Annotated in this window: 49 protein-coding genes (2 of these 49 running past the window's edge); 20 read left to right on the top strand and 29 right to left on the bottom strand. The window is 65.6% G+C overall.

Translation table 11 applies throughout. The annotated features are described in order from the left end of the window. The 4 genes from BCEP18194_RS01885 to BCEP18194_RS01870 all read left to right on the top strand — a co-directional run. Window positions 1–332, top strand: the final stretch of a protein-coding gene (locus tag BCEP18194_RS01885; RefSeq protein ID WP_041492430.1) for a hypothetical protein. The gene continues 346 nt to the left of window position 1, outside the view; 332 of the gene's 678 nt are visible here — the last part of the coding sequence; the start codon falls outside the window, past its left edge; the stop codon is at window positions 330–332. Window positions 333–673: 341 nt separating this feature from the next. Beyond that, on the top strand, window positions 674–1,600 hold the full coding sequence (rbsK, locus tag BCEP18194_RS01880; RefSeq protein WP_041492577.1) for a ribokinase: 927 nt from the start codon (window positions 674–676) through the stop codon (window positions 1,598–1,600). 41 nt (window positions 1,601–1,641) lie between these two features. Beyond that, a complete protein-coding gene (gene fucP, locus BCEP18194_RS01875) occupies window positions 1,642–3,015 on the top strand; it encodes an L-fucose:H+ symporter permease (protein ID WP_011349595.1) in 1,374 nt (457 codons plus the stop codon). Between the two features lie 2 nt (window positions 3,016–3,017). Next, a complete protein-coding gene (locus BCEP18194_RS01870; protein ID WP_011349594.1) occupies window positions 3,018–4,070 on the top strand; it encodes an aldose 1-epimerase family protein in 1,053 nt (350 codons plus the stop codon). Window positions 4,071–4,092: 22 nt separating this feature from the next. Here the strand turns inward: BCEP18194_RS01870 and deoR are convergent, their stop codons facing one another. Further along, the gene (gene deoR, locus BCEP18194_RS01865; RefSeq protein WP_011349593.1) at window positions 4,093–4,863 is read right to left on the bottom strand and encodes a DNA-binding transcriptional repressor DeoR; all 771 of its coding nucleotides are present in this window, start codon (window positions 4,861–4,863) and stop codon (window positions 4,093–4,095) included. Window positions 4,864–5,009: 146 nt separating this feature from the next. On the opposite strand from deoR, the gene deoC reads away from it, so the two are divergent. The 4 genes from deoC to BCEP18194_RS38615 all read left to right on the top strand — a co-directional run bounded on the left by deoC (window position 5,010) and on the right by BCEP18194_RS38615 (window position 7,950). After that, complete coding sequence (deoC, locus tag BCEP18194_RS01860; RefSeq protein ID WP_011349592.1) at window positions 5,010–5,690, top strand: deoxyribose-phosphate aldolase; 681 nt, start codon at window positions 5,010–5,012, stop codon at window positions 5,688–5,690. Between the two features lie 98 nt (window positions 5,691–5,788). Beyond that, complete coding sequence (locus BCEP18194_RS01855) at window positions 5,789–6,313, top strand: DUF3592 domain-containing protein (RefSeq protein WP_011349591.1); 525 nt, start codon at window positions 5,789–5,791, stop codon at window positions 6,311–6,313. Between the two features lie 36 nt (window positions 6,314–6,349). Further along, window positions 6,350–7,069 carry a hypothetical protein gene (locus tag BCEP18194_RS01850; RefSeq protein WP_208860691.1) on the top strand — a complete coding sequence of 240 codons (720 nt, stop codon included), beginning with the start codon at window positions 6,350–6,352 and terminating at the stop codon, window positions 7,067–7,069. A gap of 158 nt (window positions 7,070–7,227) precedes the next feature. Beyond that, a complete protein-coding gene (locus BCEP18194_RS38615) occupies window positions 7,228–7,950 on the top strand; it encodes a hypothetical protein (RefSeq protein ID WP_157687097.1) in 723 nt (240 codons plus the stop codon). A 97-nt stretch (window positions 7,951–8,047) separates the two neighbouring features. Here BCEP18194_RS38615 and BCEP18194_RS01840 read toward each other — a convergent pair whose 3' ends face one another. From BCEP18194_RS01840 to BCEP18194_RS01800, 9 genes are all read right to left on the bottom strand, one after another. Next, a complete protein-coding gene (locus BCEP18194_RS01840) occupies window positions 8,048–9,658 on the bottom strand; it encodes a class I adenylate-forming enzyme family protein (protein ID WP_011349588.1) in 1,611 nt (536 codons plus the stop codon). Then, the gene (locus tag BCEP18194_RS01835; RefSeq protein WP_157687096.1) at window positions 9,651–10,454 is read right to left on the bottom strand and encodes an SDR family NAD(P)-dependent oxidoreductase; all 804 of its coding nucleotides are present in this window, start codon (window positions 10,452–10,454) and stop codon (window positions 9,651–9,653) included. The genes BCEP18194_RS01840 and BCEP18194_RS01835 overlap by 8 nt, the downstream gene beginning before the upstream one ends. A 396-nt stretch (window positions 10,455–10,850) precedes the next feature. After that, the gene (locus BCEP18194_RS01830) at window positions 10,851–11,363 is read right to left on the bottom strand and encodes a hypothetical protein (RefSeq protein WP_157687095.1); all 513 of its coding nucleotides are present in this window, start codon (window positions 11,361–11,363) and stop codon (window positions 10,851–10,853) included. 95 nt (window positions 11,364–11,458) lie between these two features. Further along, on the bottom strand, window positions 11,459–12,343 hold the full coding sequence (locus tag BCEP18194_RS01825; RefSeq protein ID WP_011349585.1) for a hypothetical protein: 885 nt from the start codon (window positions 12,341–12,343) through the stop codon (window positions 11,459–11,461). Window positions 12,344–12,458: 115 nt separating this feature from the next. Further along, window positions 12,459–13,046 carry a hypothetical protein gene (locus tag BCEP18194_RS38610; protein WP_157687094.1) on the bottom strand — a complete coding sequence of 196 codons (588 nt, stop codon included), beginning with the start codon at window positions 13,044–13,046 and terminating at the stop codon, window positions 12,459–12,461. 7 nt (window positions 13,047–13,053) lie between these two features. After that, entirely contained in the window at window positions 13,054–13,536 is a 483-nt protein-coding gene (locus tag BCEP18194_RS01815; protein WP_011349583.1) for a hypothetical protein, read from the bottom strand. Then, on the bottom strand, window positions 13,537–14,628 hold the full coding sequence (locus BCEP18194_RS38605) for a tetratricopeptide repeat protein (protein WP_011349582.1): 1,092 nt from the start codon (window positions 14,626–14,628) through the stop codon (window positions 13,537–13,539). It lies immediately after the preceding gene. 86 nt (window positions 14,629–14,714) lie between these two features. Next, window positions 14,715–17,627, bottom strand: a complete 2,913-nt coding sequence (locus BCEP18194_RS01805) for a tetratricopeptide repeat protein (RefSeq protein ID WP_157687093.1) — start codon at window positions 17,625–17,627, stop codon at window positions 14,715–14,717. Between the two features lie 566 nt (window positions 17,628–18,193). Beyond that, window positions 18,194–19,105 carry a LysR family transcriptional regulator gene (locus BCEP18194_RS01800; protein ID WP_011349580.1) on the bottom strand — a complete coding sequence of 304 codons (912 nt, stop codon included), beginning with the start codon at window positions 19,103–19,105 and terminating at the stop codon, window positions 18,194–18,196. Between the two features lie 168 nt (window positions 19,106–19,273). On the opposite strand from BCEP18194_RS01800, the gene BCEP18194_RS01795 reads away from it, so the two are divergent. The 3 genes from BCEP18194_RS01795 (at window position 19,274) to BCEP18194_RS01785 (ending at window position 21,735) form a co-directional block, all read left to right on the top strand. Beyond that, window positions 19,274–20,476, top strand: a complete 1,203-nt coding sequence (locus tag BCEP18194_RS01795; RefSeq protein ID WP_011349579.1) for an MFS transporter — start codon at window positions 19,274–19,276, stop codon at window positions 20,474–20,476. A 13-nt stretch (window positions 20,477–20,489) separates the two neighbouring features. Continuing rightward, window positions 20,490–20,792, top strand: a complete 303-nt coding sequence (locus tag BCEP18194_RS01790) for an ArsR/SmtB family transcription factor (RefSeq protein WP_011349578.1) — start codon at window positions 20,490–20,492, stop codon at window positions 20,790–20,792. Between the two features lie 76 nt (window positions 20,793–20,868). Further along, window positions 20,869–21,735, top strand: a complete 867-nt coding sequence (locus BCEP18194_RS01785) for a DUF2071 domain-containing protein (RefSeq protein WP_011349577.1) — start codon at window positions 20,869–20,871, stop codon at window positions 21,733–21,735. 8 nt (window positions 21,736–21,743) lie between these two features. On the opposite strand, the gene BCEP18194_RS01780 is transcribed toward BCEP18194_RS01785, so the two are convergent. Both BCEP18194_RS01780 and BCEP18194_RS01775 read right to left on the bottom strand, forming a co-directional pair. Further along, the gene (locus BCEP18194_RS01780) at window positions 21,744–22,691 is read right to left on the bottom strand and encodes an ATP-binding protein (RefSeq protein WP_050781562.1); all 948 of its coding nucleotides are present in this window, start codon (window positions 22,689–22,691) and stop codon (window positions 21,744–21,746) included. Between the two features lie 26 nt (window positions 22,692–22,717). After that, a complete protein-coding gene (locus tag BCEP18194_RS01775; RefSeq protein WP_041492427.1) occupies window positions 22,718–23,626 on the bottom strand; it encodes a DMT family transporter in 909 nt (302 codons plus the stop codon). A 90-nt stretch (window positions 23,627–23,716) separates the two neighbouring features. Here BCEP18194_RS01775 and BCEP18194_RS01770 point away from each other — a divergent pair, with 90 nt between their 5' ends. After that, window positions 23,717–24,517 carry an AraC family transcriptional regulator gene (locus BCEP18194_RS01770; RefSeq protein ID WP_011349574.1) on the top strand — a complete coding sequence of 267 codons (801 nt, stop codon included), beginning with the start codon at window positions 23,717–23,719 and terminating at the stop codon, window positions 24,515–24,517. A 71-nt stretch (window positions 24,518–24,588) separates the two neighbouring features. On the opposite strand, the gene BCEP18194_RS01765 is transcribed toward BCEP18194_RS01770, so the two are convergent. Together BCEP18194_RS01765 and BCEP18194_RS01760 are read right to left on the bottom strand one after the other, a co-directional pair. After that, a complete protein-coding gene (locus BCEP18194_RS01765; RefSeq protein ID WP_011349573.1) occupies window positions 24,589–25,074 on the bottom strand; it encodes a DUF1772 domain-containing protein in 486 nt (161 codons plus the stop codon). Then, window positions 25,071–25,901: an NAD(P)H-binding protein gene (locus BCEP18194_RS01760; protein WP_011349572.1), complete on the bottom strand. Its 831-nt coding sequence runs from the start codon at window positions 25,899–25,901 to the stop codon at window positions 25,071–25,073. Before BCEP18194_RS01760 ends, BCEP18194_RS01765 begins: the two co-directional genes overlap by 4 nt. A 94-nt stretch (window positions 25,902–25,995) precedes the next feature. Between BCEP18194_RS01760 and BCEP18194_RS01755 the strand changes: the two genes are divergently transcribed. Then, a complete protein-coding gene (locus tag BCEP18194_RS01755; RefSeq protein WP_011349571.1) occupies window positions 25,996–26,670 on the top strand; it encodes a TetR family transcriptional regulator in 675 nt (224 codons plus the stop codon). 90 nt (window positions 26,671–26,760) lie between these two features. Here the strand turns inward: BCEP18194_RS01755 and BCEP18194_RS01750 are convergent, their stop codons facing one another. From BCEP18194_RS01750 to BCEP18194_RS01740, 3 genes are read right to left on the bottom strand one after another with little or no spacing between them, the layout of a single operon-like run. Next, window positions 26,761–28,212, bottom strand: a complete 1,452-nt coding sequence (locus BCEP18194_RS01750; RefSeq protein WP_011349570.1) for a short-chain fatty acid transporter — start codon at window positions 28,210–28,212, stop codon at window positions 26,761–26,763. Between the two features lie 25 nt (window positions 28,213–28,237). Then, window positions 28,238–29,173, bottom strand: coding sequence for an ornithine cyclodeaminase family protein (locus BCEP18194_RS01745; RefSeq protein ID WP_011349569.1), 936 nt, complete (start codon window positions 29,171–29,173; stop codon window positions 28,238–28,240). A 23-nt stretch (window positions 29,174–29,196) separates the two neighbouring features. Continuing rightward, complete coding sequence (locus tag BCEP18194_RS01740) at window positions 29,197–32,643, bottom strand: molybdopterin-dependent oxidoreductase (protein ID WP_011349568.1); 3,447 nt, start codon at window positions 32,641–32,643, stop codon at window positions 29,197–29,199. 183 nt (window positions 32,644–32,826) lie between these two features. Between BCEP18194_RS01740 and BCEP18194_RS01735 the strand changes: the two genes are divergently transcribed. Continuing rightward, on the top strand, window positions 32,827–33,738 hold the full coding sequence (locus BCEP18194_RS01735) for a LysR family transcriptional regulator (protein ID WP_011349567.1): 912 nt from the start codon (window positions 32,827–32,829) through the stop codon (window positions 33,736–33,738). A gap of 137 nt (window positions 33,739–33,875) precedes the next feature. Here the strand turns inward: BCEP18194_RS01735 and BCEP18194_RS01730 are convergent, their stop codons facing one another. The 6 genes from BCEP18194_RS01730 to BCEP18194_RS01705 all read right to left on the bottom strand — a co-directional run bounded on the left by BCEP18194_RS01730 (window position 33,876) and on the right by BCEP18194_RS01705 (window position 43,068). Beyond that, window positions 33,876–35,813 (bottom strand): collagenase, encoded by a 1,938-nt coding sequence (locus tag BCEP18194_RS01730; RefSeq protein ID WP_041492570.1) that lies wholly within the window; start codon window positions 35,811–35,813, stop codon window positions 33,876–33,878. Window positions 35,814–36,136: 323 nt separating this feature from the next. Continuing rightward, on the bottom strand, window positions 36,137–36,991 hold the full coding sequence (locus BCEP18194_RS01725; RefSeq protein ID WP_011349565.1) for a 3-hydroxybutyryl-CoA dehydrogenase: 855 nt from the start codon (window positions 36,989–36,991) through the stop codon (window positions 36,137–36,139). Between the two features lie 38 nt (window positions 36,992–37,029). Further along, window positions 37,030–38,223: a beta-ketothiolase BktB gene (bktB, locus tag BCEP18194_RS01720; RefSeq protein WP_011349564.1), complete on the bottom strand. Its 1,194-nt coding sequence runs from the start codon at window positions 38,221–38,223 to the stop codon at window positions 37,030–37,032. 48 nt (window positions 38,224–38,271) lie between these two features. Next, window positions 38,272–39,900, bottom strand: a complete 1,629-nt coding sequence (locus BCEP18194_RS01715; protein ID WP_425266311.1) for an electron transfer flavoprotein-ubiquinone oxidoreductase — start codon at window positions 39,898–39,900, stop codon at window positions 38,272–38,274. Window positions 39,901–39,981: 81 nt separating this feature from the next. Beyond that, complete coding sequence (locus BCEP18194_RS01710) at window positions 39,982–41,772, bottom strand: acyl-CoA dehydrogenase (RefSeq protein WP_011349562.1); 1,791 nt, start codon at window positions 41,770–41,772, stop codon at window positions 39,982–39,984. Window positions 41,773–42,165: 393 nt separating this feature from the next. Beyond that, window positions 42,166–43,068, bottom strand: a complete 903-nt coding sequence (locus tag BCEP18194_RS01705; RefSeq protein WP_041492426.1) for a LysR family transcriptional regulator — start codon at window positions 43,066–43,068, stop codon at window positions 42,166–42,168. Between the two features lie 233 nt (window positions 43,069–43,301). On the opposite strand from BCEP18194_RS01705, the gene BCEP18194_RS01700 reads away from it, so the two are divergent. From BCEP18194_RS01700 to BCEP18194_RS40970, 4 genes are all read left to right on the top strand, one after another. Then, window positions 43,302–44,330, top strand: a complete 1,029-nt coding sequence (locus BCEP18194_RS01700; protein WP_011349560.1) for a D-alanine--D-alanine ligase family protein — start codon at window positions 43,302–43,304, stop codon at window positions 44,328–44,330. Beyond that, on the top strand, window positions 44,327–45,406 hold the full coding sequence (locus tag BCEP18194_RS01695) for a D-cysteine desulfhydrase family protein (RefSeq protein WP_011349559.1): 1,080 nt from the start codon (window positions 44,327–44,329) through the stop codon (window positions 45,404–45,406). Before BCEP18194_RS01700 ends, BCEP18194_RS01695 begins: the two co-directional genes overlap by 4 nt. Window positions 45,407–45,566: 160 nt before the next feature. Next, entirely contained in the window at window positions 45,567–46,589 is a 1,023-nt protein-coding gene (locus tag BCEP18194_RS01690; protein WP_244272843.1) for an alpha/beta fold hydrolase, read from the top strand. 368 nt (window positions 46,590–46,957) lie between these two features. Beyond that, window positions 46,958–47,455 (top strand): hypothetical protein, encoded by a 498-nt coding sequence (locus BCEP18194_RS40970; RefSeq protein ID WP_157687092.1) that lies wholly within the window; start codon window positions 46,958–46,960, stop codon window positions 47,453–47,455. A gap of 184 nt (window positions 47,456–47,639) precedes the next feature. Here BCEP18194_RS40970 and BCEP18194_RS01685 read toward each other — a convergent pair whose 3' ends face one another. Next, on the bottom strand, window positions 47,640–48,554 hold the full coding sequence (locus BCEP18194_RS01685) for an alpha/beta hydrolase family protein (protein WP_011349557.1): 915 nt from the start codon (window positions 48,552–48,554) through the stop codon (window positions 47,640–47,642). Window positions 48,555–48,701: 147 nt separating this feature from the next. Beyond that, a complete protein-coding gene (locus BCEP18194_RS01680; protein WP_011349556.1) occupies window positions 48,702–50,948 on the bottom strand; it encodes a TonB-dependent siderophore receptor in 2,247 nt (748 codons plus the stop codon). Window positions 50,949–51,250: 302 nt separating this feature from the next. Between BCEP18194_RS01680 and BCEP18194_RS01675 the strand changes: the two genes are divergently transcribed. Next, window positions 51,251–51,958, top strand: coding sequence for a FadR/GntR family transcriptional regulator (locus BCEP18194_RS01675; RefSeq protein ID WP_011349555.1), 708 nt, complete (start codon window positions 51,251–51,253; stop codon window positions 51,956–51,958). Window positions 51,959–51,982: 24 nt separating this feature from the next. Here the strand turns inward: BCEP18194_RS01675 and BCEP18194_RS01670 are convergent, their stop codons facing one another. From BCEP18194_RS01670 to BCEP18194_RS01655, 4 genes are all read right to left on the bottom strand, one after another. Next, window positions 51,983–53,005 (bottom strand): methyltransferase, encoded by a 1,023-nt coding sequence (locus BCEP18194_RS01670; protein WP_011349554.1) that lies wholly within the window; start codon window positions 53,003–53,005, stop codon window positions 51,983–51,985. A gap of 77 nt (window positions 53,006–53,082) precedes the next feature. Further along, on the bottom strand, window positions 53,083–54,183 hold the full coding sequence (locus BCEP18194_RS01665) for a 3-dehydroquinate synthase II family protein (protein ID WP_011349553.1): 1,101 nt from the start codon (window positions 54,181–54,183) through the stop codon (window positions 53,083–53,085). 49 nt (window positions 54,184–54,232) lie between these two features. Continuing rightward, entirely contained in the window at window positions 54,233–55,297 is a 1,065-nt protein-coding gene (locus BCEP18194_RS01660) for a 3-dehydroquinate synthase II family protein (protein ID WP_011349552.1), read from the bottom strand. A 52-nt stretch (window positions 55,298–55,349) separates the two neighbouring features. Continuing rightward, complete coding sequence (locus BCEP18194_RS01655; RefSeq protein ID WP_011349551.1) at window positions 55,350–56,150, bottom strand: class I fructose-bisphosphate aldolase family protein; 801 nt, start codon at window positions 56,148–56,150, stop codon at window positions 55,350–55,352. Between the two features lie 285 nt (window positions 56,151–56,435). Between BCEP18194_RS01655 and BCEP18194_RS01650 the strand changes: the two genes are divergently transcribed. Further along, window positions 56,436–57,269: the 5' portion of an LLM class flavin-dependent oxidoreductase gene (locus BCEP18194_RS01650; RefSeq protein ID WP_244272841.1), read on the top strand. It continues 213 nt past the right edge of the window; the window shows 834 of its 1,047 coding nt (coding positions 1–834); its start codon is at window positions 56,436–56,438; the stop codon falls past the right edge of the window.

Below are 57,269 nucleotides of genomic sequence, written 5' to 3'. Positions count from 1 at the left end.
TTGCGCACGATCTCGTGCTCGCGACGAAGTCGCATCGTCTGCCCGATACGTTCGCATCCGATCCGAACCTGCAGCGCGCCGGGCGGATTTTTCTCGACGCCGATCTCGCGATCCTCGCGGCCGCGCCCGATCGGCTGCGCGAATACGACCGCGCCATCGCACGCGAGTGGGCGCAGGATCCCGATGCGCCGTCGGCAGCATTTCGCACAGGCCGCAGGCAGGCGCTCGAACACCTGCGCGCACAGGTCCCGCTGTTTCAATCGGCGGAATTCGCGCCGCTCACGCCGCGCGCGCAGCGCAATCTCGACACGCTGATCGCCACGTACGCGTAAGCGCCGGACGCGCCCGCACGAACGCGCCCGCCTCGCCACCGCCGGCTCTGTCGAGCCGGCCCGTCGCACCGGCGACCCATGCGCCCGGTCGGCACGACTTCCTCCAGCAGCCCCCCCGCAGCACCGGGTTCTCGCCTCGCCACTCTTGTACGACATCAGACAATAAAACTGGCAGAAGCCTCGATTTCCCCGAGAAGCCGCCGCACGCGCGCCGACCTGGAAAGTAACCCTCCGAACATCATATGATTGCATTCTCACATTTAATGTGATTTTATTATCGTATGTTGCACGTCGCTGCCGACCACGCACGCGGCGCACCCCATACCAAGGAAGAGACGCAGATGGAGACAATCGCCGTCATCGGCAGCAACATGGTCGACCTCGTGACCTATGTCGCACGCATGCCCGCCCGGGGCGAAACACTCGAAGCACCGAACTTCGAGCTCGGCTGCGGCGGCAAGGGCGCGAACCAGGCTGTCGCGGCCGCCCGCCTCGGCGCGCGCGTCGTGATGGTCACGAAGGTCGGCGACGACGTATTCGCCGACAACACGATCCGCAACTTCGAGCGCGAAGGCATCGATACCACGCACGTGCGCAAGGTCGCCGGCGTGCCGAGCGGCGTCGCGCCGATCTTCGTCGAGCCCGATTCGAGCAACAGCATCCTGATCGTCAAAGGCGCGAACCGCCACCTGACGCCGGCCGACATCGACGCGGCCGCGCCGCAGCTCGCCGAATGCGCGCTGATCGTGCTGCAGCTCGAGATCGAACTCGACACCGTCTATCACGCGATCGCGTTCGGCGCGCGGCACGGCATTCCCGTGCTGCTGAACCCCGCGCCCGCGGTGGCCGATCTCGATTTCGAGCGGATCCGCACCGTCGAATTCTTCGTGCCGAACGAAACCGAGCTCGCAATCGTGTCGGGCATGCCGGTCGATTCGCGCGACAGCGCGGCGCGCGCCGCCGAAGCGCTGGTCGCGCGCGGGCTCAAGCACGTGCTCGTCACGCTCGGCAGCAACGGTTCGCTGCTGGTATCGCGCGACGGTGTGCGGCACGTGCCGGGCGTACCGGTCGACGCACGCGACACGACGGGCGCCGGCGATGCGTATATCGGCTGCTTCGCGCGCTGCTATGCCGCGTCACGCGATGCGCTCGACGCGATGCGTTACGCGTCCGCGTATGCCGCGCATTCGGTCACGGGCCTCGGCACGCAGAAGTCGTACGCCGACACCGCGACGTTCGAACGCTTCCTCCGCGACGCCGGCGTCTGACCGGCGCCTTCATCGACGAGACAATTGGGAAGGAGACACCCATGAGCCGAGCCAGAATCGAACACACACCCGACGGCTATTACCTGAACCGCACACCGCTCTTCGCGTTCACGCTGCTGTGCTGCCTGTTCGCGCTGTGGGGCACCGCGGCGAACCTGAACGACGTGCTGATCGCGCAATTCAAGAAGTCGTTCTTCCTGTCCGATTTCGAATCGGCATTCGTGCAATCCGCGTTCTATCTCGGCTACTTCTTCCTCGCGATTCCGGCCGCAACCGTCGTGAAGAAGTTCAGCTACAAGACGACGATCCTCGTCGGCCTGCTGCTCTACACGACCGGCTGCCTGCTGTTCTTCCCGGCCGCGTCGATGGCGAAGTACGGGATGTTCCTGGTCGCGCTGTTCGTGATCGCGGCCGGCCTGTCGTTCCTCGAAACCGCGTCGAACTCGTATTCGACGCTGATGGGCCCGCGCGAAACCAGCACGCGGCGGCTGAACATCTCGCAGACGTTCTATCCGTTCGGCGCGATGGCCGGCGTCTACATGGGCAGCCTCCTGATCTTCAAGGAAGGCGATGCGTCGCATGCGCAGCTCGCGGCGATGTCGGCCGCCGAAGCGCACGTGCACCAGCTCGCGATGATCCAGGCCACGCTCGAGCCGTACAAGTGGCTGATCGTCGTGCTCGTCGCCGTGTTCATCGTGTTTGCACTCACGCCCTACCCGGCCTGCAAGGGCAACGGCCCCAGCGTGGCCACGCACCGGATCGACGCGCGCGGCACGCTCGCACGGCTGTTCGGCAACCGGCGTTTCGTCGCGGGGGTCGTCGCGCAGTTCCTGTATGTCGGCGCGCAGGTCGGCGTGTGGAGCTTCACGATCCGGCTCGCGATGCAGATCGGCGGCCTCACCGAGCGCGGCGCGTCGCACTACCTGCTTGCCACGTTCTTCGCGTTCTTCGTCGGCAAGCTGGTCGCCACGCTCGTGATGAAGCGCGTCGGCCCGGCCAAGGTGCTGATCGTCTACGGCATCCTGTGCATCGCGCTGCTCGCCTACACGATCAGCGTGCACAACATCACGGCCGTCTATGCCGCCGTGGGCGTGAGCGTGTTCCTCGGCCCGTGCTGGCCGACGATCTACGGCCTCACGATCGACGGGCTCGGCAAGGACACCGAATACGGCGGCTCGATCCTCGTGATGAGCATCGTCGGCGGCGCGGTCGTGCCGCTGATCCAGGGGCTGATCTCCGATCACACGGGCGGCAACATGCAGCTCGCGTTCGTCGTGCCGCTCGTGTGCTTCGTCGTGATCGTCTACTACGGCTTCTACTGCCTGCGCCACCTGCCGGCCGCGACGCCCGACGCAGCCGCCGACGGTCAGGCGCCCGCGCGCTACGCCGCCACGCGCAACACGTCGGGAGCATAAGGATGCGAGGCGAAATCGAACTGCGGCGCGACGACTTCCGCGACACGCCGCGCACGCTGTACCGCACCGACGGGCTCACCGTCACCGCATTCGCGTATCCGTCCGGCGTCGAGGCGCTGAAGCTCGAGAACCGTCGCGGCCACCTCGTCGTGCTGCCGTACCTCGGCCAGATGATCTGGGCCGCCGCGTTCGACGGGCATGACCTGACGATGAAGCACATGTTCCGGCAGCCGAAGCGGGCGGCATCGATCATCGATACGTACGGCTGCTTCATGTTCCACAGCGGGCTGCTGCGCAACGGCTGCCCGGGGCCGGACGACACGCACGCGCTGCACGGCGAGATGCCGTGCGCGCCGATGGATCGCGCGAGCCTCGTCGTCGGCGCGGATGCGCGCGGCGCGTTCGTCGAAGTGACCGGCGAATACGAATATGTGCAGGGGTTCGGCAGCCACTATGTGGCGCGCCCGTCGGTACGGCTCGCCGAACACGACGCGCAGATGACGATCGCGATGGACGTGACGAATCTCGGCGGCACGTCGATGGACCTGATGTACATGGCGCACCTGAACTACGCGTACGTGCCGGGTGGTCGTTTTGTGCAGTCGCTGTCGCGCGGCGGATTGCGGCTGCGCGACAGCGTGCCCGCGCACGTGAAGCCGACCGCCGCATGGCGCGACTACACGGCCACGCTCGCTCACGAACCGGAACGGCTTCATACGCTCGATGCGCCCGCGCTGTACGACCCGGAGATCGTGTTCTTCATGAACGATGCGGAAACGGATGCAGACGGCGTCGCGCATTTCCTGCTCGAGCATCCGGATGGCGGCGCATTCCACACCGCGTACCGCCCCGAGCAATTCCCGCATGCGACGCGCTGGATCCTGCACAACGCGGACCAGCAGGTCGCCGCGTTCGCGCTGCCGTCGACCTGCGAGCCGGAGGGTTATGAGGCCGAACGCCGCAAAGGCCATGTGGCGGCGCTCGCACCGGGTGCGACGCGCCGCTTCGAAGTCGTCACCGGCTACCTGAGCGCGGCGGAAGCACGCCATGCGTGAAGCGATGCGCGGCCGTGCGGCGTCACGTCACGAGCGCGATCCCGTGTTCGCGGATCGCCGTTTCGTAGCGGCTGCTCAGTTGCTCGTCCGAGATCACGTAGTTGAAGTCGGTCAGCTCGGCGAAATAGGCCGCGCGCACTTCGTCGAACTTCGTGTGGTCGACGAGCAGGAAGCGGTTCTGCGCGCGCTCCATCACCTTCTTCTTCGCGTCGACTTCGTGGAAGTTGAAGCAGGTCACGCCACACCGGTCGCTCACGCCCGCGGCGGAGATGAACGCCTTCGACACGCGCACCGTGTCGAGGATGCCCGTCTCGGCCACCGACTCGAACACCATGTTCTTGCGGTGGTACGCGCCGCCGCACAGGATCACGCTGCAATGCGGCTTCTGCTGCAGCTTCGCGAACACGTTCAGCGAATTGCAGACGGCGGTGAATTCGAGGTCGTCCGGAATGAAATCGACGACGAACGGCGTGGTCGAGCCGCAGTCGACGAAGATCGTGTCGCCGGTCGTCACGAACTGCGCGGCCAGCTTGCCGATGCGGCGCTTCTCCTCGGTCTGCCGGTCGTTCTCGGTGCTGACCACGTACTCGCCGATGTCGCTGCGCTGCGCGGCGAAGTGGCGCGTCACGTAGCCGCCGATCAGGCTCAAGCCGTGCGGGTTGTCCGCGAGATCGCGGCGGATCGTCATTTCGGATACGCCGAACAGCTCGGCGACTTCCCTCAGATGAATCGCGTTCTGCCCTTGCAGCACGTTCATCAGTGTCTTGATCCGTTCGCCTTTCTTCGTTTCCATGCCAGTATCCTGCGTGCCCGTCGCATCCGTCGCTTGTGGTGCCGGGCGCGCGGGCCCGGCCGGAATGTCGTATTTGTAACAAACCGATGTGAAAACATCAACTTTACGTGTGTCCTTCCGGCGCACGATCCGTGGAGTCCTGAAACATGCCGCTTTCCAACGCCCAACTCGCTCAAACCATCGATCACACGTTGCTCGCGCCCGACGCGAGCGACGCGCAGATCCGCGAACTCTGCCGCCAGGCGGCCGAGCATCGCTTTTACTCGGTCTGCGTGAATTCGGCGAACGTGCCGCTCGCCGCGCGCGAGCTGGCCGATACCGGCGTGCTCGTCTGTGCCGTGGTCGGTTTTCCGCTCGGCGCGGGGCTGTCGGCCGCCAAGGCATTTGAAGCCACCGTCGCGATCGCGGCAGGCGCCGGCGAGATCGACATGGTGATCAACATCGGCGCGCTGAAGAGCGGCCGCGCCGACGACGTAAAGGCCGACATCGACGCCGTGCACCGCGCATGCGGCGCGGTGCCGCTCAAGGTGATCCTCGAAACGGGGCTGCTGACCGATGACGAGAAGGTGCGCGTGTGCGAGATGTGCCGCGATCTCGGCGTCGCGTTCGTGAAGACGTCGACCGGGTTCGGCCACGGCGGCGCGACGCTCGCGGATGTCGCGCTGATGCGCCGCACGGTCGGCCCCGTGCTCGGCGTGAAGGCATCGGGCGGCGTGCGCGACCGCGCGGCCGCGCTGGCGATGATCGAGGCCGGCGCGACGCGGCTCGGCACGAGCTCGGGGGTGGCGATCGTGACCGATCAGGATGGGAGCGCGTCGGCGTATTGACGGTCACCGCAGGCCGCCGACGGATTCCCGGACGCGGCTGCGGTGGTACGCTTGGCGCTTCCGCGCGGCGGTTCACGCGCCCCTCGCTTCCCCGTCCGATGAGAACGCTCTCCGTCTGGTTGAGATCCGGGATCCTGCTCGCGATCGGCATTGCGGTCGTGCTGTGGGGCGGCTTCACGTTGGCCGATGGCGTGATCCTGCGGCGCGCGCAGGCATGGCCGCATGTGCCGGCGACCGTCGAGCAATGCGCAGCGACGCTGCAATACGGCCGGCATTCCGCGTACTGGGAAGTCAGCGCGCGGTTCCGCTACGGAGACGGGCGTGAATATGTCAGCGCATGGCAGCCCGCCGATGGTCTGACCGACGAGCACGATCCAACGCCTGCGCGCACCGACGCGCAGACGGCCGCTTATTGCGGCGCGGCCGCGCAGGACGGGCTGCGCGTGTCACCCGAGTTTCCCGGCATCGCGCGCCTCAACAGCGCCGCGATGTCGGACGAATGGGAATTCAAGCTGATGCTGGGCGCGGCGCTGCTGCTGGTCGGACTGGTCAACGGCTTTACCGGCTTCTGGCTGCTGCGGCACGGCGACCCGCCACCGCGCCGCCTGTTTTCGCGAGAGTAGCGCGGCGGTCGATGCGTGCGGCTCCTCGACGGTCCGATGAAAACGCGCTTCTTCTGGTCGAGCACCGGCATCCTGCTCACGACGGGTAAAAACGACATGAACGTCTCGACAAGCAATCTGAACGCGCTCCCCGACATCGCCGGCCTGATGCGCCTGACACAGTCGCTTGCGATCCTTGATGCTGTCTTGTCGCCGGAATGGGAATACCGTTACTACTCGTTCAACCAGGCCTGGGCAGACGGGGAGAAGATGGCGTCGATGCGCAACGGCTCCGGGGACCAGTGGTTTGCGATCTTCTCCGCCGCGGGTGCCGCCCTCCACGGCGTGCTGCGCGACGCGCCGATGTACCGGCCGGGCAACCCCTGGCCCGCCATCTTCAGCGGCCTGCCCGAAGCCTTTCACGCCAACCTGCTGCACGAACCGGCATTTACCACCCATGACAGCACGTTCTGCATCTGGCGCCTTGCCGATGAAACGCGCTGGTCCTGCGGGCCGGTCGAATCGTCCACGGCTGACGACCCGGACGGCTCCGCCCGATTGCTCGGCATACTGGCCGGACGGCCCGAGCAGTACGTCGAATTCGCCGCCGACTATTACGAGTGCGACATCGATCCGCGCGACGTCGCGGCCGTGTATCGCCACGAACCACTCGCCGCCGGGCTCGTCCGGCGGCTCAATCCCGAATGCGATTTCGAGTCCCTGCAAGACGATCTCGCCGAGATCGGTTATCCGTGGTCCGTCTCGGACGATCGCTAGCGCAGGACCAACACCGTACCGGGACATCGTCTCGTCGACAGGGAGCCAGCATGGCCAATCGATCCTATCTCTATAGCCTCGGCAACCGGCCGACATCGTATGAAGATCGTCCCGAGACGATTTCCGGGCTGTCGGAATGGGCGTACGACGTGCCTTTCATGTATCGGTTGCTGATGTCGTGCGACCCGCAGCCGTGCGCTTCGCTGATCTCGGATGGTCTCGACGGCACGAAAATGCCGCTTCATGCGATCAGCAGCCCGTTCGCGCCCGGATTCGAGCGCGTCAGGCATTTCGTCGCAATCCTGAGGGTACTGATCGAATCGCACGCGGTGCCGACGCCTGCCGCTCCGCCGCCGGAACCCCCGGGGAAATCGACGCTCGTGGACCGGATGCGGCGCTGGGTGGGCGTGGCGCCCGCTCCGGTGGAATCCAGACCGGCACACATGCCGACACCGGCAGTGACACACGCTGCGGTCGACCATGTGCGCGAGTGGCTGGACGAGACCCTCGCCTTTCTCGAACAGCATCGCGCCCCGTACCTGCTGCTCGAAACCATCGAACTCGACCTGATGTCCGAAAGCGATCCGGATGCATTGCGCGCACTCGTCGACGCAGAGATCGGCCGCTGCCGTCACGTGGGCGCAGCCTTCGAAGCGTTGCCGGGCAATATCACGGAGGCGGCAGGCATCCTGCAACGCGCCGCAGCCGAACGGAGCCCCGCGCCGCTGGATGCCTTTTTCGGCCTGCGTTTCGATGACAACTGCGACAGCACGCGCACCGGCGATACCGAACATCCGCTGGGTCTTGAATGGAACGACGTGCTGTACTTCGAGCTGTTCAATCGCGAGCAATTCGAGGCTCACCGGAGTCAGCCGGACTGACGAACCGGCCGCTATCCTGCCAAGAACGTTGGCGGATGGCATCGCGAGCGTCAGGATGCTCCGCCGTACCGTCAGCGCTCGACGGATCGACGCCGTCCTACGGCCCGGAGCCGGTGTCGATCGTCCCCGGCGCGAGCCGCCCGCGCGCCAGTTTTCCGATCGCGTTCCGCGGCAATGCTTCAACCACCGTCCAGCGCGTCGGGCGCATATAGGCGGGCAGCACACTCGCAATATCGGACGCCCCGATTTCGTGGCCCGGCCGCAGCACGAACCACGCAACGATGCGCTGCCCGCCGTCCTCGGCGGCAAGCCCGGCCACCGCGACATCGACGACCTGACGCAGCGTCATCAATCGATCCTCGACCTGCTGCGGGTAGATGTTTTCGCCGCCGACGATCAGCATGTCGTCCATCCTCCCCAGCAAATGGAGCCGCCCGGCGTCGTCTCGCCACCCTTTGTCTCCGGTCGCGAAGGTATGCACGGATACCGGGGGCACGCGCGCATGATCGTACCCGTCGAATACCAGCGGCCCCGTCACGACCACTTCGCCGATCTTCCCCGGGCCCAGCGTGTCGCCTGCATTCCCTCGAATGACGACCTCCGTCCCGTGGACGGCGTATCCGACGCTGTCGGGCGCGTCACGCAGATCCCGCGGGTCCGCGATCGTGATCAGGCCCGCTTCCGTGCTCCCGTAAAGGTTGTAGAGCACCTCGCCCCAGCGGCCGGACGTTTCCTCGATCAAGCGCGTGGGCATCGGCGCGGATCCCGACACGATGCGCTCGATCGCGGCAGGCGGATCGTGCAGTGATGCGTCCAGCATGCGGCGCAGCAAGGTCGGCACCACGACGACGTTCGTTGCCTGCGTGCGCCTGGCGATTGCCCACAACCGGCTGCCGTCGGTATGACGCGTGAGCGCCACCGGACACCGAAGCGCCAGGCCCAACGCCAGCGCCGCGATGCCGTAGCCGTGAAACAGCGGTACCGCGATCAACGTGCGCGCCCCGGTTCGCAACGACAGCCGCGACACCAGGCTGTACACGATTCCGGCGACCTGCTTCACGGACAGCGCGCGGCGCACGCCTTTCGCCGCACCGGTCGTGCCGGAGGTCAGCACGATCAACGCGCCCGGCCTGCGCCGGCCGAGCCGCACGGGGGGCGTCGAGGCGATCAATCCCGGCAGATTCGGGCCGGCATCGCCCACCTCACGATCCGCGGACGCTTCGCTCCATAGCACCCGACCACGAAAACCGGCCTCCTTGACGTGTGCTTCGTATTCCGGATCGACGACGAGCGTGCAGACATCGTGACCGTCGAGCGCCGCCGCCAGCTGACGCCCGTCGAATCGCGTGCTCAACAGAACGACGTCGGCACCCAGTCTCATCGACGCGAGCAACGCGATGACGAAGCCGCCGTGGTTCCGGCACATCAATCCGATTCGGTCGCGGCGCCGCAAGCCCATGCCGTCGAGCACGGTCGCCAGCGCGTCGACGTCGAGCACGAGCTCCCGCCAGCTCCATTGGCGCCGATCGTCGGTCAGCGCGGCTTCGTCGGGCGCGAGATCTTTCCAGAGCGCCGCGAGCACATACATCGACCATCCGTGCCTGACGCCCAGCAGGATGACACGCAACCCCAGCGCGACCGGCGCGGGCAGGCCGCTGACGCGCAGCGCTCGCCATACCCAGCGCACCGCCGTCAGGCAGTCACGCATCGCGCTTCCCCGATGCATGCTGCGACGTGTTTCTCCGATGCAGTGCCGCGAGCATCCAGTCGACAGGATGACGAAACAGAATCGCGAGCCATTCGCATGGCCAGAGCCACCAAGGCGCAACGCGCCGCCGGCGCGACACCAGCGCGTAGGCCAGTACGCCAGCCGCCTGCTCGGCAGACATGCCCGGGACGCGCTCGAACACGGCGCTGGGCGCGCTCATCGGCGTATGGACCAACGGCAGATAGACCGATCCGAGATCGACGCCGTTGGCGCACAGCTCGCCCGCCACCGACTGAAACCACATGTCGAACGCGCTCTTGCTGCTCTGGTAGGCCGCCCAGTAAGGCGTCGCGGGGAGCCGGGCCGATACCGTGGACACGTTGACGACCTGCCCCGCGCCGCGCGCCATCATCAGCGGAAGAATCCGGCTCAGCAACGCGACCGGCGCGACATGGTTGATCTGGTTGCAGCGCAGCGCATCGCGCAACAATTGCTCGCCGTCGGTCACGCGTCGTCGAATCGATTTCCCGGCGTTGCTGATCATCACGTCGATCGCCGGAACCTCGGCTTCGATCCGGTCGCCCAGTGCATGCACCTGGCTCATCTCCGCGAAATCGACGCAGTAGTAGTGCACGCTTGCCCCTTTCGCCGTTGTCTGCCTGCAGACATCGGCCAGTCGCGCTTCGTTGCGCGCGACCAGAAGCAGCCGTACGCCGGGCTGTGCGAGCAGGCGCGCGGCAGCCGCACCGATCCCGGAAGACGCGCCGGTGATCAGGATGGTCTTTCCCGCCAGCATGCGCCGCAATCGTGCTTCGTCCGCACAGGTTCGGGGGCAAAGCCAGCTCGGCATGGGCGGTCGCGACATGATGCGGATACATCCTCGAATGAAATACGTCGGCCAGAAAAATGTGAAGTCGATCGCCTCGGTAAACGACGGACTGCCATCGACTTCGCCCGTTCTGAAAACGGTCGTTGCTTCCAGAATTCCCACATGCATGCCGCCGTGTCCACCCCAATACCCGATCGGCCCAGGGCGGATGCATGTCGCGTTCTCGCGTTACCCCCACCTTCATCGAAAGCCGCCTCCCATCCGGAATCGCCGAAACAGCGTGACGCGTCGGCGCAGCCGTTCGTTGCCGATATCGGTATTCGCCGAACGCCAGCCAGCGGAACGACAACCCGCCAGCACCGGCTACCCGCACGGCATCGAGGCGGCGTCATCGGCCTTGTGCGCGATGAACGACCCGTGAACGACCTGTGGTCGGCCCTCCCGAACGAAGGTCGCGTTGAAATCGACTTGCCACGCACCTTCGCCGGCAGCCCGGACATCGTAACGACCTTTGGCGCCGAGCTCGCATCCGTTCGAGTCGCACAGATAGACGCGGGCTTGCCCGCGGTCGGCACGAGCGGCCTCCGACGCGCTGACGACTTCGGCTTCCGAAGCATCGGGCACGGTCAGTCGCACGCTTCGTCCGTCCTTCGCGATGGACGTGATGACCGGCAGCGGCGCATCGTTGGAGCCGCACGTGTGACCGATCAGGCCGTCCGGCCAGACGTCCCGCGTATCGCGATCGGAACACCCGCATGCCAGGACGGAGATCGCGGCGATCAAGGGCCACGCCAGGAAGCGAGGCCCGACCGGCCGTGCGCCGTTGACGCTTGAATCGAATCGCCGTCCTGAACGATCGGATATCGGACGCTTCATGTCGGTTTCTCCGGGCTGGGAGACGTACGAAAGGCGCGGCGGTCGCCGTCGCTGGCAGCGTTCGAGTCGGCGCCGCGGCAACGCCGGCATGACGATCACGCAGTCGCGTTCCATTGCTTTGCCAGTTCGGCAGCCAACGCGGTCCAGCTTGCCGGATCGGCCAGCAGTTCGTCCAGGAACGCCAGTTCTCCGCGAAACCGGAACGGGCATGCCGGCGCGTCTGCAACCAGCACGCGGCTGTACGAGACCGCTGCTGCCGGCAGCATCGCCGCTAGCGCGTCGCTCGCGACCGCATGCTTGCGGCGGGCAAGGGCCACGATGCCGACCGCCAATAGCGGCAAGCCGGCCAACTCGCCGTAGCGAACCCGCGCCCAGCCGGAACGACGAAACGTTGCGACGACCTTGCCGAACGGTGTAGCCGGATCACTGTCGCCCGCGTGAAGGGCGAGTAGTGTTCCGACCAGCGCCTGGTCGAATGTCCCGCTCTCGGCAAGCACGCGATCGGTGAACCCGCCCCATGCCGCCGGCCGGGGCAAGCCGTGCTCGATCGCGGCCATCAGCTTCGTCACCAGCACCACCATGCCTTCGATCGCCGGCGTTTCGTCGGGATCACCCCAGTCATCCGCGGCAGGCACCTGAACCCGATAGGTCGCTTCATCGCCGGCCGCCAGCGCCACCAACGGATCGGTGAAACACGCTTTCAGGCCGAATGGCGCATTCGCAAGCGCGGTCAAAGTCGAGATGCGCACGTAGGCGGACAACAAAGCGCGAAACCGGACCGGCTCCTGATTCCAGGCCGCCGTCACGATCGGCGCCAGGTCCTTGCCCATGCCCTGCAGATTCAACAGCCGCCACGCCTGCGGCGTCAGGGCCGCAATGAAACCCGGCCGGCCGTTCGCATAACGGCCTCCGCCCCGGGGAATCTGCGCGAGATGCCTTTCCAGTCCGGCCAGCCATTCATCGATTGAAACGTCGTTCATCAGCAGGCGATCCCGTTGAATTCGGCTGAACAGGCAGGCTCCCGGCCAACCCCGTCGGCAGCGTGAACCACGCGTGCCGCCGGGCCGGTTGCGAGCGCCTGCCGACCATGCCGGACTAGTTTTTCAGAAAATGCGGTTCCAGCTGGTCGATGTTTTTCGTCCACGAGTGAATGTCCGCAAGGAGCGGATCGGGAAAGGGCAGGATGTCCTGAGACTCCGACGGCGTGGATACCCATTTTTGCCCGTCCCAATGAAAATCGGCCTGTGTTTCGGACGTACCCGCCTGACTGATCACCAGCAAGGTACAGGCGACCTGATCCTTGTAGCGTGGATTCAGCGCCGGTTTGCAGGTTCCGAGCGCGACGCGGCCCTGCTCCTCCGCGACCATCTCGATCTCTGCGCGAAGGGCTGCCGTCGCCTCCTTGTTCGTGAGCCGGGTCGCCGGCAGATCGGCACGACAGGCCGCGTAAGCGATGGTCATCGCCACAAGAACAGTGCGCTTCACGACAAGATGGGGCATAGACGTCGTCCAGAAAAAACCGATTGCGACGGATTCCATCGACTCGAAACGATCTGCTTCGAGCAGTGGACCTTGTACCGCCAGTGACACGACCCTCGAGTGATCGGTCAAAGGCCGCGCGATCACGACACCGGATCTCCACGCATCGGGAAGTCGCCGGCGCAGCGTTCGCGCGTCTTTCACGAGCGGCTCACCGGACAGGAGGCGTCGTGTTTCGCGACGCCTCCGTCTTTCCGAAAATACGGCTTGCCAGGAGGCTCGAGACAAACGCGATCAACACCGCTAACCCGAACCGGATGGGATAGATGCTGACCAGCTCGCCTGAAACGAGCGCCCAGTCCGACGTGCCGATCGTCATCGTGAATTCGACGACGAACACGATCACCGCAACCACGTTGCAAACCAGTATCACGCGCCGCGTCGATTTGACGACACGACCGAGCGCGAATGCACAAACGAACCACGCACCCACCACCGAGGCAATCAGCGGCATCGCCGTCGGAATATTGATGGACGCGTCGCTCGTATTGCGTGAGACGTTCTTCAGTGCAGCCCAAATCAGATCGGTCGACAGAATCCAGATGAACGGCACGAGGAACGAGAGGCCCAGAATCAGGGTTCGCGCGATCCAGGAGTCGTGCACCCTCGCGACGAGTGTATTAATCGATTGCATTCATTCTCCGGAAGGTTGCCTGCCTGCGGGTGTCGCCGCGCGTTCATCTCCAATGCGAGCGAGACGGGCAAGCGCACGTCGCGCGGCCTGCGACTTCGGATCGAGCGCAACCGCGCGCCACAGATAGCTCCGCGTGTCGTAGGCATTCGCACGGACGCCGTCGCCCGACTGATGGGCCAGACCGAGATACAGACAGCTTTCGGCGTCGTTCAGTATGCAGCCCCGATAGAACAGCTGTGCCGCGGTTTTCGGGTCACGCGCGCCGATTTTCCGGCCGAGTCGCAATTTCCCGAGATTGCTGCACGATTCACCGTCGTCGTGATCGCATGCGGTCTGGTAGTAAGTCGCCGCCCGCTTCAGATCACGCCGGACGCCTTGCCCCGTGTGGTATATCACCCCGAGGTTGAAACAGCCGAGCGAATCGCCGTCGCTGCATGCCTCCCTGAACAACGCGATTGCACGCTGGCGATCCCGGTGCACGCCGATCCCTTTCATATAGGCCGCCCCGAGATTCGCGCACCCCGTCATACGGCCTGCCTGGCACGCCTTGTCGAATAGTTGCACGGCTCGCCTGCCGTCCCGCACCACCCCCTGGCCGAAGACATAAGCCAGGCCGAGATTCGAACACTCCGTGTCGTCGAGGTCGCAGGCCGATCTGAAGTTTATCGCTGCGGCGAACCAGTCCAGTTGCACACCGTCACCTTTCTGGAGCATGAGCCCCATTCGAATGCAGTTCGAGGCATTCGACTGGTCGCAGCCGTCCGCGTAAAAGTCCGCTGCATGCAGGAGGTTGTCGGTCGCGGCCGCGGCATAGCCCAAACCGGCCTTCTCGCAACTGTCCGGATCGGTCGCGTGACACGCGTCGACGAGCTGCGCCAGCGACTTCTGCGAAGAGGTAGACGATGACGAGACATCGCTGGCCGTCACGCCGGTTTCATCCTTTTCGTGCGGGTTTGCCGGGTTATCGCGTACCGCTTCCTCTTTCGTTTGCAGTCCGACCGATGTCTCGACGCTCGCCGGTGCGGCGGCCTGCCCTCCGGCCTGACATGCCGTCAGGCAGAGGATCGCTAATACGGCGAGATAGCTTTTCATATATTTCGCGATTCCTGCCCGGCAGGCAGCCGGATTTCGTTGCTTCGATCAACGGGCATGGCGAGTGCCGATGCGCGTCGCGCAGGCTACTTCCCCATCAGCTTGCCGCGCGCGGCCTTGAACAGGCCGACCAGCCCCAGCCGCCCGCCGGGCAGCGCCAGCAGCTCCTTGTCCAGTTCCTTGCGCTGCGTCTCGCTCAATTGCCGCGGCGGCAGGATCAACAATTCCCGGTACATCGCCACGGCCTTCTCGGGTGCCCCTGCGGGCGCATAGGTGCGGGCCAGGCTGATACGCGCCCTGATCAGTTGCGCGTTGATCTGCTCGTCGGTCTCGCCGCTGCACGCCTGAAGCAGCCGCTCGCACGGACGCAGCGCGTCGGCATGGCGGCCCAGCTTGCGCAGCAGGATGCCGAGGTTGACCGCCGACTTCGCGGCCTGCAGCCGGAGATTCGCCTCCCCGGCGGACAGGTAGCCGTCGAGCACCTGGCGATAGCCGGCCAGCGCGGATTCCGGATCGCGGTCCGCCAGCGTGCAGGCCTTGCCGAACATCGCACTGGCCACGCGCAAACGCAGATAGGCCACGTCCGCATGCCGCCAGCGTTCGATGATCTGCGCATAGACCTCCAGTTCTTCGTCGTGACGGCCCAGCTTGTCCAGGTCGACCGCCTTGTTCGACATGGCCAGCGCCACGTCTTTCTCGGCCGTCGTCGACAGGTCGCTGCCGTAGCGTGCGATCACCTCGTCGTTGACGGCCAGCGACGCCTCGCGCTGGTTCAACCGCGCATAGCAGAACGCCTTGTTGGTCATCGCATTCCGGCACAGGCGCCGCAACTCGGGATGCAGCGATTCGACGTGCTGCGTCAGGATCTGGTCGTACAGGGCGATCGCGTCGCGATACTTGTCTTCGTCCCGCAGGGCGTCGGCGCGGTCGAGCGTTCCGGCGATCGCGTCGCGCTGTGCAGGCGTCAGGTCTTCGTACTGTTCGCCATAGTTCACGGCCACGCCGCGATCCTGCAATCGATTGAGGCAAGTCAGCCGGCTGGCGGCGCCCTTCGCCACGCTGTCCCGCAGCTTGCCACCGGTGGCGTTCGCAAAGCGCGCCATCAGCGCGTCGTACACCGGCAGCGCTTCTTCGGGACGATCCAGCCCGTTCAGGAGCAGATAGGCCTTGTTCAGATACGCACTGGCCACGCGCGGCTCGATGGCCGGCGCCGGATCGGCCGCGAAGCGGTTCAGCAGCAGGTCGTAGCTCGCGATGGCCTCGTGCGGATGAGCACGTTCGCGCTGGTGAACCGCGAGGCTGTACAGCGCATCGGCCACCATCGACCGGACGGATGCATCGTCGTCCGCATGAAAGCGTTGGTCCAGCGCGTGCACAGCCTGCGCGTATGCCTGCTCGGCCGGCTCGAGCGGCACCGACTGGCCGAACGGTGTGTCGTCGTCCTTCGGCGGAGTGGCCTCTGCAAGGATGTCGATGCGCAGGTCCATCGCACGCGCCACGGCCCGGCGCAACGGTTTGTCGAACCCGGCTTTCCCCGATTCGACCACGTCATCCAGAAGATCCGGCGCCAGCGACAGCGCATCGAGCGCCTCGTCCGGCCGCTCCATTTGACGCAGCAGACGGCCGCGCTCGATCTGCACGTTCACGCGCAGCCTGCTCAATACCGGATCCGTTTCTCCGGTCGGCGCATCGGCCGGCAGAAGCGCGAATGTCTCCAGCGCTTGCCTGGGTCGTCCAAGTGCACGCAAGGCCCAGGATTTGAGCAGCAGGATACGAACCAGTTGCGGCGATGCGGCCTGCATCGGTCCGGAGCGCTGCAGATGCTGCAACAACCGCTCCGCCTCATCGAGCACTTGCCCCGGACGGTCCCGGGCCTCGAGCCGCTCCAGCATCGCATCGATCAATTCGGCCTGCACCGCCGCGTCGGAATGGTCGCGATAACGCGTCCATTGTTCGTCTGCAACCTTGTCGGCCCGTTCCGGATAGTCATCCTGATCGTGTTGATCGTCCTCGTCCGCCCCGGCACCGCCCAACCGGCGCAACGCGCGCGCCTTGTGACGCAACGCCTGATTGACGCGCAGCACCACGAAGCCATCATCGCTGTCGGCGTGATCGAAAATCAACGCATCGCATGCGTCGATCCACGCATTGAGGTGATCGGCGTCATTGCCCGCCTCGTCGGCCGCTTCCTCGGCCCACGCTATTGCATCGAACCGGGCCAGGACATGCGTTTGCCGGATCTCCGGACACGTGCTGCGTGCATATCCCGCCAGCAGCGCGCGTTGCTCGGATCGGGCTTCTTCATCGCGATGCAGCACCTTGAGCAAACGCGAGCGCATATGCAATGCGTCGGCCGCCACCTCCTGCGCGCCCGGATCCTCCGCCTCGGCGAAGTCGGCCCGCACCGCCGAAAGCTCGCTCAGCGCCTCGTCGTCGTAGTCGAGTTCACTCAGCATGCGGGCCCGGCGCAAGCGGATGCGGCCAACCAGCGCACGCGTCGCGGGCCACTCGTCCGCGCCGAACCGCTCGGCCAGGCGCTGTGCGTGACGCACCATGTCCACGCGTGCGAAAGTTTCGCCCATCGCGGTACGAATCCTGATTTCCTCCAGCCCGGCATACGCCACCCACTCGCGCACCGCCAGCGCCCGAGTATGCTCGAAGCGTGCCTGCACCGACTCGGCAATCTCCAGGGCCCGAAGCAGCTGGCTTTGTCGCGCCAACGCCACGACCTTGCGGCAGGCGGCCTGGACCAGCCAGGGCCATGCGCTCTCCGGCGTGTCCGCGCCCTGGTCGAAATAGCGCGTGAAGGCGTCGACTTCGGCCACCGCATCGGCATTTCGCTCCAGCGTTTCCAGCGCCTCGATCTTGCGCAGCCAAGCAGCGGCCAGGTGCTCCAGCAATTCGACCGGTGCCGCGGCAACCGTCGGCGCAGCCTGCAGCAGGCGAACGCACACTGCTTCCGCTTCGACCCGCGCCTTCTCTGCGCTGTCCTCCGTCATGCGCATACCGCCTCCTCAGCACCGCATTTCACACTGCACGGTCCGAACGACCCGAGTGCGGACCCCGACGCGTCGCCACAACGCGTGTGGATGACGTAAAGTCGTCTGTTGTCCGTGTCGTCTATACCGTCATCACCACACCATGACTCGTGATCGATGGCTCACCGATATCGCGATCCGGCCAGGGCCTGCGCACCCGCATTCTCTACTTTGTCGATGCGTATGACGAATTAGTTACGATTCAGCCATATATCGGAGCTTTGATCGGGTCAATATGTCGATTCATTAAGCAATGTGGTTATCGGCCATGCTCGCATTGCGAGGGCACACGCCCCCTCGCAGAACCCGACGGCATCGAAAAACCGGCTGTGGCAGTACCGAGGCGCCCGGTGTGGTTCAATCACGGACCGACATCGACTCGGCATGAAGCGTACATACGGACCGGATGGCGTGCTTCGAATCTCGACGACCTCGATCGTCACGTCGTCATTCTTCTTCGGCTCCGCGTTGCGCGTCGCGCGGTGGCCAATGCACGACGGCCGGGCTTCGAGTCCGTTGCCGGTCAATCAATCGCCCGCCCCCACCCCGGCGATCCGTTCGCGCAGCCGCGGCGCCACGAAATCGAGAAACGCGCGCAGCTTCAGCGGCATCGGCGCCTGCCCCTTGTGCACCAGGCTGACCGGCAGCGGCTGCGATTCGAACGCGTCGAGCACCACGTCGAGCGTGCGATCGCGCAGCGCCTGCGCAACCTGATACGACAGCACGCGGATCAACCCGACACCGAGCACTGCGGCATCGATGGCCGCCTCGGCCGTATTGACCGCGAAGCGCGAATGCACGGGCACCGTCAGCTCGCCCTTCTCGCCGCCGAACACCCACGCGCGCCGCGACGCCAGCACCTCGAACGTGATGCATTGATGCCGCGCGAGGTCGGTGGGTTCGGTGGGGGTGCCATGCGCCGCCAGATACGCCGGGCTTGCGCAGATCACGCGGCGCACGCTGCCGACGCGGGTCGCCATGAAGCTGCTGTCGGGCAACTCGCCGATCCGCAGTGCGACGTCGATCTGCTCTTCCATCAGGTGCGTGACGCGGTCGGTCAGCACCAGCCGCACGTCGATCTCGGGATAGTGGGCGAGGAACGCAGCCAGCACCGGCACGATATGCAGGCGTCCGAACACGATCGGCGCGGTGACGATCAGCTCGCCGCGCGGCGCCGCATATTCGCCGGTGGCGGCACGCTCGGTTTCCGCGATGTCGTCGAGGATGCGCCGGCAACCGGCGACGTACGACTCGCCCGCCTCGGTCAGCGACAGTTGCCGCGTGGTGCGATGCAGCAGACGCGTATTCAGGTAGGACTCGAGATCCGCGATCTTGCGGCTCACGGTCGCCAGCGGAATGCCGAGCTGGCGCGCGGCGGCCGACATGCTGCCGGCGTCGATCACCGCCACCAGCAGGGACATCGACTCCAGGCGGTTCATATTGCCTCTCGAATTCCGGAAAGATGATTCCAGATTCTGGTGGATTATCTTTGTGAGTGCAAGGCAGTACGCTTCTTTCACCACGTCCCGCCAGCCGCCTCCGCTGCCCGCGGTGGCGGATTGCCATGAAAGGAGCCTACCGTGAACGAATTCCCTGTCGCATCGGGCATGCCGCCCATCGCGTCACCCGCCGCGTCACCCGCCGCAGCGCCACCCGCCGCCGCGTCGCGCGGCAAGATCGTCGCGATGGCCGCCATCGCCGGCGCGGTCGTGACCAACATCTATTGCACGCAGCCGATCCTGCCGTTGATCGCACAGGACCTGCAGGTCGCCCCGGCGACGGCCGACCTCGTGGCCGGCGCGGCGCTGCTCGGCTTCGCGACCGGGCTGGCGCTGCTGCTGCCGCTCGGCGATCGCTACGACCGGCGCAAGCTGGTGCTGGGCCAGATCGTGCTGGCCTTCGCGTTCGCGGTGGCGTCCGCACTCGCGCCGGGTGTATGGGCGCTGATCGGTGCCGCGTTCTCGCTCGGTGTGGTCAGCTGCGTGCCGCAGCAACTGGTGCCGTTCGCGGCCGTGATGTCCGCACCCGATGAACGCGGGCGCAACGTCGGTACGGTCGTCACCGGCATCATGGTCGGCATCCTGCTGGGCCGCGCGGTCAGCGGCCTGATCGCCGCGCACGCCGGGTGGCGTGCGGTGTATGCCGTCGAAGCCGCCGCGATGGTGCCGGTGGGGATCGCCGCCGCGTGGTTGCTGCCGCGCGGCGTGCCGAGCACCACGCTGTCGTATGGCCGGCTGCTCGCGTCGCTGTGGACGCTGGCGCGCGCACATCGCCCGATCCGCGAATCGATGATCGTGCAGGCGCTGCTGTGGGCCGCGTTCAATGCGTTCTGGGTCAATCTCGCCGCACTGCTCGCCGACGGCCCGTGGCATCTCGGCAGCGCGTGGGCCGGCGGCTTCGGCCTCATTGGCGCGGCAGGCGCACTGGCCGCCACGATCGGCGGCCGGGCGTCGGACCGGATCGGCACGCGGCGTGTGATCGGCCTGGGCATCGCGATCGTTACGGTTTCCTATCTGATCCTCGCCGGCGCCGGCAGCTCGCTCGCGCTGCTCGTGGTCGGCGTGGTCGTGCTCGACATCGGCGTGCAGGCCGGCCTGGTCGCGAACCAGACGCGCGCGTTCGCTGCCGATCCGAAGGCACAGGGGCGCATCAACAGCCTCTACATGACCGCGACCTTCGTCGGCGGCGCGATTGGCGCGATCGTCAGCGGTGCGCTGATGGCGCGCTTCGGCTGGCACGGCGTGGTCGCGTTCGGCATCGCGGCGGGGCTCGCGGCCGCGCTCGTGCATCGCTGCGGGGCACGGCACTGAGCCGGCGCACGTCATGATCGACGTCGACCGCGCTCACAAGGCGCTAGCGCATCCGTTTCGACGGAATGTACTGCGCTGGCTGAAGGCGCCCGATACGTTGTTGGCGAACGCCGCGCGCCTGCGCTCGCAACACGGCGTACCGCTTTCGTCGATCGTGGCACGCAGCGGGTTGTCGCAATCGACCGTGTCGGCGCACCTCGCCGTGCTGTGCGAGGCCGGCTTGATCGTCGCGACGCAGGTCGGCCAGTGGCGCTTCGTCGCCCGCGACGACGCGGGCATCGCGGCATTCGTCGCGCAGGTCGTCAGCGATCTCTGACCGGCACTGGCAGGCCCTGACAGTTTCGACAGGGGCGCCGCGATACCTCTTCCGCCCGCTGCGCGACATCGGCACAATGCCGCTCATGCTCCAGGACAACGCCTTCGTTTACCCTTCCGCCGGCCCCATCGGCCGCCTCGCCAACCGGGTCGTCGCGAGCCGCCCGCTGCTGCGCACACGTCGCGCGCTGCTGTCGCGGCTGCCGTTCCTGCAGCTCGCGAGCGAGGTCGAGAACGTCGTGTACTGTACGTGGCTCGTCGATGTTGCCGCCGTCGCGCACCTGGTGCCACGCGGCGTCACGCTCGCGAGCCGCGATGGCCGCACGCCGTTCACGATCCTCACGTACGCGCACCGTCATTTCGGCCCGCGTATCGCGGGCCCGCTGCGACGCGTGTTCCCGTCGCCGCTGCAGAGCAACTGGCGGCTTTATGTCGATGCGCTGCCGGGCGGCGTGCCGGCCGATCGCACGGTGCTGTTCGTGAAGAACGTATTCGATCACCCGCTCTATGCGCTCGGCAGCCGGCTCTTCAGCGATGCGCTGCCGTCGCATCTCGCCGAGCGCTTTACGCATGCCGTACAGGACGGACGTTATCGAACGCTGTTGTCGGGCGGTAGCGGGAGCGCGCCCGATTTCCACTGCGCGGCAGCGCTGTCGGACGACTACTCGCTACCCGAGGCGTTCGCGCCGTTCTTTGGAAGCTGGCGCGACGCCGTCGCTTACCTGTCGCTGCAGCACGCGGCCGTCGCGCATGTCGCGGACTGCGACCGCCTCGCGCATGCGTCGATCGACCTGCCGATCGATATCGACGCGGTTCGGCCGCTGAAACCGGTCGAGCCGGTCGGTGGCGGCGAGTTCCTCGCGCGCATCGGCGCGACCGGCGAACCGCTGTGCTTCGTCGTGCCGGATGTCGCGTTCAGGGTGTTGTCGGAGCGGGTGTTGTAGCGCCCTGCTCAACCCGTGCGCAACTCGCGTGCGTTTTCAACCGTGTCGCTTTCGTCGGCCATCCGCCCGATGTAGTCCCGCACGAACTGCACGGCAATCCGCCCCGACCGCGCACCGCGTTCCAGCGCCCACTGCAGCGCCGGTTCGCGCGCCGCGCGAATCTGCTCCGCATCGAACCCGGCTTCACCCAGCCGGCTTTCGACAACAGCCAGATACGCATCCTGCGTGAACCCGTAGAACGTCACCCAGATCCCGAAGCGCTCGGACAACGAGATCTTCTCCTCGACCGCGTCGCCCGGGTGCAGCTCGCCGTTCTCCGCACGCGACACGTTCGCGTTGTCGCTCGCCTGCTCGGGCATCAGGTGGCGGCGATTGGACGTCGCGTACACGAGCACGTTCGACAGGTCGCTCGCGACCGAGCCGTCGAGCACCGTTTTCAGTTCCTTGTAGCCGGTCTCGCCCGCCTCGAACGACAGGTCGTCGCAGAACACGATATACCGCTCGGGCCGCGCCCGCACCAGCTCGACGATCGCCGGCAGATCGCTCAACTGCTCCTTGCCGACCTCGATCAGCCGCAACCCGTGCGGCGCGAACGCGTGCAGGCACGCCTTCACGATCGACGACTTCCCGGTGCCCCGCGCACCGGTCAGCAGCACGTGATTCGCCGCGAATCCGCGCACGAACTGCCGCGTGTTCCGTTCGACGATCGCCACCTGGCGCTCGACGTTGCGCAGCGCATCGAACGCGATGAGCGCGGGCGTCGCGACCGGTTCGAGCGGCGCCGTCCGTGGCCCGCCGTCGAAGCCGCGCCAGCGGAATGCGACTGCCGCATCGAAATCGACCGGCGCCGGCTGGCCGGTGCCCGCCAGCGCTTCGAGCGCGGTCGCGATCCGTTCGAGCTGATGCGCGAGCGCCGGGCCATCGACGGATGCACGCGCGTCCGGCAGCGCGGCCATCAGGTTCTGCATGTCGCGATCGCCGCTCATTGCCGCACTCCTTGCGATGCGCTCGCCTGAAACGGAAACCGCTGCGCAATCGCGACGCCGACGAGCGCCACGCCGCCGCCGATCAGGTGATACAGCTTCAGCGATTCACCGAGCAGCACGATCGCGCCGCCGGCCGTCATCACCGGCAGCAGGTTCATGAACATCGCGCAGCGGCTCGGGCCGAGCAGCCGCACGCCCTGCATCCACAGATACGGCAGCACCACCGACGCCAGCACACCGGCATACAGGATCAGCGGCACGCTCGCGCGCGTCGGCCACGCCGCCTGCGCGGGCAGGCGCAGCAGCATCGGCACCATGAACACGAGCGCGGCGAGCGCCTGCACGTAGGTCGACTGCCATGCCGGCAGCGCACCGATGCGCCAGCGCTTGAGCAGCACGCCGTACAACGCATACGCCGCCGACGCGGCCAGCATCAGCAGGTCGCCCGTATGCACGCCGCGCGCGGCGATCGTCGTCGGATGCCCCTCGGCGATCAGGTAGACGACGCCCGCGAGCGACAGCACCCCGCCGCCGATCATGCCGACGCTGGGCGGATCGCCGAGCAGCAGCGAGCTGAGCGCCATCGTCATCAGCGGCACGAGCGCCGTGATGATCGCCATGTTGGTCGCGCTGGTCGTTTTCGCGGCCTCGTAGGACAGGCTCTGGAACAGTGCCATCGCGAGAAAGCCGAGCACCGCGAGTTTCGGCAGGTGCGCGACGAGCGCCGCGCGATTGCGCCACGCGGGGCGCAGCGTGAACACGCTCATCAGCGCAACGGCGAGCAGCAGCCGGTAGAAGGTGATCGCCGACGGGTCGATCGTCGATGCCGACAGCTTCGACACGACCACGTTGCCGGCCCACAGCGCGATCGCGCAGAAGGGAAACAGAAATGGGGACTTGTTCATCGCATTTGACGGATTAATATCCTGACAGGGGTCTGGCGTAGTTGGGAACGCCATCGTGCCCGCCCGACCAACTGCCTGTCTCACGCCAAAATGTCACGACTTGTCGCCAATCGGACACTCGAGTCCACCCCGCCCGGTGCCCACCTGCCCTTCGAGTCGACGCCGATGCCCGTCTCGGCGATGGCGGCGACGTACGCGCATGGCACGTCGATCGCGCCGCACCGGCATCGCCGCGCGCAGCTGCTCTATGCGATCGAGGGCGTGATGCACGTGCAGTCGGAAGGCGCGTCGTGGGTCGTGCCGCCGACGCGCGGCGTGTGGCTCGAGGCCGGTCTCGACCACACGGTGCAGATGAGCGGCGACGTGCAGATGCGCACGGTGTTCGTCGAGCCGGGCGCGGTCGAGCACCTGCCCGCGCGAAGCTGCGTCGTGGAAGTGCATCCGCTGCTGCGCGAGCTGATCCTCGCCGCGGTCGACGTGCCGCTCGACTATGCGCCGGGCTCGCGCCACGACCATCTGATGCACCTGCTGCTCGCCGAAGTGACGGTGGCGCCGCTGCTGCCGCTGTACCTGCCGTGGCCGCATGACCCGCGCCTGCGCACGATCTGCGACGCGCTCGTCGCCGCGCCCGACGACCTGCGCACGATCGCCGAGTGGGCCGACCTGCTCGGCCTGTCGGTCCGCACGCTCCATCGCGCGTTCCGGCGCGAGACGGGGCTCAGCTTCCGCCGCTGGCGCGAACAGGCGCGGCTGCTGCTCGCGCTCAAGCGCCTCGCGCATGGCGAGAAGGTGCTGACCGTCGCGATGGATCATGGCTACAGCAGCCAGAGCGCATTCTCCGCGATGTTCAAGCGGCATTTCGGCGTGTCGCCGTCGGCGTTTTATGCGTAGGGTTCGTGCGCGGCACGATCGCCGTCTACCGGCTGCCCGGGCAGGCCGCGCACCCCGCATGACGCCCCCCGCTACCGCGCCGCAATCCCCGCGATGAAAAACACGCACGCGGCTGCCGACGCCACCGTGCGCACGTGATTCCACATCGTCCAGTCATGCACATAGCGCGTCCACAGCGCCGCACCCTGCGCGGTCGCCGGATCGGCCGCGGCGAGCGCATCGTTGAGCGGCACGTTGACGGCCATCGTCACCGCGAACATCCCGAACAGGTACAGCGCGCCACCCGCGACCGCCACCATCGCGCCCGGCTGCTCGCGATTGAACAGCGCGAGCACGACCAGCGCAAGCGCCATCAGCGTCGTGACGAGGAACAGCGGCATGAACGGCGAACGCACGATCTCGACGTTGATCGCGTTCATGGCGGCCACGCCGGCCTGCGGCGCGATCCGTCCGAGCGACGTCATCACGAACGTCGAGAACGCGAAATACACGCCGGCCATCAACCCGCAGCCGATGGCCGAGCCCCACAGCAATGCGGCGGTCACGAACGCGATCATGATCGTGCGCTCCACACGCCGGTTGCGGCTGTCGCGCGCGCATAGTCGGCGAAATCGCGTGCCGGCCGCCCGAGTGTCGCTTCGATGCCGTGCGTCACCGCGCTGTTGCGCCCGTCGAGCACCACGCTGAACAGATCGTCGAGCAGCGCGACGACCGGCTCCGGCACGCCGACCTCGCGCAATCCGGCAACGAACGCATCGGCCGGAATCTCGCGATAGACGACCGGCCGGCCGGCGGCCCGTGCGATCTCGCCGACCGCCTCGGCAAACGTCAGCGCGCGCGGGCCCGTGACCTCGATCACGCGGTTCGCGAAGCGCGCATCGGTGAGCGCGGCCACGGCGACGTCCGCGATGTCGTCCGCATCGACGAACGGCTCGCGCACCGCGCCGGCCGGCAGCGCGACTTCACCGGCCAGCACGCCGTCGATCAGGTAGCCCTCGGAGAAGTTCTGGTTGAACCAGCTCGCGCGCACCACGCCCCAGCCAACACCCGACGCCTGCAACGCGGCCTCGGCGGCCTGCGCGCGGGGCTCGCCGCGTCCGGACAGCAGCACCACGCGCTCGACGCCGCTTTCCCGCGCGAGCCGCGCGAATGCGGCGATCGCATCCACCGCGCCTTCGACGGCCAGGTCGGGCTGGTAGGTCACGTACGCGGCCGATACGCCTTCAAGCGCGGCGGGCCACGTCTCGGGCACCGTCCAGTCGAAGCGGACGGCCGACGTGCGCGACACGGGCCGGGTTGCGATGCCGCGCGCGCGCAGCCGTGCATCGACGCGGGCGCCCGTCTTGCCCGAACCGCCGACGATGAGGGTGGGAAGTGCCGACATGACCGTCTCCTTTGACTAAAATACGAGAATGTCTCGCGTTTCAAAAACACGATAGACTCTCGCATTAGCAACGTCAAGTTTTTCTGGAGGCGGCATGGGCCGACAAAAATCGGGGCAGAACGACGGGCCCGGAGCCGCGGCAGCGGACACGGCAGACGCGCCGGCACGTGCACGTCTGGTGCCGACGCAGCAGCGCAGCCGCGAGCGGTTCGAGCGCATCCTCGCGTGCGCGTCGGAGGTGATGATCGAGAAAGGCTGCGACGCGTTCCGGATGAGCGATATCGTCGAACGCACGGGCATCTCGTTCGGTTCGCTGTACCAATACTTCCCAGACAAGGCGGCCGTGATCGGCACCCTTGCGGAGCGCTACAACGAAGCCGGGCACGTCTGCGTGCGGCGCGACCTCGCGACGATGAAGACGCTCGACGATCTCCACGCCACGCTCGCCCGCATCACGGACAGCTACTACCGGATGTTCGTCGACGAGCCGCTGATGCGCGACATCTGGCGAGCCACGCAGGCCGACCGCGCGCTGCAGGCACTCGACCGGGCGGACGGGGAGTTTCTGGCAGGGTTGTTTGCGGACGCGCTGGGCGAAGTGGCACCCGATACGCCGCATGCGCAACGGAGCGCGTTCGCCGAGCTGATGATGATCCAGATCGCGGCGGCCGTGCGCCATGCGATCACGCTGCCGCCGAAGGCGGCGCAGCAGATCCTCGCGATGTTCAAGCGTGCGCTGCCGCGGGATCTGTCGGTACTGGGCGCGTAGTCGTGTCAAACGAAGTACGCGGCCGGCACCGACTTCGCACCGCATCTGCCGGATACGCAATCCGCCGGCGGCAAACACGCCTGACGTGTGTCACGGCATGACTGGCGGATGGTAGCTGAGCGTGCTCGCAAGCGCCCAGAGCATGAAAATCACCAGCGGAAGATGCACCGCCAGCTGCGTGAACGTGAATCCCACGATGTCGCGGGCGCGCAGCCCGAGCACACCGAGGAGCGGCAGCATCCAGAACGGATTGACCAGGTTCGGCAATGCCTCGGCCGCGTTGTAGACCGTCACCGCCCAGCCCAGATGGACGTGCAGCAGTTTTGCCGCCTCGATCACGTAGGGCGCTTCGATGATCCACTTGCCGCCGCCGGACGGCACGAAGAATCCGAGGACGGCCGAGTACGCCCCCATCACCGCGGGAAACGACGATTGCGACGACAGCGCGACGAAGAAATGCGCGAGATGATCGGAGAGCGGCAGTCCGGCAGGCGCCGACGCCTTGGTCAGGATGTAGGCGATGCCGCCGTACAACGGAAACTGGATCAGTACACCTGCGACCGATGGCACGGCACGCGCGACGGCATTGAGGAATCGCCTCGGTCGCCAGTTCAGCAGCATGCCCAGCATCAGGAACAGGAAGTTGTACGTGTTCAGGTTCGAAATCGCGATCATCGGGTTTTTCGTCGTGAATTCGTGCGCGACCCAGACCGACCCGATCGCAACGATCGCGAGGGTGATGAGCGGGCTGTACTCGAGCCAGTCACCCGGGCGAGTCGGGCGCGGGATCGTCGCGTGGGCCTCGTCGAGCGGAATCCCGAGCTCCGCCGCCGTCTTTGCACGCGTGCCGCCGGGCGCGGACAGCCAGGCAATCAGCAGCGACACGACCGTCAGCACGGCGGCCATCAACATCGACTGCGGCAGGAAGATGGTTTCCGCGAAGGGAATGACGCCGGAGATGGCGAGCAGCGTCTTGGGCAGGCTGTCCGGATTCGCTTGCAGTTGCGATGCGGACGAGCTCAATCCAAGCGCCCACGTCGCCCCCATGCCGAGATAAGCCGCCGCGCCCGCTGCCCGGTAGTCCATGCGGAGATCGGCGCGACGCGCCAGTGCCCGAACCAGCAGGCCGCTGAAGATCAGGCTGATCGCCCAGTTGAACAGGGACGCGACGATGCTGACGAATGCAACGAACGCCACGGCCGCCCGTCCGGACGACGGAAAGCGCGCGAGCGCGCCGATCAGTTTCGACGCGGGTGGCGATACCGCGACGACATAACCCGAAATGGCAACGATCGCCATCTGCATCGTGAACGGGATGAGACTCCAGAAGCCGTCGCCGAACGCCACACCGACCTGCCTGATTGGCGCGCCGATTGCCGTCGCGCCCGCCGCCACGACGACCACGGCAATCGCGGCGAAAATATAAGCGTCCGGGAACCACTTCTCCGACCAGCGCGCCACGCCGGCGGCCATCCGCTCGAGCGCCCCTTCACGGTCCGTCGCCGCCGCACCAACGTGCGGCACTTCCATCAGATCCTTCATCGTAGTCTCCTTGCCCTTCAACACCCTAGTTTGATTTTTCATAGACCTGGATGGCAGCGGCCAGGTCCTCCATCGCGGTACCGACTGCCTTGAACACCGTTCTCCGGCCATCGTCTTGCCGGCCTTTTGCTTCGCCCTTGCACAATGCCGACAATGTCCGATTCAACCCGTCGATCGCGATGACGCCTCGCGACAGCGGGCCAAGGAGATCACCGGATTTTTGCGGGGCTTCGTCCGTGTCGACGTAGATCTCCGCATTCCGGAAGCAATCGTCGTCGGCCTCGCGCATGCGCGGCGTAAAGCTGCCGATCAGGTCGAGATGCGATCCCGATGCGAGCCACTTGCCGGATACGATCGGCTCCGTCGCAAGCGTCGCACAACTAACGATGTCCGCACGCCGAACGCTCGTCTCGAGATCGGCAACAGGCTCCGCGTTGAAGCCGAGCTCGGTCAGCCGACCGACCAGTTCGGCCACTGCCCGCGGATTCCTGTCCCAGACTTCGACGTCCGAAACCGGCAACTGGCTGCGATACGCGAGCGGAATCAGGCTGCCAACGCGTCCGGCACCCAGCAGAACGAGACGCGACGCATCCGGACGGGCCAGATAGGTCGCGGCCAGTGCCGATGCGGCCGCGGTGCGGCGCGAGGTGATCTCGTCCCCGTCCAGCTGCGCCAGCGGTTGTCCCGTCCGCCCGTCATAGAGCACGTACGTCGAGTGCAATCCGGGTAATCCGTGCCTCGCATTGCCCGGGAAGATGTTGACCGTCTTGATCCCCAGATAGCCGTTGTCCTCCCACGCGGGCATGATGAGAACCGTGCCCTCGTCTTCACTGCCGGCATTGACGGCATGCGCATGGCGAAGCGGCACGTGACAACCGTCGACGAACGCCTGCCTCAGGCGCGATACCAACGATTCAAAATCCAGCGCATCGCGTGTTGCCACGGCGTCAAAGTATTTCATGGTGAACATTTCCTTCAGCGGGTTCATGCATCGATGGCAACGTCGGTTGCCGGAATGGCCTGACAGGCGAGACACACATCGGGTTCATCGGGCCCGTGCCCGCTCAAATGCGCAACTTCGCCCGATACGACCTTGACCGCGCAGCTCTCGCACTGTCCGACACGGCAACCGCTCGGCATGACGACCCCGAGCGACTCCGCGAACGACAGCAGGCTTCCGTCGCGAGGCGTCCAGGTGGACACGCGACGCGATCGGGTGAACTGGACGACGAATCGTTTCGACGGGTCGAGCGCCGGCCTGGACGGCGACCTGAACGCTTCCTTGAAGATGTCGAAGGGCGGCACACCCCGTTCGATCAATCCTGCGGTAATCGCCTGCATCATCGGTTCCGGGCCGCACAAATAGAACCGTGCGCGCCGTTGAATCAGGTCGTCGCTGACGACGTCCGCGGTCAGATAACCCCTTATCTGGTAGTCGCGCCCGAGTACCTCGTCGTGCGGCTGGTTGTAGCAGTTGACAACTTCCAGCTTCGGCAGCCGCTGCTTCAATCGCTCGATGCGCTCGCGGAATGCGTGCGTCCCGCTGTTCTGGTTTGCATAGAAGAGTCTCGATTCCGGCGCCTGCGCGCCCCGATCCCGGATCGACTCCAGATAGGAGATGAACGGCGTGATGCCGATGCCGCCCGCAAACATCACGACGGGTTGCTTCGACGCCGGCGGTACGATGAAGGTGCCGGCGGGCGCACCGAGCAAAACGGGATCCCCCACCTTGAGCGATCCATGTATGTAGGAGGACATCGCCCCTTCGAACGGAACGCCCTCCCCGGTTCTGCCTTTCTGGTGGCGCACCGAGATGGAGTAAGTCCGGCGATCGTCTTCGCTGGCGGCGCCCGTCAATGAATAGGCGCGTGTCGTCCCCCCGTCGCCAAGTGCCGGAACGTGCACCGTCACGTGCTGCCCGGGCAGGTAGTCCGGCAACGCCCCGCGGTCCGACGCCCGAAACGTGACGGTTCGCACGCCGCTCGCTTCCTCGTGTATCGCGGAGACGACAAAATCCCGCCGCCCTTTCCACGCACGGCGTGACGGATCGGTCGACGGGTCCGGGCGGATGCGGCAGCGCACGGAACGCAGCGGCGAGGATCCGCTCACCGGGTCGAGTCTGGCCGCCGAAACGAGCCGGTTGAAGTTGCTGTGGTTTCGCCCCTCCACGGCGAGCGCATCCATGCCGATCTCGTCGCAGGCCTGCCACCAACCGTATTCGGCCACGATCACGTCATGCGCAAGCTCCGGCACGATGCGTGCCTTGAAGCGCGCCGAGCCGTTCGTCGTTTCGACCAGGAACCAGTCGTCATCGACGATGCCGTGCTCCGCCGCCAGCGCGTCATTGAGTTCCGCGACGGGGTACGGCGCGCGGCGGCGCAGGCTCGGGAGCCCGCGGTGCTGACTGTGGCAGTAGTACCCGTTCTTCATCGAGGTCAGGGTATAGGGGAATCGACGGCGATCGTTCACGCCCTCGCCCAGCCCATGCTGCGGCGGCACATATTGAGGCACCGCCGGGTAGCCGTGACGATGCAACTTCTCGGAATACAGTTCGACCCGCAACGTCTCCGTGTTGAAACCGCGTACGCCGTCGGGTGTTGCCGAAGCGTATCGACGCTCGTATTGCGTCAACGGCCTGGCGATACCCTCCGGATGTGTGCGCAGCAACGCGACGTCCATCCCGAGTGGCTCGAGCACATGATTCCATCCCGCCTCGATACTGCCGCCGAAGAACCGGTCCTTCATGCCGAGCCGAACCGCCAGATCGAAGACGATGTCGTAGTCGGCGCGGCTTTCCCCTCGCGGCGGCACCATGCGCTGTCTCAACTGGACGAGTTCGACCGCGCGTTCGTTGATCTCGAAACCGAGCCGCAAGCCTTCCCGCTCCCACGGCGTGTTCACGGGCAGCAGGATGTCCGCGTAGCGGGACGACGGGGTCTCGAAGAGATCGCAGTGAACGTGGAAATCGAGCGCGCAAAGCGCATTGTGGGCGATGCCACCATCCGCCTGGGACAGCACCATGTTCGTCCCGAACGCGAACAGCGCGCGTACCCGATAGGGCTCCGCGTCGAGAATCGCGCGATAGACGTCGCGCGCCGTCACCCAACCCTGGGACGGCGGGCCGAGCGGTCGTTCCGCCAGGCCGAGCGCCTTCGCGCGCTGCCCCGGGTTCAGCATCGCGTAGCTGCTGACCGCATTGGCCGGCTGCTTCGCCCATTCCCGATTGGAGCCGCGCGTATCGAACGCGCCCGTCAACGCATACAACGTCGCAATGGCGCGCTCCGTCTGCGTGGCATTGGTGTGCATGCCCACGCCGGACCACGCGTGATAGGCAATGCCCTGCCCCGGATGCAGCATTTGTGCGGCCTTCATGATGTCGGCCGCATCGATGCCGGTGATCGTGCTGGCAAGTTCCGGCGTGTAGGCTGCGAGCGCACGCGCATAGAGGTCGAACGCAGGCGTGCATTCCACCTGCGTGCAACGGCCGGCCGAGTCCGTGATCCCGACGTGGCGCGTGCCGGTCATCGACAGATCGGAGAGCGCCGTACCGGCTTCTTCTTCAACCAGTTCCAGCCGATCGAGCGTCTGGTTCCAGAGTGCGTACCGATTGCCCGACGCGTGCGGGTCGATATCCCGTTCGCGCAGAAACCGTCCGGTATCGGCACGCACCAGCAATGGGCCGTTCGTCCATCGCCGGACGAAGGGCTCGTCGACGTTGCCGATCGCGATCATCTGCCTCGCGATGGCCATCGCGAGCGCACCATCGGTTCCGGGATTGACGCGCAGCCACAGGTCCGCCTCGCGTGCGAGCGGCGTCGGACGCGGATCGACGACGATCAGCTTCGCTCCCCGGCGGCGGCCTTTTGCGATCGCATCGGCTTGGGCCAGCCACGTGTTGGCAGGATTGTTGCCCCACAGAACGATGAGATCGGCCTGCTGATAATCCGCGGTCGGCATGCCGCAGCCGAACGTAAAGACATGCGCGCTGTCCTTGTGCCAGTTGCATATCTCGGTCGCGTAACAGATGTTCGGACTTCCGAACAACCAGACGAATCGTTCGACCCAGTCGATACTGTCGCTCATGGGCGTGCCGCTCGGCGTCGTCACGCCGAACGCCACCGATTCGGCACCGTTCTCGCGCTTGAAATACGCAAGACGCTCCGCGATCTCGGACAGCGCCTCCTCCCAGCCGATGCGCTTCCAGCCCGGATCGGCGGCACCCTTGGGCCGGGTGCGCCGCATCGGATACAACACCCGGTTCGGGCTGTGCACGAGTTCAGGGGCGGCTTTACCCTTCATGCACATCGCATGGCCGGTCGGATGCGTTTCGTCGGGCCACACCTTGATCATCATGTCGCCACGCACGACGTTGATCGTGCCGCACCGTGACCGGCACAACGTGCAATAGCCCTTTTTCTCCTGAATGTCCATCGATTCGCATCGTCCGCTTCATGTTTGACTCCATGCTAGGAAGCGGCCGCAGCTATGACAAATTCATCCTTTTGATGGCCTGATATATATTGAATCAATATCGCGCAACCCGATCCGGTGTACCGTTCGGACCGTCGAGGCGGCGCCGTTCCGGAGCCGCCCGGATTTCTCGGAGCCTCGCCCGTGAGCACGCACATCACGCTTCGCCAGATCGAGTATTTCGTCTCCGTTGCCGACACCGGCCAGATTTCGCAGTCGGCCAACCTGTGCTCGGTCTCCCAGTCGTCGATGACCATCGCGCTGAAGAATCTCGAGGACATGGTGGGCGTCACGCTGCTTCAGCGTCATTCGAGAGGAGTGCGACTGACACCAGCAGGCGAGCGATTCCTGCGTCACGTGCAACACGCGACCCTGTCGATCGATCGCGCCGTGGTGGCGGCGCAGGAAGAGCCCGAGCAGATCTCGGGGCATGTGCGTATCGGCGTGACGGAAACCATCTCGGCTTACCTGATGCCGTCGCTGATGTCGGTCATTTCCCAGCGGTTCGGCAACCTGAGCGTGAGCATCGTCGAAAGCGAGCGCGAAGCGATCGAAGACATGCTCGTCGATGACCGCCTCGATATCGCACTGCTCCTGGTGTCGAATACGGCAGAGATTCGGGACTTGAAATACGAGACGATGCTTCGCTCGCCTCGCCGGCTGTGGACCCATCCGGATCATCCGCTGCAGGAAGCGCATCGGGTCACGCTGGAGGACGTCGCGCGCGAAAACTACCTGCTGCTGGACATGGACGAGCACCTGCGAACCGTCGGCAAGTATTGGGGAAGCTACGGCATCACGCCGAACGTCTGGATGCAGAGCAAATCGATCGAGGCCGTCAGAAGCCTCGTGGCGCTTGGACAAGGCGTCACGATCCTGTCGGATCTGGTTTATCGTCCCTGGTCGCTGGAAGGAAACCGGATCAGCCGCCGCAATCTGAGTGTGACCGTCCCGACGATGGACGTCGGCGCGGTATGGCGACGGGGCGGTGCAACGTCGACGCCGTGCCGCGCGCTGCTGGAACTGTTTCGGTCGTGGAAGAAGAGCGCGCGATAGACGCGCGCCATGCCGACGGCGCGTGACCGACATCGGACCAGCGCCACCATTCGTGCGGGCCGGCGCGGAGCACTCAGGCCGAGCGGGTATGACGATCGGTGGCCGGCACCCGATCACGCGGCGCCGGCTCATGCCGGTCAGCGCTTCGCCGGCACCGGCGGCTCGCCCGCCGTCGTCGCGTTGCGCGCCCAGTCGGCGAACTCGGTGTCGTAGCGATTGCCGATGAACGCGACATGGTTTGCGTAGCCGTCGTAATCGCCCGCCCGGAAGCGCGACACGATCGTGTCGACGTCCGCGCGATGGCGCTCGAACATGAAACGCGTCGCCATGTAGCCCCACCGGTACGCGCGCGCGACGTAGTCACTCGACGCGTAACGCGTGCCGAGCACGTCCGAGAACCGGTATGCGCCGGTGCGCACCGCGTCGATCGACTCCTGGTTGTCGTTCTTTCTCGACAGGTATTCGGCGACGCCTTCGATCCACCACACGGTCGGCTTCGCGGTGCTCACCGAGAAGTCGCCGGCCATGTCGTAGCGGCCGTCGAGATAGTGCGTGAACTCGTGCTCGAGGTTCCACACCTTGAACTCGGGCCGCAGCCACGACGCCTCGTGCGCGATGAAGCGCGCCTGGTTGCCGGGCGCGGACGGATCGCCCTCGAGATACATGCCGCCGTTGTCGGTGCTGATGCCGTAGATCACCGACGCGTATTTTCGGTAGTTCGCGTAGTCATCGAAAATGACGAGTTCGATCGTGTCGTTGCGATCGCCCGCGACCGGCTTGCGCCCGGTCTTCATCATCCGGTGGAAATAGTCGTCCTGCCGCGCGACCGCCGTGCAGACCGACTGCAGCTGCGGCATCGTCATGTCCTGCGCGAGAATGCGCACGCCCGCATTGCATGCGTAGCGATTCGAGAGCACCGCGTCGGTCAGCCGCTTCTTGTAGTCGCAGGTGCCGTAGTCCGCACAGTTGCCCGGATCGCCGTAGTCGACCGCTTCCGCCGCCGCGAGCCAGAGATCGCTGTCCGCGCCCGTCATGCTCGTCGACGCGAGCATGTCCTGGATCATTTTCTTCACGCGCGGCTTCTGCGTCGGATAGCGGAGAAAGCGAAACGTTTCGCGCGCCGCGTCGGCCAGCTGATAGGCGGCGCTGGTGTTCGACAGGCTCGCGCGGTTCGCGGTGACGAAGCGGTTGAGCGTCTCCGGGAGCGTCGCATCGCCGTCGAGCATCGGCTGCGCGCCGCTGCGCTGGTGCGCGTAGAAGAACACCGTGAGCAAGCCGGTGAAGCCGCCCGCCGCACTGCGCTGCAGCAGCGACGCCGCCGCCTGCGGATTCGCCGCGCTCACGGTGTAGGACGCGATGCGGTTCTTCAGCGTCGGCAGGTAGAACGCTTCGTCCCGCATGTTCGTGATGAGCTTCATCAGCTCGTTCGCGGTGCTCGGCGCGCGCGCATTGTCGCGATAGAGCGCATCGCCCTCCAGGCTTTGCTTGATATACGGGCGCAGCGACACCGCGAGATTCGGGATCGGGTTCGCGATGCCCGATACATCATATTGGTAATAAGCGGCACGCAGATAAATCAGCAAATTGACCAGGATCAAATTGCTCGCATCGTATTGATGGATTTCCTGCACGAAACGACTCGCAGCAGCGTGCACGTTTTCGGCATTGAAGATCTGGGTGGCCTGCACTTTATCGACCGAGAACAGGCCGTAATGGCATTCGTAATCGGGAAGATTCGCGATGTAATCGGCGAGCGCCGCGCCGCGATACTGGGTCATCACCGACATGTCGCGGCAATCGGCGCCCGACGTGCTGCGCTTGCTGCGCGTGGCCGGCTGCTTGAGCGGGGACGGCCTGGTCAGCGCCGCGCGATCCTGCTCGCTGAGCGGCAGGTTGTACTGCGCCTGCTCGGGCGACACCGGCAGATTCTGCGGCACGCGAGGCATGCGCGCCTGCCGGGGTTGCGTCGGCTGCGCCGGCTCGGTATTGGCTGATGCGGTGGCGGCCAGTCCGGCGAATACCGACCACGCGACGATGGCCGACCAGCGGCGGGTTTTTTGAAGCCCCTCGTTTATTGCCACTTTATTTTCTCTCGGTTGTTTTTGGACAACCAAGATAAAACATTACATGTTGAAACGTCAATTTAATTGATATGAAAGATAATCGCGTTAATTGATTTAATTATTCGACGATTAAAATCGATTTTCGAAATAATTCAACCGGCGGACACGGCCCGTCTACATCCGGTCGCGCGACAACGCGCATGCCTCACTCCCCGGCGGACAGGATTCGGCGAGCCGCTTCCCCAAATGAAAAACGCGGGTGGCGAACCGCACCGGATGAACGACACCATCCGGCACGACTCACCACCCGCGTTGAAGACTTTCCAGCCTTCTGCTTACTTGCTGTAGTCGTACACCCCACGCCCCGTCTTCCGCCCGAGGCGCCCGGCCGTCACCATCTCGCGCAGCAGCGGGCATGCACGATACTTCGGATCGCCGAAGTCCTTCACGAACACGTCCATCACCGCGAGGCACACGTCGAGGCCCACGAGGTCGGCCAGCGCGAGCGGCCCGATCGGGTGGTTCGCGCCGAGCTTCATCCCCGCGTCGATCTCCTCGGCCGACGCGATGCCTTCAGCCAGCACGAAGAACGCCTCGTTGATCATCGGCACGAGAATCCGGTTCACGACGAAGCCCGGCGAATTGCGCACGCCGATCGGCGACTTGTCGAAACGCTCGGTCAGCTCACGCACCGCCGACGCGGTCGCGTCGCTCGTCTGCAGCCCGCGGATGATCTCGACGAGCGGCATCAACGGCACCGGGTTGAAGAAGTGCATGCCGACGAAGCGCGCCGGATCGGCGAGCGGCGCCGCGAGCGCGGTGATCGAGATCGACGACGTGTTGGTCGCGATGATCGCTTCGGCGCGCGCGACGGCCTCGATCTGCTTCAGGATGCGGCCCTTCAGCTCGACGTTCTCGGTCGCGGCTTCGATCACGATATCGGCCGCTGCAAGCTTCGCGTAGTCGGTCGACGTCGTGATGCGCGCCAGCGCCGCATCGCGCGTGGCTGCGTCAAGCTTGTCCTTCGACACGAGGCGGTCGAGGCTGCCCTTCAGCGTCGCGATGCCCTTCTCGAGCGCGGCGTCGCTGACGTCGATCATCACGACGTTGAGTCCCGCAACGGCGGCGGTCTGCGCAATGCCGTTGCCCATGGTTCCGGCGCCCACGACGCCGACAATTTCGATGGCCATGAAATTTCCTGTGTGTTCGGGTGCTGAGCGTTCGATTATCAGATGTTCTCGAAGATCGCAGCAATCCCCTGGCCGCCGCCGATACACATCGTCACGAGCGCGTAACGCCCGCCGATGCGCTTCAGTTCGTACAACGCCTTGACCGTGATCAGCGCGCCGGTCGCACCGATCGGGTGACCGAGCGAGATGCCCGAGCCGTTCGGGTTGACCTTCGCCGGATCGAGGCCGAGCTCCTGCGTGACCGCGCACGCCTGGGCCGCGAACGCCTCGTTCGCCTCGATCACGTCGAGATCGCTGATCTTCAGGCCCGCGCGTTCGAGCGCCTTCTGCGTGGCCGGCACCGGGCCGATGCCCATGTACGCCGGATCGACACCCGCGTGCGCATACGCGACGAGGCGGGCGAGCGGCTTCACGCCCTGCGCGCGCGCAGCGTCCGCGCTCATCATCAGCACGGCCGCGGCCGCATCGTTGATGCCCGACGCGTTGCCGGCCGTCACGGTGCCTTCTTCCTTCTTGAACACCGGACGCAGCTTCGTGAAATCGTCCGCGCTTGCGTCGTGACGCACGTGCTCGTCGCTGTCGAACGCAACCTCGCCCTTCTTCGTGCGGATCGAGATCGGCAGGATCTGGTCCTTGAAGCGCCCTTCCGCGATCGCGCGCGCCGCGCGACGATGCGATTCGAGCGCCAGCGCATCCTGCGCGTCGCGCGAGATGCCGTACTTCGCCGCGACGTTTTCTGCCGTCACGCCCATGTGGATCGTCTGGAACGGGTCGTGCAGCGCGCCGAGCATCATGTCGACGAGCTTGCCGTCACCCATGCGCTGGCCGAAGCGCGCGGCCGGCACGGTGTACGGTGCGCGGCTCATGCTTTCCGAGCCGCCGCCGATCGCGATGTCGGCGTCGCCGAGCATGATCGTCTGCGCGGCCGACACGATCGCCTGCAGGCCCGAACCGCACAGGCGGTTCACGGTCAGCGCGGGCGTGTGCTGCGCCACGCCGCCATTGATCGCCGCGACACGCGCGAGGTACATGTCCTTCGGCTCGGTGTTCACGACGTGGCCGAACACGACATGCCCGACTGCGTCGCCCGGCACGTTCGCGCGCGACAGCACTTCGGCGACCACCTTCGCACCGAGGTCGGTCGGCGAGAAATCCTTCAGGCTGCCGCCGAAATCACCGATCGCGGTACGGACACCGCTCACTACCACGACTTCTTTCGCTGCATTGCTCATCGTCTCACTCCGGTTCGTTCGCGCCCGCAGGCGCGGGGATGCGTTGCGTTACATGTTCGGGTAATTCGGGCCGCCGCCACCTTCCGGCGTGACCCACACGATGTTCTGCGTCGGGTCCTTGATGTCGCAGGTCTTGCAGTGCACGCAGTTCTGCGCGTTGATCACCAGGCGATCGCTGCCGTCGTCGTTCTTCACGAATTCATACACGGCCGCCGGGCAGAAGCGCCCCTCCGGCCCCGCGTACGTGCGCAGGTTCACGTTCACCGGCACGTTCGCATCCTTCAGTGTCAGGTGCGCCGGCTGGTTCTCCTCGTGGTTCGTGTTCGAGATGAACACCGACGACAGACGGTCGAACGTCAGCTTGCCGTCCGGCTTCGGATACTCGATCGGCTCGCATTGCGATGCCGGCTTCAGCATCTCGTGGTCCGCGTGCTTGTGATGCAGCGTCCACGGCACGTTGCCGCCCATCACCTTCTGTTCGAGCCCGACCATCAGCGTGCCGAGGTACAGCCCCTTGGCCATCCACTGCTTGAAGTTGCGCGCGCGGTACAGCTCCGTGTACAGCCACGACTGCTTGAAGGCGTCCGGGTACACGTTGAGCTCGTCGCTCTGGCGGCCGGCCTGCACCGCGTCGAACGCGGCGTCGGCGGCCAGCATGCCGGTCTTGATCGCCGCGTGGCTGCCCTTGATCCGCGATGCGTTCAGGAAGCCCGCGTCGTCGCCGATCAGCGCGCCGCCCGGGAACACCGTCTTCGGCAGCGACAGCAGCCCGCCCGCGGTGATTGCGCGCGCGCCGTACGACACGCGCTTGCCGCCTTCCAGGAACGCGCGGATCGACGGGTGCGTCTTGTAGCGCTGGAATTCCTCGAACGGCGACAGGTACGGGTTCGTGTAGCCGAGGCCCACCACGAAGCCGACCACGACCTGGTTGTTGTCCATGTGATACAGGAACGAGCCGCCGTACGTATCCGACTTCAGCGGCCAGCCGGCCGTGTGGATCACGAGGCCCGGCTTGTGCTTGGCCGGATCGATCTCCCACAGCTCCTTGATGCCGATCCCGTACGCCTGCGGATCCGCGTTCGCGTCGAGCTTGAACTTCGAGATCAGCTGGCGGCCGAGGTGGCCGCGGCAGCCTTCGGCGAACAGCGTGTACTTCGCGTGCAGCTCCATGCCGAGCTGGAAGTTCTCTGTCGGCTCGCCGTCCTTGCCCACGCCCATGTTGCCGGTTGCGACGCCTTTGACCGAGCCGTCGTCGTTGTACAGGATCTCGGCGGCGGGGAAGCCGGGGAAGATCTCGACGCCCAGCGCTTCGGCCTGCGCGCCAAGCCAGCGCGTGACGTTGCCCAGCGAAATCACGTAGTTGCCGTGGTTCTGGAAGTTGGCGGGCAGCGCCCAGTTCGGCGTGGTGACCGCGCCCTTCTCGGACAGGAACAGGAAGCGGTCTTCCGTCACCTCGACGTCGAGCGGCGCGCCGCGTTCCTTCCAGTCGGGGAACAGTTCGTTGATCGCGCGCGGGTCCATCACCGCGCCCGACAGGATGTGCGCGCCGATCTCGGAACCCTTCTCGAGCACGCACACGCCGATCTCGGTGCCTTTCTCGGCGGCCAGCTGCTTGAGCCGGATCGCCGCCGACAGCCCGGCGGGGCCGCCGCCGACGATCACGACGTCGTATTCCATCGATTCGCGCGGGCCGTATTGCGCGAGCAAGTCCTGTGTGGTCAAAATCCTGTCTCCTCCTGCGTCCGGACCGTCAGCCGGTCAGAACTGGTCTTCCGTCAACGCGAGCACGCCCTCGTTGCCCTTCGTGCCGACGATCGACGCTTCGAATGCGCCTGCCTGCACCAGCACGTGCTCCGCATAGCATTGCGCGATCGCGATCTTCGCATCGAAGAACGCCGGGTCGCTCGCGCGGTTCGCCTGGGCCGCCACCAGCGCGCGGCCCATCTGCCACCCGCACAGCACCACGCCCGCCAGCTTCAGATACGGCACGCTGCCCGCGAACACCGCGTTCGGGTCCTGCTTCACGTTCGCCACCACGTAATCGACCACCGACGACAGCGCCTTCGCGCCCTTCTCCAGTTGCGCCTTCACCGATGCGGCCGCCGCGCTGTCCAGCTTGCCCAGCGCCGCCACCGTCTCGCCGATCTCCGCGATCAGCGCCTTCGCCACCGCGCCGCCGTCGCGCATCGTCTTGCGGCCCACCAGGTCGTTCGCCTGGATCGCCGTCGTGCCTTCGTAGATCGCAAGGATACGTGCATCGCGGTAATACTGCGCTGCGCCCGTCTCCTCGATGAAGCCCATCCCGCCGTGTACCTGCACGCCCAGGCTCGCCACGTCGTTCACCATCTCCGTGCTCCAGCCCTTCACCACCGGTACCAGATACTCGTAGATTGCCTGATGACGCGCCCGCGTCGCCTCGTCCGAATGGCGGTGGGCAATGTCGCTGTGCGCGGCGGCCACGTAGGCCAGCGCCCGCGCGCCTTCGGTCAGCGCGCGCATCGTGCCGAGCATGCGGCGCACGTCCGGGTGATGGATGATCGTCACCGACTGCCTGGCCGAACCATCGACCGGGCGGCTCTGCACGCGTTCTTTCGCGAATTCCGCGGCCTTCTGGTACGCGCGATCGGCCACGCCGATCCCCTGCATGCCGACACCGAAGCGCGCCGCGTTCATCATGATGAACATGTATTCGAGGCCGCGGTTTTCCTCGCCAACCAGGTAGCCGATCGCGCCGCCGTGGTCACCGTATTGCAGCACCGCCGTCGGGCTCGCCTTGATCCCGAGCTTGTGCTCGATCGACACGCAGTGCACGTCGTTGCGCGCGCCCAGCGAGCCGTCTTCGTTGACCATGAACTTCGGCACGATGAACAGCGAGATGCCCTTCACGCCTTCCGGCGCGTTCGGCGTGCGCGCCAGCACCAGGTGGACGATGTTGTCCGCCATGTCGTGCTCGCCCCACGTGATGAAGATCTTCGTGCCGAACACCTTGTACGTGCCGTCGCCCTGCGGCTCGGCGCGCGAGCGCACCAGCGCGAGATCGGAGCCCGCCTGCGGCTCGGTCAGGTTCATCGTGCCGGTCCATTCGCCGGAGATCAGCTTCGGCACGTAGCGCTGCTTCTGCTCGTCGGTGCCGGCCGTCAGCAGCGCTTCGATCGCGCCGTCGGTCAGCAGCGGGCACAGCGCGAACGACAGGTTCGACGCGTTGAGCATCTCGATGCACGGCGTCGCGATCAGCTTCGGCAGCCCCTGGCCGTCGTATTCGGACGGATGCTGCAGCCCCTGCCAGCCGCCTTCGACGAACTGGCGGAACGCTTCGCCGAAGCCCGGCGTCGCGGTCACGACGCCGTCCTTCCAGCTGCTCGGGTTGCGGTCGCCTTCGACGTTCAGCGGGGCCAGCACCTCGCCGCAGAACTTCGCGGACTCGTCGAGCACGGCCTGCGCCGTGTCGTAACCGGCATCCTCGAAGCCCGGCAACTGCGCAACGGCGTCGATGCCGGCCAGTTCCTTCAGCACGAACAGCATGTCCTTGACGGGGGCGTTATAGCTCATGGTCGATGTTCCAATCAGACGGTGTATGAGGGGCGCTACGGGGCGAGAGGCGGGGAAACCGGCTCAGGCCCGGGCGACGACGTGAGGCATCGTAATGCCACGGCGGGCGATTCTTACTGTCATATCCGGCCCATGTGGTGACAAAATCGGCCACGGGATGGGGGGATGAGACGGGAATCGGCCGGCTGGATAGGGGTTTGGCCGGATCCGGGTTCGATCATTCAGACGAATCGGCGAGCAATCGCCGTGCCGCGCCGGGGCGATCGGCGCAGCCGGTCCGAACAGGCATTCCCGCGGATGCAGACCGACGAGCGCCCTGGCTCTGGAAACGGGTCACCCAGTTTGATGGGCTACCGCGGCCCATGAGAAAGTTCAAGGCCCTCGCCGGTTCAGCTAGCCGAGAACGCTCGATACGGTTTCAACAACTTCCTTGAGGAACACCTTGATCATCGGATGGTTACGCTCGCCGCGGCGATAAGCGACATAAATCTTGCGCCGCACCTCCGGTTTCAACTTGACCCACACCACGCCGGGCGGTGCCCGCAGCACCCGCAGCCCAGGGGCAACCGACACCGAGCAGCCGGATGCCACCATCGCCTCGACCATTTCGGATCCGCGACATTTGGCATTGATACGAGGCTCGAAGCCGGCGCGACGACACAAGTCGATGACGAAACCGCCGAAAGTACTCCACGTGGATTCCATCGCCCAGGTTTCGTGCCGGAGATCGGCGACACCAAGCGATGGCATGTTGCTCAATGGATGATCAGACGCGACCGCTACGTAAAGGACATCCTCCGCCAGCGGCACGACCTCGATGTTCTCCTGGTCATTGTCCGTCTTGATCGAAAGATCGTCGATCAGCGCGATGTCCGTTCGCCACGCCCGGAGTGCCGCGACCGCGTCAATGGGCTCCAGCTCTTCAAGTTCGATTTCCAGGCGTGGATACGCGGGCCGCAGCTTCTTGAGCACGTCAGGAAGTACCAGCGAAGCAATCGACGGAAACGCGGCGACGCGTAGCTCCCCCACCATCTCCCGCCGCAGCTCTGCCAATTCCGAGCGCGCCTCGTCCAGTACGACCATCACCCGTTCGGCGTGACCTGCCAATGCATGCCCCGCCGGCGTGAGCCTGACGCCACGGCCGACGCGCTCCGTCAGTTTGACACCCGCCTCCTCCTCCAGCTGCGAGATCTGCTGTGAAACGGCCGATGGCGTCAGGTGCAACGCTTCGGCGGCGGCCGCCATCGTCCCATACCTCGCCAGCTCCAGAAGTGCCTTCAGTCGCCCGACTTCCAACGCGTACCTCCACCAAGCTGATCATTAAAAATAGCTAATGCATTACTACAAAAACGATAAGTATACGTGGATGAAATTGCTACCTAAAGTAGCCAGCCACAGCAGAAAACACGGGCACGCAGTCGCTGCACTTCGCGTCCGCAGCGCATTGACGGGCAGAACCATCCACCTCGATCGCTCAGCTTGTCTGCTCTGGTTGTCATCCCACCCATTTTCATCGCGTGAAGAAAACGATGCGTGATTTCACTCTCAAGATCGCGGTACTTTTCGGCGGCGCCAGCGAAGAGCGCGACGTCTCCATTTCCAGCGCCGCTCAAGTGATCAAGGCACTGCGTAGCGCCGGTCACAGCGTGGTGGCAATAGACACCGCTCGAGGCCCGCTGTCACCGGAAGAAGATGCGCTTCTCCTGACCTCGCGGATCCATGACGCACCACCGCCGTCACGCGTGTCTACCCGTTCACCCTCGGCTGCCTTCGACCTGCTCCGCTGTCGCGAACTGACCGAAGCCGATGTCGCATTTCTCGCGCTGCACGGCGGTACCGGCGAGGACGGCACCATTCAGGCGATGCTCGACCTGGCGGGCGTGCCTTACACGGGAAGCGGACACATGGGCAGCGCAATTGCCATGAACAAGGACATGACAAAGCGCCTGTTCTCCTCCGTCGGCATCCGCACGCCGCGCTGGATGATGCTGCCATGCGATTTCGATGACATACCCCGTCGCGTCGGCTATCCGCTCATCGTCAAACCGAATCGGCAAGGCTCGACCGTTGGCCTGTCGCTGGTGCACACGCCCGACGAACTGGAAAGCGCAGTGCGCCTCGCTCGCCGGTTCGACACACAGGTGATGGTGGAGCAGTACATCGCGGGCCGAGAGCTGACTGTCGGCGTGCTGGGCGCGCAGGCACTGAGCGTCGGTGAAATCGTCATCGAGCCGGGGACGATTTTCGATTACCGGTCGAAGTATCAAGCGGGACATGTGCTTGAACAGTTTCCGGCCACGTTGCCGGCGGCCACACTCGAAGCAGCGCAACGAATCGCATTGCGCGCTCACGCCCTGCTGGAACTCGACGGCTACAGCCGCACGGACCTCAGGCTGGACGCGCAGGGCATTCTCTGGTGCCTCGAAGTGAACACGCTGCCGGGCATGACCGCCACGAGCCTGCTCCCGCAGTCCGCGGCTGCATCCGGTATCGCGTTTCCGCAACTCTGTGAGCAGATCTGTCTTGCGGGCATCAATCGCCATCAGGTGCACGCATGACTTTCAACGCGCCAACCTCTCTCGCGTACCCTGCGCGAGCGAACCTCCAGGGATTGTTCGGCTTCGATTCAATCCGGGTGCCGCGTTACCGTCTGCTCGATGGCGCAACGCCGATTCATCCCCTGCCGCGCCTGAGTGCCTATCTTGGCGGGGCGACCATTCATGTCAAGCGGGAGGACGTAGCGAGCGTGGGCGGCGGCGGCAACAAATTGCGGAAACTGGAGCTCCTGATTGGCGAGGCATTACAGTCAGGCGCCGACACGGTCATCACGGTTGGCGCGAGGCAATCGAATCACGCACGGCTGACCGCGGCTGCCGCAGCCCACGCGGGGATGCGATGCGAGGTTGTGCTCACACGCTCCGTGCCGCGCGACGACGCCGATTACATCGAAAGCGGCAACGTCCTGCTCGATAACCTGTTCAACGCTCGTGTGCACGATTTGCCGGCTTCGGCCGACGCGATGGCATACGCCATCGCACGTGCAGACGAACTGCGTGCTGCAGGCCACCGTGTCTATGTCTGCCCGTTCGGCGGATCAAGCCCGGTTGGCTGCCTCGCCTATGCTGCGTGCGCAGCCGAAATCGTCCAGCAGTCTCAGGCGCTAGGCACTCGCTTCGATCGCATCATCGTGCCCAACGGAAGTGGCGGCACACATGCCGGGCTGGTTGCCGGCTTCGCGGCACTCGGGACCGGGACGGTCGAAGTCGATGCCTACACCGTCTATGCCCCAGCCGCGGACGCGTATCGCGCCACGCTCGACAAGGCGCAGCAGACGGCCAACATCATCCATCCTGATACGGAAATCTCGCCCGATGCCGTTCGCGTCGACGCGTCGCAACTCGGCCCCGGTTACGGTATCCCCACGGACGCCATGCGCCGCGCCGTCCGGCTGCTGGCCTCGCAAGAAGGGCTATTGCTCGATCCGGTCTATAGCGGAAAGGCGTTTGCGGGGCTGATCGAAGGCGTTGCGTCAGGTCGTTACGCATCCGACCAAAGCATTCTCTTCGTCATGACCGGGGGATTGCCTGGCTTATTCGCGTACCGGCGCGAGTTTCAGATGGCTCTAGATGGCTGAGTGAGTCCCATCGGCCATCCAGATGCGGCATTTCAAGGCGAACGGAGGCCACCTGTCTCCCCCGCAGACTTGTTCGAAAGCATCGAATGTCTTCGTCACGTCGGTGGTACGTCTGAGCTCCTCGGCCACAACACAATGACATGACCATTCGAGTACGGTCATGCAGACCTGTAGACGCCATATCGGCGCGGGCTCGCGGCCACTCGAATATTTCGTTGAATTCGTTCGAAGAGAGGAACAGGCGATGAAATCACTCGGGCTTTGGCTGCGGCGCGCGGGTGCCGCGTTGGCTTTCCTGTTGGCTTTTCAGGCTCAATCGTATGCAGCGGCCCCCGTGGTCACGGAACATTCGCTGACGGTCAACGGTATCGGGCTTCACTACCTGGAGGCGGGCGCCGGGAACGGCACGCCCATCGTACTGTTGGCCGGCTATGGCGAGACGAGCCACATGTGGCTGCCGCTCATGCCCAAGCTGGCCGTGAATCACGTCGTGATCGCACCGGATCTGCCGGGCGCCGGCGCGTCGGACATCCCGGCGGGCGGCTACGACAAGAAAACGATGGCCCAGGACATTCACGCGCTGGTGAAGGCGCTCGGCTATCGCGACGTCGAGGTCGTGGGACACGACATCGGCCTCATGGTGGCGTACGCGTACGCCGCCCAGTATCGGGACGAAACCAGGCGCCTTGTGCTGATGGAGTCGTTCCTGCCGGGTGTCGGAAACTGGCAGTCATACTATTACTCGCCCGCGAAGTGGCATTTCGCGTTTTATGGCGAAACGCCGCTGAAGCTCGTGCAGGGGCGCGAGCGAATTTACCTCGACCATTTCTGGAACGACTTTGCGGCTAATCCCGAGCATTCAGTGTCGGAGGTGGACCGCGCGCTCTATACAAGCATCTATGCGCAGCCGGGCCGCATGCGTGCGGGCTTCGAATGGTTCCACGCTTTTCCGCAGGATATCCAGGATTTCCAGCAGTTCGCTAGGACGCCATTGCAGATGCCGGTTCTCGTCCTGACCGGACAGAAGGCCGCCGGTCGTTTCACGATCGATCAGGCTCGCGTGGCGGCGGTGAACGTGCAGGGGGAAGTGATTGAAGGGGTGGGCCATTGGCTGATGTCCGAAGCGCCCGATCGAACGATGGGGGCGCTGGTTACTTTTCTTAATGCGGGTGAGTCGCGATGAGCATGACCGCCTGCTTGATGCGGCATGTCCGGCAAGCGTTAGGTGAACGCGCGATTCGATCCTCAAGGCTGTCGTGAAAAATGTCGATCTGAGCAAGTAGCCGATGCGAAATGGACGGCTTCGATTTTGGACACCGGCACCAACGTCACGGAAGGTGCCGCCCGAAATCGTGCGGCGAAAGGCTCTGAAATGTCTGCTTCCGCCGTTCACTACCGGCAGTTGTCGGCCAGAAGCGGGCTTCCAACAGTTGGGGCTAGATCGTTGACACCAGGGCTCCACGGACGCATGCTCCACCCCAATCGCCCGCGATGTTCCGGTGAGAACCATCCGCGTTGCGATGCGACTGATCCTGCGAATCGGAGGTGGCAATGGCAAAAGGTCGGAAGCTGGTCTCCCAACGACGCACTGCGATACAGGCGGGATTATGGGTGCCGCTTTATTTTGCGCTCGTACCTTGGGCGTCGCTCGCGTCCCCTCGGCAAGACCTTGAAGTACTGGGAAAGAGATTTCGCTTTGAAATCGACAAGGCGTATCAGAAGGTCCCCAAAAGCGGCTCGATCGAAGAGATAGAGAAAGCCGGGGACATTACTTGGCTCGCAGTTCGCTACATTCCGCTCGGAAGTTCATTTGACGACGCCGAAGTTATTCTTCGCGCCGCTGGATTTGCAGTCGGAGCACGGCCGGGACCAAACCAGCCGGGGAATCTACCGCATAGATATGATGTTGTTGCGCGGATAGAGCAGTACCGTACAAGCTTGCTTTCCTCGCGCACCGACGTGTCCGTATTTCTTTCGCCCAAAGCTCCCGGCGATTTTCAAGATGGTGTTTCGGCAGTTTTCGCATCGTTTACGACGAGTTATTTGTAGCGAAATTCCACGCATCCAGGTCGCGACGTACTGTTCAATAGTTGGTTGTACATGCGCGAGTACGAGATTGAGGTAGCGTTCGCCGGCATGTCGTTGGGTCGCGTGCTCATATGACATGGAAAAGTTGCTTTGGCGAGCCATTCACGACGGCAAGCGGATGACCGCTCCGGGTCGGCAGTTCCCCCTACTTCATCGCCACCAACGGCCCGACAAACGCCTCGAAGTGCGGCAACCAGATCGGTATCGCCTCCTTGACCGAGAACATCCCGTGGCCGTTGCTGCCAAACGCCGGCTCAACAATCATCTGCCCGCGCCCACCCGCCCCCTGAAACGCGGCAAACCACGTCGCCACCACCTCCGGCGCGAAATACTTGTCGTTCTGCACGTAATGCCAGAGCACCGGCACGCGCGTCGTACTCGCGAAATGCCCGATCGTGTCGGCCATCTGCTTCGGATCGCACGGCATGCCGGGATGAGTCGTCGGGTTCCCCCCACGCCCACCCGAGAAGTTCACCACCGCAACCACCCCCTGCGGCGCATAGCTCGCCGCCGCCAGCGAAGCAAACCCACCCGCCGATTGCCCGACCAGCACAATGCGGTTTCGATCCACCTGCGGCAACGTCTGCGCATACCGCACGGCCGCGAGCACATCGCGCGCGGCCTGCTGGCCCGCAGCGAGGTAATCGGGATGCCGGCACGAACCCGCATCCTCTTCATCGACCCCGCCCGTCGCCCCGTACCCGCGGCGAATCGGCACGATGACCGCGAAACCGAGTTGCACGAACGTCCGGATCTGCGGCAATGCGCGGTAGCGGCGCACCTTCGGCCGGTCGCGCGGATCGGGCGGGCTGCCGTGGCTCAGCACGATCAATGGAAAGGGCCCGGGGCCGTCCGGCATGTAGGTAGTGGCAACGATGTCGCGTGTGCTCGCCCCTTCGTCGACCGGGACCTTGACGACGGTTTCATGCAGATCCGGCGCGATGGACGTGTCGCCGACCGCCGTCGCCGCGCAGCCGACGACGGAAGCGATCAACGCGCCCGAGATCAACACCCGGCACAAGAGGATGGCTATCTGCTTTCGACGAACGACGATGCTCATGGGCGATCACTCCACGAAACCCAAGCCGACGGTCCACGCTGCCGCGACGCATACGGCGAAGGCGTCAGTGTATCTGGGCGGCGCCGCCGGTGGGACAACCGCACGCGCACAGCCCGCCCGCACCGGCATCGCGATCGTCACCCGCGATCACCACCGGTAACTGACATCCCCCGTCACCATCAACCGCGTGCCATAGAAACACCCCCCCGCCGAAAAACACGACGACACATAAGTCCGGTCGAACAGGTTGTTCACGTGCGCCGCCACGCGCCACCCCTTCCACGCGGGCCGTTCAACGCCAAGGTCATACGACAGCCCGAGGTCGAACAGCACGACAGCCGGCACATCGAACGTATTGACGTTGTCGCCCGCGCTGCGCCCGACATAACGCACACCACCACCCACCCTCAACCCGCGCAACCCCGGCCGCTCAACCGCATAGTCCAGCCACAGCGACGCGAGATGGCGCGGCACCGCCGCCACGCGCTTGCCGACGACGGTCGGATCCGTATCGGCCTGCACCGTCGTATCGAGATACGTGTAGGCAGCAATCACATCCAGTTGCTTCCACACGCGCGTACGCCCTTCCAGCTCGATCCCGCGTGATCGCACCTCCCCGGTCTGCACGCTGAAAAACGGATGCTCCGGATCGGCAGTCAACACATTGCGCTGGCGAATATCGAACGCCGCGATCGACGCGTTCTGCAGCCGATCCAGCGACTGATAGCGCAGACCGACCTCGAACTGCTTCGCCTTCGTCGGCGTGAACGGCTGACCATCGAAGCGCGTGCCGAGCGCCGGCTCGAATGAGGTCGAATAGCTCATGTACGGCGCGAAGCCGCTATCGAACAGATAAACCGCCCCCGCGCGCCCCGTGAACGCTCGCGTACTCTGCCGCACACTCGCGGACCGCAGCAGGTCATCGGTCGTCGTGCGCGACCACTCCTCACGACCGCCGAGCGTAAAGACCCACCGGTCCCAACGCACCTGATCCTGCAGATAGACGCCGATCCGGTCAGGCGTCTGGCGCGTCTGCTGCGCGACCGGCGGCACGGTAAACGGCTGCCCGTAAGCGGGCGCACGCGTATCGAGCGGCGGCGCCGCGCCGAAGCCCGACCCGACGAGATTCGCCACCGCATGCTCATACGACAGGCCGGCCAGCACCGTATGCTCGACCGGCCCTGTCATCACGCGCATCTCGGCCTGGTTGTCGAGCGCGAGATGGTTCACGTGCTCACGCGACCAGGACAACGAACGGTTCAGCACGCCCGGCGACAGATAAGGCGCGATGAAATTCACGGCCGCGCCGGCGAAGTCGACATCGAGGTGCGTATAGCGCACGTTCTGCCGGACCTTCCACGTCGAGTTGAAACGATGCTCGAACGCGTAGCCGATCATTGCCTGCGTGCGGTCGTACGTATCGAATCCAGGCAGCCCCGGAAAGAAGTGCGTCGGAATCCGCCGTCCCGAATCCGGCCAAAGCGTACCGAGGGCCGGCAGCCAGCCCGCGAAGTTGTTGTGCGGATCGCGCTGGAACGAACCCAGCAGCGTGAAACTCGTATCGGCATTCGGCTGCCACGTCAGCGACGGCGCGACGACGATCCGCTGCTGCCGCGAATAATCGATCTGCTCGTCCGCGCGGCGCGCGAGACCGTCGATCCGGTAGCGCCACGTGCCGTCCTTCGTCACCGGTCCGCTGAAATCGAACGCAAGCTGCCCGCGATCGCGGTTGCCGGTCTGCACGGCGAGCAGGTGCTGCGCATCGCGCGTCGGCCGCTTGCTGACCATGTCGACGATGCCGCCGGGGCTCGCCTGCCCGTACAGCACCGACGCCGGGCCGCGCAACACGTCGATGCGTTCGAGCGTCCACGGATCGACGACGCTCGCGGCCCAGTTCACGCCTTTCGGCAACGGCAGGCCGTCGAGCATCTGCGGATTGATCGCCGCTGCCGCAAAGCCGCCGAAGCCACGCAGGAACACGCTCTCGAGCACGCCGCCGGGGCGCGAGTCCGCGTAGGCACCGGGCGTGTAGCGCAGGCTGTCGCCGACGCTGTGCACGTCCTGCCGGTCCATCTGTTCGCGCGTGACGACTGACAGGCCCTGCGGCACCTCGACGATCGCCGTGTCGGTCTTGGTGCCCGCGCGCGACACGTCGGCCGCGATGCCTTGTACGGGGCCGACACCCGTCTCGCGTCGCCCATCGACGACGATCGGCGCGAGCAGCGACGCATCCGCCGCGGGCTCGCCCGCGTCCGGCGCATCCTGCGCCGCAACAGCAACCGGCATCGCGGTCGCACAGGCCAGTGCGGCCGCCCAGCTCGGCACGCGCCGCAACGCCGCGCGCGGCAACGGAAATCCTGGCCGCGCACGGCGGCCGGTGTGTGATCGATTCATCTCGGGTTATCCGGAAAGCGGAGACGGACGTCGGCGGATACGCCGCGCCCTTGAGTAGGGAGACGGGCCGCTCATGCAACGGCGACCTCGACTGAACAGCGAATGGGAATCATTTACGCCGACGCGGCGCGGGTAAATGCCGGTGAACGCAATCGACGAATGTGCGGCACGCATCCATCTGCCGCAGATTTATTCGTCTGACGTTAACAAAATGTCACGTTTGAATATCGTTATCCTGAACGACCAAACGAATGATCGGATGATAGGATAGCGACACCCTCTAGCTTCAAGCGAAACACGCAATGTCAAGCCTGCCCCCGGCCACCCGACACTCGCTCGTCGATTCGGCGATCGAGATCCTCAAATCCAATATCACTTCCGGCATCTGGCGCGTCGGTCAGCGCATTCCGACCGAGCTCGATCTCGCGAAGCAGCTCGAGGTCGGGCGCAACACGGTGCGCGAAGCGGTTCGCACGCTCGCGTATTCCGGCGTGCTCGAAGTGCGCCAGGGCGACGGCACCTATGTGCGCCGCAATGTCGATCCGGCGGAGACGATGCGCGACGTCGATCGTGCCGCGCGCAGCGACCATCTCGAACTGCAGTGCATGCTCGAAACGGAATGCGCGCGCTACGCGGCACGCCGGCGCACCGACGAGGATCTCGCGACACTGCGCAAGCTGCTGAAGGCACGTGGCGAGCGCGAAGCGTCGCGCGACGTGAAGAAGTTCGTCGAGCGCGACCGCGCGTTTCACATCGCCGTGGCCGCCGCATCGCACAATCACGCGCTGGAAGCGCTGTATCGCTACTTCTCGGGCTCGATCCTCGCGAACGTCGAGGACATCCTCGTCGAACTCGACGAGGCCGAGATTCCCGAGCCGGACATGCGGTCGCACCAGGACGTGCTCGACGCGATCGAACAGCGCGACGAGAACAAGGCGGTTCGCGCGACGCTCGCGATCCTCAAGCCGCAGATGACCTGGCTCGAAACCCGCGAGACGCCGGCCGCCTGACGCGCCCGGCCCGCCGGGTACACACTAGGCGGCGACGGCCTCGATCACGTCGATCTGCCCGTCAGGTGCCGGGCGGACCCCGGCGGGCCGCCAGCCGGCGGCAACGAGCAGCGCGTCGTATTCGTCCCGCGTGCGTTCGCGGCCACTGCCCCAGCACATCATGTGGATGTCGTAGAGCTTCGAGAAATGCGCGACGCCCGGCGCCGGCACGACCCGTTCGATCACGAACACACGCGCGCCGTCCCGCGCGCTTTCGCGCGCCCGCTTGAGAATCGCCACGCACTCGTCGTCGTTCCAGTCGTGCAGGATCAGCTTCAGCAGGTAGACGTCGGCCGCCGGCACCGCGTCGAACATGTTGCCGCCCGCCTTGCTGCAACGTGCGCTCACGCCCATCCGCTGCGCCCAGTCATCGGCGTCGCCATCGATCACTTCGGGCAGGTCGAACACGACGCCGGTCAGTGACTGGAACCGTCGCAACACGCTGCAGAGCATGTGCCCCTGGCCGCCGCCGATGTCGCACGCATGCGTGCCCGGCGCGAACGTGACGTCGCGCAGCGCATCGACGACCTGCTCCGACTGCACGGTAGAAAAGCTCGACATCGCACGCTTGAAATCGGTCCGGTAGCGTTCGTGGTCCTTCGCATAGTCGAACGCCATCGCGCCGAACTCGCGAACGAAGCCGTTCTGCTGCCCCTCGCGCACCATGTCGGGCAGGTGCGCCCAGATCGCGTAGTGCTCGGGCCCCTCCTGCAGCAGCACGAAATCGCGCAGCGTGCTCGGGGCGTCCGCATGCAGCAGCGCCCCCGACGCGGTGGCCCGGAAGCCGCGGCGCGTGTCCTCGTCGAGCAGGCCGAGCGAGGCAAGCGCGCGCAGCAGCCGGTACAGCAGCGGCTCGTCGACGTCGAGCTTCGCCGCGAGCGCGGCCGACGACGCCGGCGTGTCGGTCGTCACCGCATCGAACACGCCGAGCCGCGTGCCCGCATACAGGATCCGGCTGCGCCACCGTCCGAACAGCGTATCCAGCACCTGTTTTGCCGCATTTTCCATAAAGCACTCCTGAACATGAACCGACCGCGCCGGCACGTGACGCACCGGGCGATCGCATCGTCAATGAAGCATGCGGATCACTGCTCGTGCAGGAATTCCGTGATCGGGTAGCCGACGTGGCGCTGCGCATCGAGCGTGTAGCCGAGGATGCGGTCGCCGCGCTTGAGCTCCGTGATGTTGTGCACGCTGCCCTTCGGCCCGAGCACGCGCACGTGCCAGTCGTCCTGCGCGATGATGTTGATCGCGCGATTGGCGGCATTCTTCGCTTCGATCAGCAGCAGCGGCCGCGTCTCGACTTTCGCGCGCCCGACCACGACGCGGCGTGCCTTGCCCTGCACGTTGACGGCGAGGATCTCCGCGCCCGATTCAAGCTCGGCGAGATAGCGCGTGCGGTTGTCCGGCGCGACGACGTACGAATGAAGCGCGGCCGCGTTCACGCGGAACGGGCGGGTCGGCATGTACGGCAGCGGGTGCGTCTCGCTGCTGATGAGGATCATGCCGGTCGAATACGAGCCGACGAGGATGCCCTCGTCCTGTTCGAAACGCGAGCAGGTATCGACGCACACGCGTTCGCCCGGCCCGAGGTGCGTGAGTCCGACGATCTCGATTTCCTCGAGCTGCAGATCCTCGACCGTGTCGCTGCAGATCGACACGAGCTGCGTGGCCTGCCCGACCTGCGTCGGCGAGACCAGCACGCCTTCGGGGCCGCGCTGCAGTACGTTCAGCGTGACCTCCGCATCCTCCAGGTCGGCCACGACGGTGATCAGCTCGCCCGACGCCTGATCGGCGGCGGCCAGCAGGATCTCGAGCGGGATCTTGCTCGGGTCCTGCAGGAATTCGACGAGCAGCCACGGCGTCGTGGTCGACAGCTCGCATGCGCGCGTGAGCGTCGCCTCGCCCGTCACCTCGATGAACACGCCGATCTCAACGCCGTCCGGCACCGCGAAATCGACCGGCAGGCCATCCTTCACGAGGATGATCTGCACCTGCTCCAGCAGCGCGGCATCGGCCGGCTGCCGATCGACGACCGCGACCTTGCACGCGCTCGGCGGCAACCGCCCGGCCTGCTCCGCATCCTTCACGACGAATGCGGACACGCCGACATGCAACGCTTCCTCGGTGATCTCGTCCGCGAGCTCACCGATGTTGCGCAGGTCAATCCAGGAAAGCTTCTTCAAGGCCAATCTCCTTCGAAGGGGATAACGCAGGTTGAGTGACAGGATGAAACTAGCGGCTGACGGAAACGACCGAACGCGACGCGGCGGCCCTCATCCGGCAATCCACCCAGCCGGCGCCCGGTTCGTAGCCGGCAAGCCGGATACCGGGCGCGACATCGGCAAGACCGACGCGCGCGCCGTCGTCGGTCCGGAAACGCACTGCGCGGTCGCCGCGCATCACGACGCGCGTGTTCGCGCCGGAGGCGCTGCGCGTGTGCAGCGCAACGAGCGGCGCGGATTCGATCCGCACGCGGCCGACCACGATCGCGCGCGTGTCGCCCGCCGCACCGACCGTCAGGATCCGCTCGCCCGAACGCAGCAGCGAAAGCTGGCGCGCGCGGTCGCCGCCGCAGAACACGAACGATTCGGCCGAGCCCGCATCGATGCCGAACGTGAGCGGCCGGCCCGGCGGATGCGCGGCGCCGGCCGCGACGACGAGCAGCATGCTGGTCGCGCTCGCGCCGGCCAGCACGCACTCTTCGCCGTCCAGCTGCGAACAGCCGTCGATCACCGCATGCAGCCCGACGCCGAGCGGCTCGACGCGCTGCACCTCGAATGTTTTCAGCTTCAGCGGCTCGCGTGCGCGCAGCTCGCCGCACGCGGCCAGCACGCTGCGCAACGCGACCGCATCGCGCGGTGCGAACGCGATGTCGACCGGCGACTGCGCATGCTTGCGCACGAGGTAGGCCGCGCCGTGCGGATCGGCCAGCGACACGACGATGCGGCACGCAGCATCGCCGGCATCCGCGAGCAGGCGCTCGAGCGGCACCGTGGTCGCGAGCGCATAGTCGATCAGCACGAGCGCGTGCCGCGCGATTGCAGTGCGCGCGGCGTCGAAATCCGCCGCGCCGTCGATCCTCACGCGAACGCCTGCGAGCGGCGCATGCGCGTCGTCGACCAGTGTCGCGACGCCCGCCGTCGAAACGGCCAGTTGCGCTGCCGCGCCGGCCGCGAAGGTGTCGCGATCGGCCTCGGCCACGACGACACGGCCCACACCGGCCCTCGCCGCGTCGGCCGCGACGGCGCCTGCCTGCGCGCCGAGCGCGCGCAGGTCGATCCACGGATAGCGATGCATGGAAACCCTCGATGGTCGGAAATAACCGGGCACGGCGGCCCGGCGCGCCGGCTCAGGCGGCCAGGTGCGCGGCACGCCGCTCGACGCCGTGCACGGCATCGGACAGGCGGCGGATCAGCGGTGCGGCCTTCGGCGCGGCGAACACGTTGCGGCCGGCTGCAATGCCGAGCGCACCTGCATTCATCACGCGCGACGTGAACGCGACGAACTCGTCTTCCGGCAGCTTCGCGCCGCCCGCGACCAGCACCGGCAGCGACGAGCCGGCGATGATGTCGGCCATGCTCGCGGCATCGCCGCTGTACGGCAGCTTGACGATGTCGGCGCCGAGATCCGCCGCGACGTTCGCCGCGTGGGCAATCAGTTCGGTCTGCGGACGATCGCCGAGGCCCGGGCCGCGCGGATAGATCATCGCGAGCAGCGGCAGCGACCAGCGCGCACACTCGGTCGCGATGCGGCTCAGGTCGAGCAGTTGCTGGCTTTCCGTCTTCGAGCCGAGATTCACGTGCACGCTGACCGCGTCCGCGCCGCATGCCAGCGCATCCTCGACGCTCGCGAACAGCGTCTTCGCGTTCACGTCCTCCGCGTAGCGCGTGCAGCCGTTCAGGTGCACGACGAGCGCGAGATCGTTCAGCACGTCGGGCGACAGGAAGCGCGCGCGGCCGCGATGCACGACGATCGCATCGCCGCCATGCACGGCGATGTCGCCAACCAGTTGCCGCAACTGCTGCGGATGGGCGATGGGCCCGTCCGCGAGCGAATGATCGAGCGGCACCATCAGGCACTTGCCCGACGCGGCACGCACCACCCGCCGCATCCTGAGCGCCTTGCCAGAAACCGATAGAAGAGCGTTCATCCTTGATTCCTCGCCAGAAATGGAGAGGCCGGCCCGTGCGACTTCAGCCTGCCCCCGGGGTGCCCGCTTGCGGGCGGAACTGGAGCAACAACCGAGCAACGCTTGCAGCAAATCTTGCATCGTGTAAGACTTGCATAGACCCAATCATCCTATGATTGGATCATCCTTGCAAGTACATTGCGAGCGACTTTGTTTCCCGACCGGGGGACGCATTCGACGCGGCATCGGTTCCCCTTTGCAGACAACGGCAGCACATCAACCTGTGAGGTGTCTATGAAGTTCGGCGTGTCCTTTCTGCCCGATACCGGCCCGGCCGACCGCCCGGCTGCTGATTACTACGCGAACGCGCTGAAGCTCAGCACGCTGGGCGACAAGCTCGGCTACGCGTACGTGAAGATGACCGAGCACTACCTGAAGCCCTACGGCGGCTACAGCCCGTCGCCGCTGATGTTCCTCGCAGCCGCCGCCGCGCAGACGAAGTCGATCCGCCTGATGACGGGCGGCATCCAGGCGTCGTTCCATCATCCGATCCAGCTCGCGGCCGAAGCCGCACAGCTCGACGCGATCTCGAACGGGCGGCTCGAACTGGGCTTCGCGCGCGCGTTCCTGCCGTACGAATTCGATGCGTTCGGCATCGATCTCGATTCGAGCAAGGCGCGCTTCCAGCAGACGATCGACGCGACGGTGCGGCTGCTGACCGAGGAATCGGTCAGCGAGGACACGCCGTTCTTCCGCTACCGCGACGCGCAATCACTGCCGCGCCCGACGCAGCAGCCGTGCCCGCCGGTCTGGGTCGCGGCGCTGCTCACGCCGTCGAGCTTCGAGTGGATCGGCGAACGCGGCTTCAACCTGCTGATGGCCGCGCCGCCGCGCAAGGACGCGCTCGCGAAGACGCAGGACATGGTGGCGCTCTATCGCGAGACGTTCGAGCGCCATCACGGCCATACGGGCCGCCGGCCGCAGGTCGCGATCAGCATCCCGCTGATGATCGGCACGTCGGACGCGCACGCGCTGGCGCTCGCGGAACCGCGCCTGCGCCATCACTGGCGCTATTTCGCGGAAGCCGCGAAGTCGTGGGAGCAGGTGCAGTCGTCGGCGTACCAGGGCTACAACGAGGCG

Origin of the sequence: Burkholderia lata (genome assembly GCF_000012945.1) — a bacterium.
Taxonomy (GTDB): Bacteria; Pseudomonadota; Gammaproteobacteria; order Burkholderiales; family Burkholderiaceae; genus Burkholderia; species Burkholderia lata.
The sequence above is the reverse complement of the archived record's forward strand: the minus strand, read 5'-3'. Positions and strand labels throughout refer to the sequence as shown.

Excerpts from the sequence above, each read along its gene's own strand:
- rbsK (WP_041492577.1), top strand. The coding sequence starts at position 674 with ATGGAGACAATCGCCGTCATCGGCAGCAACATGGTCGACCTCGTGACC.
- fucP (WP_011349595.1), top strand. The coding sequence starts at position 1,642 with ATGAGCCGAGCCAGAATCGAACACACACCCGACGGCTATTACCTGAAC.
- BCEP18194_RS01870 (WP_011349594.1), top strand. The coding sequence starts at position 3,018 with ATGCGAGGCGAAATCGAACTGCGGCGCGACGACTTCCGCGACACGCCG.
- deoR (WP_011349593.1), bottom strand. The coding sequence starts at position 4,863 with ATGGAAACGAAGAAAGGCGAACGGATCAAGACACTGATGAACGTGCTG.
- deoC (WP_011349592.1), top strand. The coding sequence starts at position 5,010 with ATGCCGCTTTCCAACGCCCAACTCGCTCAAACCATCGATCACACGTTG.
- BCEP18194_RS01855 (WP_011349591.1), top strand. The coding sequence starts at position 5,789 with ATGAGAACGCTCTCCGTCTGGTTGAGATCCGGGATCCTGCTCGCGATC.
- BCEP18194_RS01850 (WP_208860691.1), top strand. The coding sequence starts at position 6,350 with ATGAAAACGCGCTTCTTCTGGTCGAGCACCGGCATCCTGCTCACGACG.
- BCEP18194_RS38615 (WP_157687097.1), top strand. The coding sequence starts at position 7,228 with ATGTATCGGTTGCTGATGTCGTGCGACCCGCAGCCGTGCGCTTCGCTG.
- BCEP18194_RS01840 (WP_011349588.1), bottom strand. The coding sequence starts at position 9,658 with ATGCGTGACTGCCTGACGGCGGTGCGCTGGGTATGGCGAGCGCTGCGC.
- BCEP18194_RS01835 (WP_157687096.1), bottom strand. The coding sequence starts at position 10,454 with ATGCTGGCGGGAAAGACCATCCTGATCACCGGCGCGTCTTCCGGGATC.
- BCEP18194_RS01830 (WP_157687095.1), bottom strand. The coding sequence starts at position 11,363 with ATGAAGCGTCCGATATCCGATCGTTCAGGACGGCGATTCGATTCAAGC.
- BCEP18194_RS01825 (WP_011349585.1), bottom strand. The coding sequence starts at position 12,343 with ATGAACGACGTTTCAATCGATGAATGGCTGGCCGGACTGGAAAGGCAT.
- BCEP18194_RS01815 (WP_011349583.1), bottom strand. The coding sequence starts at position 13,536 with ATGCAATCGATTAATACACTCGTCGCGAGGGTGCACGACTCCTGGATC.
- BCEP18194_RS38605 (WP_011349582.1), bottom strand. The coding sequence starts at position 14,628 with ATGAAAAGCTATCTCGCCGTATTAGCGATCCTCTGCCTGACGGCATGT.
- BCEP18194_RS01805 (WP_157687093.1), bottom strand. The coding sequence starts at position 17,627 with ATGACGGAGGACAGCGCAGAGAAGGCGCGGGTCGAAGCGGAAGCAGTG.
- BCEP18194_RS01800 (WP_011349580.1), bottom strand. The coding sequence starts at position 19,105 with ATGAACCGCCTGGAGTCGATGTCCCTGCTGGTGGCGGTGATCGACGCC.
- BCEP18194_RS01795 (WP_011349579.1), top strand. The coding sequence starts at position 19,274 with ATGCCGCCCATCGCGTCACCCGCCGCGTCACCCGCCGCAGCGCCACCC.
- BCEP18194_RS01790 (WP_011349578.1), top strand. The coding sequence starts at position 20,490 with ATGATCGACGTCGACCGCGCTCACAAGGCGCTAGCGCATCCGTTTCGA.
- BCEP18194_RS01785 (WP_011349577.1), top strand. The coding sequence starts at position 20,869 with ATGCCGCTCATGCTCCAGGACAACGCCTTCGTTTACCCTTCCGCCGGC.
- BCEP18194_RS01780 (WP_050781562.1), bottom strand. The coding sequence starts at position 22,691 with ATGGCCGCGCTGCCGGACGCGCGTGCATCCGTCGATGGCCCGGCGCTC.
- BCEP18194_RS01775 (WP_041492427.1), bottom strand. The coding sequence starts at position 23,626 with ATGAACAAGTCCCCATTTCTGTTTCCCTTCTGCGCGATCGCGCTGTGG.
- BCEP18194_RS01770 (WP_011349574.1), top strand. The coding sequence starts at position 23,717 with ATGTCACGACTTGTCGCCAATCGGACACTCGAGTCCACCCCGCCCGGT.
- BCEP18194_RS01765 (WP_011349573.1), bottom strand. The coding sequence starts at position 25,074 with ATGATCGCGTTCGTGACCGCCGCATTGCTGTGGGGCTCGGCCATCGGC.
- BCEP18194_RS01760 (WP_011349572.1), bottom strand. The coding sequence starts at position 25,901 with ATGTCGGCACTTCCCACCCTCATCGTCGGCGGTTCGGGCAAGACGGGC.
- BCEP18194_RS01755 (WP_011349571.1), top strand. The coding sequence starts at position 25,996 with ATGGGCCGACAAAAATCGGGGCAGAACGACGGGCCCGGAGCCGCGGCA.
- BCEP18194_RS01750 (WP_011349570.1), bottom strand. The coding sequence starts at position 28,212 with ATGAAGGATCTGATGGAAGTGCCGCACGTTGGTGCGGCGGCGACGGAC.
- BCEP18194_RS01745 (WP_011349569.1), bottom strand. The coding sequence starts at position 29,173 with ATGAAATACTTTGACGCCGTGGCAACACGCGATGCGCTGGATTTTGAA.
- BCEP18194_RS01740 (WP_011349568.1), bottom strand. The coding sequence starts at position 32,643 with ATGGACATTCAGGAGAAAAAGGGCTATTGCACGTTGTGCCGGTCACGG.
- BCEP18194_RS01725 (WP_011349565.1), bottom strand. The coding sequence starts at position 36,991 with ATGGCCATCGAAATTGTCGGCGTCGTGGGCGCCGGAACCATGGGCAAC.
- bktB (WP_011349564.1), bottom strand. The coding sequence starts at position 38,223 with ATGAGCAATGCAGCGAAAGAAGTCGTGGTAGTGAGCGGTGTCCGTACC.
- BCEP18194_RS01715 (WP_425266311.1), bottom strand. The coding sequence starts at position 39,900 with ATGGAATACGACGTCGTGATCGTCGGCGGCGGCCCCGCCGGGCTGTCG.
- BCEP18194_RS01710 (WP_011349562.1), bottom strand. The coding sequence starts at position 41,772 with ATGAGCTATAACGCCCCCGTCAAGGACATGCTGTTCGTGCTGAAGGAA.
- BCEP18194_RS01700 (WP_011349560.1), top strand. The coding sequence starts at position 43,302 with ATGCGTGATTTCACTCTCAAGATCGCGGTACTTTTCGGCGGCGCCAGC.
- BCEP18194_RS01695 (WP_011349559.1), top strand. The coding sequence starts at position 44,327 with ATGACTTTCAACGCGCCAACCTCTCTCGCGTACCCTGCGCGAGCGAAC.
- BCEP18194_RS01690 (WP_244272843.1), top strand. The coding sequence starts at position 45,567 with ATGCAGACCTGTAGACGCCATATCGGCGCGGGCTCGCGGCCACTCGAA.
- BCEP18194_RS40970 (WP_157687092.1), top strand. The coding sequence starts at position 46,958 with ATGGCAAAAGGTCGGAAGCTGGTCTCCCAACGACGCACTGCGATACAG.
- BCEP18194_RS01685 (WP_011349557.1), bottom strand. The coding sequence starts at position 48,554 with ATGAGCATCGTCGTTCGTCGAAAGCAGATAGCCATCCTCTTGTGCCGG.
- BCEP18194_RS01680 (WP_011349556.1), bottom strand. The coding sequence starts at position 50,948 with ATGAATCGATCACACACCGGCCGCCGTGCGCGGCCAGGATTTCCGTTG.
- BCEP18194_RS01675 (WP_011349555.1), top strand. The coding sequence starts at position 51,251 with ATGTCAAGCCTGCCCCCGGCCACCCGACACTCGCTCGTCGATTCGGCG.
- BCEP18194_RS01670 (WP_011349554.1), bottom strand. The coding sequence starts at position 53,005 with ATGGAAAATGCGGCAAAACAGGTGCTGGATACGCTGTTCGGACGGTGG.
- BCEP18194_RS01660 (WP_011349552.1), bottom strand. The coding sequence starts at position 55,297 with ATGCATCGCTATCCGTGGATCGACCTGCGCGCGCTCGGCGCGCAGGCA.
- BCEP18194_RS01655 (WP_011349551.1), bottom strand. The coding sequence starts at position 56,150 with ATGAACGCTCTTCTATCGGTTTCTGGCAAGGCGCTCAGGATGCGGCGG.